The sequence below is a fragment of the Shewanella sp. 3_MG-2023 genome, assembly GCF_030548765.1.
Classification (GTDB): Bacteria; Pseudomonadota; Gammaproteobacteria; order Enterobacterales; family Shewanellaceae; genus Shewanella.
The window spans coordinates 57,672-115,342 of record NZ_JAUOSH010000006.1 but is presented as its reverse complement, the minus strand read 5'-3'; the positions used below and the strand labels follow the sequence as shown (position 1 = coordinate 115,342).

Genomic DNA, 57,671 nt, shown 5'->3' with positions numbered 1-57,671 from the left:
GTAGATTTTCTTAGCACAGTGGTGAGTGCAAATTCTGCCCCTGAGCGCTCAGAGGCTGATCAGTCAATGTTTAACCACACAATGCCTAATCACTCAATGTCTGATCACTCAACTGTTAATATCTCAACTGCGAACGCTGCAATGGCTAAGCCGATAATTGATAGCCAAGAATTAGATCAAGTTTTGGCTGGTGATCGTGTTGCCACTAGTGGCAATAGCTTGCCGCAATCGATGGCACCAACGCCGAATCAGTTTGACAGCCCGCAACATTTTGTCTCAGTGCTTTATCCCCATGCTGAAAAGGCCGCGAAACAGCTTGGCACCACCCCTGAAGTATTACTGGCGCAATCGGCATTAGAAACTGGCTGGGGTCAAAAAATGATCCGTCGTGATGACGGCACAGCCAGCAACAACTTGTTTAATATCAAAGCCGACAGACGCTGGGACGGCGATAAAACCTCAGTCAGCACCTTAGAGTTTGAGCAAGGGGTGGCAGTAAAACAACAAGCAGACTTCAGAATGTACGACAACGTTGAACAAAGCTTTAATGACTTTGTGTCATTCATCTCCAATGGCGAGCGCTACCAAGAAGCCAAAAAAGTGGCAGCACAGCCCGCCAAATTTATTCATGCCCTACAACAAGCAGGTTACGCAACTGATCCTCAATACGCCAATAAAGTGTTGAAAGTCATGGAGTCAGTAACCAATGGACTTAAGTCCGTATTACCAAAAGAGACTAACTAATGGCTATCGATTTATTAAACATTGCCCGTTCAGGTGTTATGGCAGCCCAATCGCAAATGGGCGTCACCAGTAATAACATTGCCAATGCCAATACCGTGGGCTATCACCGCCAAGTGGCAGAGCAGTCGTCATTAGGGTCCCAACAAATCGGTAGTAGCTTTTATGGTACAGGTACTTACGTATCTGATGTGAAAAGGGTTTATAACGAATATGCCGCAAGAGAGCTGCGCATTGGCCAAACCTCCATGAGTGGTGCTGAAACCCGTTACAGCAAAATGAACGAAATGGATCAGCTGTTCTCGCAAATTGGCGCCATGGTGCCAGCCAGTTTAAATGACTTTTTTACCAGCATTAATAATGTTGGCGATTTACCGACAGATCTCGGTATGCGTAACAACATGCTTAGCTCTGCCGGGCAAGTGGCTAACAGCCTTAATCAAATGCAAAGCCACCTTGACTCGCAAATGAAGCAAACCAATGCGCAAATCGGCGCGGTTGCTGATCGCATTAATGAGATCAGTACTGAGCTTGCCAACATCAACCTCGAGATCATGAAGTCGCCAGGGGCTGACAGCCAATTATTAGACCGACAAGATGCGCTGATTTTAGAGCTAAGCGAATATTCTGAAGTTAATGTTATCCCGCTAGATAATGGCGCTAAAAGCGTCATGCTCGGCGGCTCAGTGATGCTAGTGTCCGGTGAAGTGGCGATGCAAGTCGGCACCACTACAGGCGATCCCTTTTCGAATGAGCCAAGGCTAACCACATCAACCGGTAATAGCACGTTAGTGATTGACGGCTCTAAATTAGGTGGCCAATTAGGCGAGTTATTTAACTTTCGTGATCAAACCTTAATTCCAGCCTCTCAAGAGCTAGGGCAACTGGCCTTAGGCGTGGCAGATGCCTTTAACCAAATGCAGCAAAATGGTTTTGACCTAGACGGCAATATTGGCAGCAATATTTTTACTGATATTAACGACCCCAGCATGGCCGCAGGTCGAGTCGGTGCCTACAGTACCAACACTGGTGACGCCAATCTGAAAGTTAATATTGACGATGTAGGCCAATTAACCGGCAGCGCATACGAATTATCTTTCACTGCGCCAAACACCTATGAGCTTAAAGACACCCAAACAGGCAAAGTTGAGCCACTAACCCTTAATGGCAATCAGCTTGAAGGCGGCAATGGTTTTAGTATTGAAATTGATGCTGGCAGTTTTGCTGATGGCGACCGTTTTGAAATTAGACCTAATGCGGGCGCTGCAGCAGGGCTCAATGTGGCAATGACAGATCCAAGAGGCATAGCTGCAGCTGGGCCTAATATCTCAGCTGACTCAGGCAACTCAGGTAACACCAGTGTAAAGCTCACAGACATTGACCGAACTCATACCAGCTTCCCTGAAACGGGTAGTGAGCTTACCGTCAAAATTGATACCGCTAAAAATACTTTTCAAGTACTGGATGCCAATGGCGCCATAGTCGGCGCTGAAAAATCCTTTACCCCACCACAAATTGACACCGGCTTTGGTTTTAGTTTTGAAATTAACGACTCATCTTCAGCGGGGGTCACTGACAGCTATAGCTTTGATTTGTCCTTTGCCGAAGGCGACAACAGTAATGCGGTTGCTATGGCGCAATTGGCCGATGCCAACATTATGAATAATGGCTCAACCACCTTAACCGGGGTGTTTGAAGGCACCAAACTGGATATCGGCAGCAAAACGCAAGCTGCAGCGGTGAGCTTGGCCTCAAATGATGCCATGTATCAGCAAGCCTATAACCGAGTGCAAAGCGAGTCTGGGGTAAATTTAGATGAAGAAGCGGCCAATTTAATGCGCTTTCAGCAATCGTATCAAGCTTCAGCTCGCATCATGACAACTGCCCAGCAGATGTTTGACTCATTACTTAGCTCAGTTCGCTAGGAGAATTAATTATGCGAATTTCAACGGCGCAAATGTTTCAGCAAAACAGCTACAGCATAGCCAAAGGCCAATCTGAGACCAGCAAAACCCTCCTGCAATTAGCCACAGGAAAAAAAATTAATACCGCCGGTGATGACCCCGTGGCCGCCATTGGTATCGATAAGTTAAACCAGCAAAATAACTTGGTTGATCAATATGTCAAAAATATTGACTACGCTAAAAATCGATTAGGTGTTACAGAATCTAAAATAGGTAGCACTGAAACGCTTATCGATAGCATGCGACAACAATTACAAAAAGGTGCCAACGGCAGTTTATCGCAAAGCGAGCGGCAAATGATTGCCGATGAAATGAAAGTCAGCCTTGAAGAGTTACTTTCCATCGCCAATTCTAAAGACGAATCAGGAAATTATTTATTTTCAGGCAATAAAACCAGCTCAGTACCGTTTGCTTTTGATAACAATGGCGACATTGTTTATAGCGGCGACTCAGGTGTAAGGCAAAGTGTGGTGGCATCAGGGGTAACTATTGGTGCCAATGTTCCAGGTGATAGCATCTTTATGAATGCACCCAATCCTTTGGGCGATTATGGCGTCAATTATCTGTCATCTCAGCAAGGCGATTTTGTAGTTGATAGTGCCAAAATTGTTGATCAGTCAACCTATGTAGAAGATACCTATAGCTTTAATTTTGTAGCTAATGGTTCAAATGTTGATCTGGAAATTGAAGATGCTAACGGGAATATAGTCAAGACAGTGGCCAATTTTGATCCAAGTGTTCCTGTTAAATTTAATGGTATAGAAGTTGAAATATCAGGAACCCCAGCGGCTGGCGACAGTTTTACCATGGCGCCTCAATCAACAGTGAGCATTTTAGATGAGCTAAATAGCGCTATCGCCCTGCTAGAAAGCCCTGACGGCGCCAATTCTCCCCAAGGAAAATCAAAGTTGGCACAGCTATTGAATAATATTGATAGTGGTCAAAATCAAGTCAGTACGGCAAGAAGTATTGCTGGTAATAGTTTAAAAGGGCTTGAGAGTATCTCGACGAATCATGCTGAAGAGAAAATTGTTAATGATAGTGCGCTGTCTATGCTTGAAGACTTGGATTATGCCGAGGCTATTATAGAGTTTGAAAAACAGCAGCTTGCACTTAATGCAGTATCCAGTGTTTTTAGCAAAGTCGGCACTATGTCTTTATTTGATTATATCTAGTAAGAGTTTTCAGATTAATTACATAACAAACCTAACGTTAAATTGTAAATTTAGCCAAGCTCCAAAGTCTTGGCAACAAAACTAAGAATGAGGATTTATCTATGGCTATTACAGTAAATACCAACGTAACATCAATGAAAGCGCAAAAGAACTTAAGTGCTTCAACGCAAGGGCTTGCTACCTCGATGGAGCGTTTATCATCAGGTCTTCGCATTAACAGTGCTAAAGATGATGCGGCAGGTTTAGCGATTTCAAACCGTTTGGACTCACAAGTTCGTGGTCTGGATGTGGGTATGCGAAATGCCAATGATGCCATTTCTATCGCGCAGATTTCTGAAGGTGCGATGCAAGAGCAAACTAACATGCTACAACGTATGCGTGATTTGACCATTCAATCCGAAAACGGTGCAAACAGTACTCAAGATCTCAAAGCAATTAAAGCTGAAATGGACGAATTAGCATCTGAAATTAGTGAAATTGGTAAAAATACCGCTTTTGGTGAGACTAAGTTATTAGATGGCAGTTTCGGCACTGGTAAATCTTTCCAAGTAGGCCATCAGTCTAACGAGAAAATTACCATTAGTGTCCAAACATCTAATGCAACTTCTCTATCAGTTTCTAGCCTAAGTAATTCTACAGCGGCTTCGCGTTCGACGGCACTAGATAAAATTGATAAAGCAATCGCAACCATTGATAGCCAGCGCGCAGACTTAGGTGCAAAACAAAACCGCTTAGCGCACAACATTGCTAACAGTGCAAATACTCAGGCGAACGTTGCCGATGCTAAGAGTCGCATTGTTGATGTTGATTTCGCGAAAGAAACAGCTGCAATGACCAAGAACCAAGTATTACAACAAACTGGCAGTTCAATGCTTGCGCAAGCGAACCAGCTTCCTCAGGTCGCGCTATCTTTATTGGGTTAATCCTCATCCAATAATAATGTCAAATTATGCAATAAAAAACCGCAATTGATAAATTTATTGCGGTTTTGTTGTTTAGGCTTTATGACAAACCGTACCAGACATCTAGTAATAGATTTGAAGCTGCTCTAAATAAAATATTATATTTGTGTAAAAAAAAACCTAAAGAATAAAAACATACTGCCGTTACAGTATTTGTAACCCAATAGACCCGCCTGGCGACACTAGACAGGCAATGTTTTAAAGCCAGGTATAAAGAGGAATCAAATTATGGCTATTACTGTAAATACAAACGTAACGTCAATGAAAGCACAAAAGAACCTTAACTCGTCAACTAATGGTCTTGCTACCTCAATGGAGCGTTTGTCTTCAGGTTTACGTATTAATAGTGCAAAAGATGATGCTGCTGGTTTAGCAATTTCAAACCGTTTGGACTCACAAGTTCGTGGTCTGGAAGTGGGTATGCGTAATGCTAACGATGCCATTTCAATCGCACAAATTTCTGAAGGTGCAATGCAAGAGCAAACAAACATGCTTCAGCGTATGCGTGACCTAACGGTACAATCAGAAAACGGTGCCAACAGTACCGCTGATTTAACAGCAATTAAAGCAGAAATGACCGAATTAGCGACTGAAATTACTGAAATTGGTAAAAATACCGCTTTTGGTGAGACTAAGTTATTAGATGGCAGTTTCGGCACTGGTAAATCTTTCCAAGTAGGCCATCAGTCTAGCGAGAAAATTACCATTAGTGTCCAAACATCTAATGCAACTTCTCTATCAGTTTCTGGCCTAAGTAATTCTACAGCGGCTTCGCGTTCGACGGCACTAGATAAAATTGATAAAGCAATCGCAACCATTGATAGCCAGCGCGCAGACTTAGGTGCAAAACAAAACCGCTTAGCGCACAACATTGCTAACAGTGCAAATACTCAGGCGAACGTTGCCGATGCTAAGAGTCGTATTGTTGATGTTGATTTCGCGAAAGAAACGGCTGCAATGACTAAGAACCAAGTTCTACAGCAAACAGGTTCTTCTATGTTGGCGCAAGCGAACCAACTGCCGCAAATAGCATTATCTCTTCTTTAATCGAAAACTAAGCTAAAGTTCGATTAAAAACGATTTAAAGAAGGGAGATTCTACTAGAATCTCCCTTTTTTTTAATCAAATTGTTTTTTTGTGGGGGTATAATATGACCATGGAACTGAATTTTACTGGACCTCAAAATGTAGTCTCTGATCATCTTGGTACTCAGCGACTAGTTGAAAATAATATTAAAGATAAAGAAGACAAGCTTAAAGTGTCTGAATTAACTAAAGCTGAATCGCTAACCGAAGAAGTAGCAAAAGAAAAACCTAAAGATGTTGAGGTTGCTGAGTTGGTTGATGAACTCAATAGTATGGTATCGCTAATGCGTAAAGGCTTAGCCTTTAAAATTGATGATGAATCCGGTAAGCAAATCGTCAATGTGCTGGACCTTGATTCTGGTGATATTATTCGGCAAATTCCCAATCAAGAAGCATTAGAATTATCGCAAAAACTAGCAGAAGTGGCAGGTTTTTTGCTTAAAACTGAGGCGTAAGTCAAAATTAGCTAGTAGCATTTTAGGAGTACATCATGGCATTAACAGCAACCGGTATCGGATCTGGATTAGATATTAACACGATTGTTGGGGTATTGGTTGATGCTGAAAAGCTGCCTAAAGAAGCCTTATTTGATAAAACGGAACAAACCATTGAATCAAAAGTTTCAGGTATTGGTACTTTAAAAAGTAAGTTAGCCACGTTCCAAGATGCTCTCGAGAAATTGACCGATCCAGACTCTTTGAATATCAGGAAGGTTTCAACGGGTGACAGCATTTACTTTGGCGCTTCAGCCGATAAAACGGCGCAAACTGGCAACTATCAAATTCAAGTGGAGCAATTAGCTTCCTCACATAAAATTGCCGGAACGAATGTTGCTGATGCAACGTCTGCCATTGGTGAAGGTAGCCTCGATTTATCGGTAAATGGCGAAGCATTTTCAGTTGATATTGAAGATACCGATAGCCTTGAAGATATCGCTAATAAAATTAATAGTGCTGATGACAACTCAGGTATTACAGCCACCATCATTAAAAGTGATGCAGGTAGTCGGTTGGTATTTAGTTCTGATGAAACTGGAACTGATAATGAAGTTTCTGTTATTGCAAATGATACAGCAGGTTCCGGTTTAAATGACATGTTTGGCTCTGGCAATTTGACCACATTAAGTGATGCAAAAAATTCAATAGTCTACATTGATGGGCAAAAGGTCACATCACAATCTAATGAAGTTAAAGATGCCATAGTGGGAGTGACTTTATCATTGACTGAAGCTGATATGAGTAAAACCTCGACGCTCAGAATTGAGCAAGATGATGAATCAGTTAAAGAGAATATTCAAGGGTTTGTCGATGCTTATAACAGTTTAATTGACTCTGTTAGTGACCTTTCTAAGTATGATGTAGAGAATGAAGAAGCCGCTGCACTGCAAGGTGACTCAATGATCCGCTCTATTGAATCTCAAATGCGCAGTGCTATCAGTAATCGGGTGGATGTTGGTGGGACAACCGTTGCTTTATATGACATAGGCATTGAAACCGACCGCTATGGGAAGTTATCTATTAATGACGACAAACTGGATAAAGCCATCAATGATGATATGGGTTTAATTGAAGGTCTGTTTGCTAGCCCTGACATTGGGCTTGCCAATCGATTAGATACCATGGTCGAAGGCTATGTTAAAACCGGCGGATTAATTGACACCCGAAATAACAGTTTAACCAGCGAAAAAAGCCGTCTTGATGATCAAAGAGATGCTTTTAGCTTAAAAATGGATTTGTTAGAAGCTAGGCTATTTAAACAATTTAATGCAATGGATTTAGTTGTGGCTAATTTAAATCAGCAAAGCTCTGGTTTAATAAATAGCTTAGGTTCATTACCAGGCGTTGTGCCACAATCATAGAGTTTTATAATTGGCTTAGCTAGGAGTTACATTGCTTACAAATATTAATCACTTAGTTGATGAAACACTCATTCAACTGGAAAGCTTACCTTCTGAAGATGTGCAATCAGACGAGCTGGTACTAAAATTGCAAGAATTGGTACAGAGGCGTCAAATTTTACTTGATGAGATTAAAGCTAAAGACATTGCAGCTGGAGAGGTTGAATCTGCAAGAGCTATTTTGAATGCGCAATTACTAATAACTCAGGCATTTCAAGCAAGAGCTTATAAGATACTTACGCATATTCAATCTTTACTTAATCTCAAAAAGAAAAATAAGCGCCAGATAAATCTATATCAATCCGTTGATGCAAATAAGTAAAAGGTGGTTCCTATGAGAGGATCAATACAGTCTTATCGTAAAGTCTCTTTAGATAGTGAGATAGCAGTTGCTTCTCCGCACAGAATTATACAAATGATGTTTGACGGCGCATTACTGCGTTTGGCTCAAAGTCGCTATGCTATTGAAAATAATGATACTGCAAGTAAAGGCGTGTTCATCAATAAAGCTATTGGGATCATTAATGGTTTAAATGGCAGCTTAAATATGGATGATACAGATTCTGTAGCAAGCAATTTAGCTGAACTGTATGATTTTATGCTTCGCCGAATAACTGAAGCTAATTTGAATAATGATGTAGCAGCTATTGACGATGTTACTTCAATCCTCAGAACCATTAAAGAAGGTTGGGATGCTATTCCACAGGACATGCATCATATGACTTCAGAAGCCAGTTAAGCTGTGACGTAAAAAAACAGGCGCTTTTAGCGCCTTTTGTTTGTTTCATGATGGCTAACTTAGTAACAGTTTGTTTGCATCTGTTTACTAAATCATCTGTTAATTTATTAAATCAATGAGATGCTGTAATTTTGTGGTTTGTCACTTGATTCTCACTGGCTGATAATACAATATTCATTTTATAAAAACGTTTAAACTATATTGCGCAGATGTCCGTGTTTACACTATGTGTAACCAAAGCGTATAGGTAGGATGTTGTATTAATGTATTTGTGGTAAGTTTGTCACCAAATATTTATCCATATTGCATATAATAATCACAATCAAGTCGCACTTCCGTTTTATCTCGTATAGCGTGATAATGGCTGTGAAATAATAATAACTCGAGCTTTGGCCTTCTTAATGATGCAAATAGAACAACGAATATTAATTGTTGCTGACCCTTCTGAGCGTGTCTCTCGTCTTTGTTGTATTTTTGATTTTTTAGATGAAAAGTATCATCTAATTACTAAAGACGATCTTGCCTCATTAACCGCAGACTGTCGTTATCGGGCGTTAGTGCTTGATACCCAATCAGTCACGGCTGAGTTTATTAAAAGCGTGAAGTCATCAATGCCTTGGCAGCCAGTGCTATTATCAGGTGAAAGTAACCTTAATGGTGGCAACGTATTAGGCACCATTGCTGAGCCAATAAGCTACCCGCAATTGACCGAATTACTGCATTTTTGTCAAGTCTATGGCCAAGCTAAACAGCCGCAAACACCCACCAGCGCTAACCAAACTAAACTATTCAGAAGTTTAGTGGGCCGCAGTGAAGGTATTGCCAATGTCAGACACCTTATTAGCCAAGTGGCCAGCTCTGACGCAACCGTGCTGGTACTGGGTCAGTCTGGCACCGGTAAAGAAGTGGTAGCCCGTAATATTCATTACATGTCTGATCGCCGCGATGGACCATTTATCCCGGTCAACTGTGGTGCTATTCCGCCTGAGTTATTAGAAAGTGAACTATTTGGCCATGAAAAGGGCTCATTTACTGGGGCGATTTCAACCCGTAAAGGCCGCTTTGAATTAGCTGAAAATGGCACGCTGTTTCTTGATGAAATCGGCGACATGCCACTGCAAATGCAAGTAAAGTTACTGCGGGTATTGCAAGAAAAAGTATTCGAACGTGTCGGTGGTTCTAAAACCATCAATACCGATGTACGCATTGTTGCGGCCACTCACCGTGACTTAGAAACCATGATCAGCGAAAATGAATTTCGAGAAGATTTATATTATCGTTTGAATGTGTTTCCAATAGAAATGCCTTCATTAAGTGAGCGCAGTGATGATGTGCCATTATTATTGCAAGAGCTTGTGAGCCGTGTTTTTAACGAAGGCCGCGGTAAAATCCGCTTTACCCAGCGCGCAATCGAATCATTAAAGGCCCATAATTGGTCTGGTAATGTCCGCGAACTGTCGAATTTAGTCGAGCGTTTAACGATTTTATTCCCTGGTGGCTTGGTTGATGTGAATGACTTACCAAGAAAATATCGTTATATCGATGTGCCAGAATATTGTGTTGAAGTCAGTGAAGAGCAGCAAGAGCGTGATGCATTAGCATCTATCTTCAGTGATGAGGAACCCATAGAGCTACCTGATACCCGCTTTCCAAGTGAATTACCGCCTGAAGGGGTAAACCTTAAGGATTTATTGGCAGAGCTTGAAATTGACATGATCCGCCAAGCGTTAGAGCAACAAGATAACGTGGTTGCCAGAGCCGCTGAAATGTTAGGCATACGCCGAACCACCTTGGTTGAAAAAATGCGTAAGTACGGTATGGGTAAAGATTAATCAAGCTCTTACCGACAGTAACTTACAGCTAAATAACAAATAGACAAAACGAGTAAAAAGCATGCATTAGGGCATGCTTTTTGCTTTTGCGCCGTTAAAAACTTTAAACTGGCATACCAAATGCATTGGTAGTACAAAGTTATTATTTTGACGGAGTGACCATGTATTCAGCGCAATCACTAGTAGAACAGCCGCAGTATTGTGATAGCTACAAACTAGCCGAGCCTGCAGCAATTGTCAGCGAGGCGCCAGCAGCGCCAATTACACTGCGTCAATCAGTGAACCTCGATCTGCAAGCTGAAACATCACGTCCGCAAAAGGCAGCTAATATGTCTAATCAAATGGCGCATATTCTTCAAGCTATGCCTTCAGGTGTAGTGATTATCAATGGTGACGGTATTGTGACCTTGGCCAACCCAGTCGCAACTGACTTATTAGGCCGGCCGCTGCAAGGGGCCAAGTGGTTTGACATTATTAACCGCGCTTTTTCACCCCAAGATGATGACGGTTATGAAGTGTCACTAAAAGATGGCCGCCGAGTAAAGCTGGCGATTACTCCGCTGTCGCCAGAGCCTGGGCAGTTAATTGTGTTAACTGACTTAACTGAAACCCGCTTATTACAGAAAAACCTCTCTCATTTACAGCGCTTATCAGCACTGGGCAAAATGGTGGCAACCTTGGCGCATCAGGTCAGAACGCCGTTATCGGCCGCGATGTTATATGCATCAAACCTTGCTAGCCCTAAATTAAATGATACGGCTAAAAAGCGTTTTCAAGGCAAGTTAGTCGATAGGCTTAATGAGCTAGAGCGTCAAGTTAATGACATGCTACTGATGGCAAGAAACAAACAAGATGGCGCCGCAGAGTCGACATCTACTGCAGATATTATTGAGCCTGTGCTGGCAAATTGTGAGCCCATTGTTGAAAACAAACAGTGTAAATTACACTTTATTGATCAAACCGATAAACACATTATGGCTAACACGAATGCCTTAAGCTCGGCGATTAACAATCTGGTGATGAACAGCCTAGAGGCCAATGCCACAGAAATTCAGATTGTGACTGGCGAAGATGAACACGGCATTAATATTGATGTGATTGATAACGGTAAGGGTTTATCAAAAGAGATGCAGCAACAAGTATTGGAGCCTTTTTTTACCACTAAAAGCCAAGGGACAGGCCTAGGCTTAGCGGTAGTGCAAACCGTGGTGAGAAATCATGGCGGCAGATTACAGGTGACATCGCAGCCGCACAAAGGCAGCTTAATTCGACTATCATTTCCTATGGCTAAAGACACGGAACAAGCCAAAAAAATAGTGGAGGGATCCCATGAGTGAAGCCAAGTTACTGTTAGTTGAAGATGATGCTGCGCTGCGTGAAGCCTTACTTGATACCTTGATGTTAGCCCAATATGACTGCGTTGATGTGGGCTCTGCAGAAGAGGCCATTATTGCCATGAAAACCACGACGTTTGATATGGTTATCAGTGATGTGCAAATGGAAGGTATTGGCGGGCTAGGGCTATTAAACTATTTACAGCAAAACCATAGTAAAGTCCCCATTTTATTAATGACCGCTTTTGCCACCATTGACAGTGCGGTTAGCGCCATAAAACTTGGTGCGGCGGATTATCTGGCTAAACCTTTTGCGCCTGAAGTGTTGTTAAATCAGGTATCTCGCTACTTACCCCTTAAACAAAATTTAGGTCAACCTGTGGTCGCCGATGACAAAAGCTTGGCGCTACTGAATATTGCCCAGCGGGTGGCAAGCTCTGATGCCTCAGTGATGATCATGGGGCCAAGTGGATCGGGCAAAGAAGTGCTAGCACGTTATATTCATCAAAACAGCCCTCGAGCAGAAAAACCTTTTATCGCCATTAATTGCGCAGCAATACCTGAAAATATGCTTGAAGCCACCTTATTTGGCTATGAAAAAGGCGCTTTTACAGGCGCTTATCAGGCATGCCCTGGAAAATTTGAACAGGCTCAAGGCGGCACCATATTGCTTGATGAAATTTCTGAGATGGAGCTAGGGCTGCAAGCCAAATTGTTGCGAGTACTGCAAGAGCGTGAAGTTGAGCGTTTAGGTGGCCGTAAAACCATAGCCCTTGATGTGAGGGTACTTGCCACTTCAAACCGTGATTTAAAGTCCATGGCAACATCGGGCGCATTTCGAGAAGATTTATATTACCGCATTAATGTATTTCCACTAACCTGGCCGGCATTAAACCAACGACCGGCTGATATTTTACCCTTAGCAAGGCACTTGCTGGTTAAGCATGCTAAGGCATTTAATGTCTCACCAGTGCCAGAGTTAGATGAGATAGCTTGTCGTCGTTTATTGGCTTATCGCTGGCCAGGTAATGTCCGTGAGCTGGATAATGTTATTCAGCGCACCTTGATACTGAATAATGGCGAGGAGATAACTGGCGCGGATATTATTCTTGAAGCTGAAGATGTTACTTTGAGCCCCAATGAGCAACCCGTGGCCGCTGCTGAAACGGATGGGCTTGGGGGCGAACTGCAGGCTCAAGAGCATGTGATTATTTTGGAAACCTTAAATCTATGTAATGGTAGCCGTAAAGACGTAGCTGAGAAGCTGGGAATTAGCGCCAGAACATTGCGCTATAAAATGGCTAAAATGCGTGACTTGGGTATTCAAGTCCCTGCTTAAATATCGACGTTTAGTTCATTTTTATACTTAACTCTAAATTCTAAAATATTAGCTTAACCGCTTTGATGTTACTAAAGCGGTTCTATTTTGTGTGTTTTTCACCCTTTCAAGTTGTTTTTAAGCTCTTTTCATGGGCTTAAGTGTATTTAAGCTATTGTTGGCATCCTACTTGCTAATTCTATTGTAACTGTTTTTAAGTCGTCAAATATCCGACGAATGGAGTTTACAATGCAGATTAGTTCAAATCCTTTTTTACAAGAAATGCAATCCTTAAAGGGTGAGATTTCGCCTAATCTTGGCTTACCTATTCAAGCGGATATGATTCAAAAAGTCGGTAATACTTCTGGTGCTGACTTTGGCCAATTGTTATCTCAAGCGGTTGGTGGCGTGGCTGATTTACAATCAAACTCAGCTAATTTAGCCACCCGATTAGAGATGGGCGATAGCACTGTGACCTTATCTGATACCGTGATTGCCCGTGAAAAAGCCGGGGTTGCATTTGAAGCAACGGTGCAAGTGAGAAACAAACTTGTAGAAGCGTATAAAGAAATTATGAGTATGCCTGTTTAGGCTTTTGTTAATAGTATTGTTGTTGATATTCTGGTATTGAAGTAGGTAAATATTGTGAGCACAGATCTAGTATTAGATTCAGATAAAGTCGATAGCACAGGGATTCAGCAGGAAAATAAACCTGGCTTGAAAAGCTCGTTTGGTAGTGCTGACTTTATGCGTCAAATCACTATGATATTGGCTTTAGCTGTATGTCTTGTGCTGGCAGTATTTATGATTATTTGGGCGCAAGAGCCTGAATATAGGCCGTTAGGGCAAATGGAAACTGCTGAAATGATCCAAGTATTGGACGTTTTAGATAAGAATAAAATTGCCTATAAAATCTCCGGCGATGTAGTCAGTATTCCTGAAAACAAATATCAAAATGTCAAACTGCTGCTGGGCCGTGCAGGCGTTGAAGCCAGTAGTCAACCAACCGATTATTTAAGCCAAGACAGCGGTTTTGGTGTTAGTCAGCGCATGGAGCAAGCCCGCCTTAAACAAAGCCAAGAAGTTAATTTAGCCAGAGTGGTAGAAGAGCTAAAAAGTATTAGCCGCGCCAAAGTGATATTAGCTATTCCCAAAGAAAATGTGTTTGCCCGTAATAAATCTAAACCTAGCGCTACCGTAGTTGTGAGCGTTCGTCGTGGTAGCCTTGGCCAAGAAGAAATTGACTCTATCGTTGATATTGTCGCCTCAGCAGTACAAGGCTTAGAGCCAAGCCGGGTGACAGTGACCGATTCAAATGGCCGCCTGCTAAATTCAGGTAGCCAAGATGGCGCCTCCTCAAGAGCCCGCCGCGAGCTTGAATTAGTGCAGCATCAAGAAGCAGAATATCGTAACAAAATCGATTCGATATTAATGCCTATTCTAGGCCCTGAAAACTTCACTTCTCAAGTGGATGTCAACATGGACTTCACCGCGATTGAGCAAACCGCGAAACGATTTTCGCCTGATTTACCCGCTGTACGCAGTGAAATGACCATAGAGCGTAATTCAAGCGGTCAATCAATGGGTGGCATTCCTGGGGCATTAACCAATCAGCCTCCTATGGATTCAGATATTCCACAAGAAGCAGGCGCAGAGCAAACTACAGCGGTTAATGGCAATAGCCATCGAGAAGCAACCCGTAATTTTGAACTTGATACCACCATCAGCCATACCCGCCAGCAAGTGGGTGTGGTGCGCAGAGTCAGTGTGTCGGTGGCCATTGATTATAAACCGGGACCAGCTGATGAAAGTGGCATAGTGACCCGCATTCCGCGCACCGAACAAGAGCTAACCAATATTCGTCGCTTACTTGAAGGGGCGATGGGCTTTACCAGTCAACGTGGTGATAGCTTAGAAGTGGTCACAGTACCGTTTATGAACCAGCTTATTGAAGAGCTGCCCGCCGCTGAAATGTGGGAGCAGCCTTGGTTTTGGCGCGCGGTGAGATTGGTGTTAGGGGCGTTTTTAGTCTTAGTGCTGATTTTGTTTGTGATTCGCCCTATGTTAAATCGTTTGTTTAATAACGACGAAGTCGAGATGCCCGAAGAGCCGCGCTTAGGTCATGAATTGGCTGAGATTGAAGATCAGTATGCCGCCGATACCTTGGGTATGCTCAATAGCCAACAAGCAGATTATAGCTATGCCGATGATGGCTCGATTCAAATACCAAACCTGCATAAAGATGATGATATGATTAAGTCGATTAGGGCATTAGTGGCTAATGAACCTGAACTTTCTACCCAAGTAATTAAGAGTTGGTTACAAGAAGATGGCAAATAATACCCTGGCAGCACCCGTAGGCGAACAGGCTAGTCTTGAAGAGCTGAGTGGCATTGATAAAACTGCTATTTTGTTACTGAGCTTAAGTGAAGCAGATGCCGCCTCAATCTTAAAGCACTTAGAGCCAAAACAAGTGCAAAAAGTCGGTATGGCCATGGCCGCCATGCAAGACTTTGGTCAAGAGAAAGTCATTGGGGTGCATAAGCTGTTTTTGGAAGAGATTCAGAAGTTTTCTTCCATTGGTTTTAACAGTGAAGAGTTTGTCCGCAAAGCATTAACTGCGGCCCTAGGTGAAGACAAAGCCGGTAATTTGATTGAACAAATTATTATGGGCAGTGGCGCTAAAGGCTTAGATTCGCTTAAGTGGATGGATGCACGCCAAGTGGCGACCATTATTCAAAACGAGCATCCACAAATCCAAACTATTGTTTTATCTTATTTAGAACCTGATCAAGCGGCTGAAATCTTCAGTCAGTTCCCTGAAAATACCCGTTTAGATTTAATGATGCGCATTGCTAACTTAGAAGAAGTTCAACCAGCAGCTTTGCAAGAATTAAACGACATCATGGAAAAACAATTTGCCGGACAAGGCGGCGCACAAGCTGCGAAAATGGGCGGCTTGAAAGCGGCGGCCAATATCATGAACTTCCTTGATACGGGTGTTGAAGGCCAGATCATGGAAACCATGCGTGAATCTGATGAAGAAATGGCGCAGCAAATTCAAGATCTGATGTTTGTGTTTGAAAACTTAATTGATGTAGATGATCGCGGTATTCAAGCTTTGCTGCGTGAAGTTCAACAAGATGTGCTAATGAAAGCATTAAAAGGTGCTGATGATCAGTTATCTGACAAAATTATTGGTAATATGTCTAAGCGAGCAGGTGAGCTATTACGTGATGATCTTGAAGCCATGGGGCCGATAAGGATCAGTGAAGTGGAAATTGCTCAAAAAGAGATCCTTGCGATTGCGCGTCGATTAAGTGACAGCGGCGAAATTATGCTCGGTGGCGGCGGTGGTGATGAGTTCCTATAGTCCGATTTAAGCCGATTTTATAACGAGGTACAACCAGACCAATCATGACTAAAGCTAATAACAATAATAACCTAACAGAAGTTGATGAAGATTTTAGCCATTGGCAATTACCGGATGTTTCCCAACAAAAAACTGACACTGGCTCAAATTTATTTGGCCAACTAGGACGTCAAAATTCCCAGCCTGTTGCTGAAGACAAGCCCCTTTTACCGCCTACCATGGCTGAAATAGAGCAAATTCGAGTTGAAGCTGAACAAGAAGGTTTTGAGCAAGGCCAGCTTGATGGGCTAGCGAAAGGCACGGAGCAAGGTCGGCTTGAAGGTTTAGAGCAAGGTCACGCTGAAGGCTTTAGCCAAGGAGAACAACAAGGTTATGAAGTGGGTTTAGCCAAAGCTAATGAGATGCTTGAGCGTTTATCTGGCTTAGTTGAGCAATTTGAGCAACCCTTATTAGTGCTTGATGCTGAAATTGAAGCTGAGCTATTACAGCTATCCATTAATCTGACCAAATCCATCGTCGGTAATGAATTACAAACTCATCCTGAACATATTTTATCTGTACTGCGTCAAGGGGTAGATTCGTTACCGATTAAAAAACAACAAGTCACTCTGAGGTTTAGCCCAGATGATGCTGCACTTGTTAATCAATTATACAGTGAAGCGCAATTAGCTAAGAATCGTTGGGAAATTGAAGCTGATCCATCTCTTAAAAACGGTGACTGCATCATTCACAGCGAGCGCTCCAGTGTCGACTTACGAGTTGAAGCGCGTATGAGTCAAGCTCTTAGTGGCTTGCAGCAACAGGTCGCAGCGATTCAGGCCAATGTGCAAACGATTAAGTCAGATTCAAGTCACTACACCACTAGCATTGCCGAGGATGCTAGCGAATGTAGCCTTAAGGTGGTGGGAGCAAAGCGGGATCAACTCACTGATGACAATGTTTCTTCTGTCGTACATGAAGAGGGTTTACACCTTGTTGATGAGGTAGATGATGCTAAATCGCCAACATCAGTTACTAAATAAATTTAAACTCCATAGTAATAAAGTCACCCCCATTCGGCCTGTGGCCAGTGGTCAGCTGGTTAGGGTTGTTGGCTTAACCCTCGAAGCTACCGGCTGTAGAGCCCCTGTTGGCAGTTTATGCTCTATCGAAACCATGGCCGGTGAGCTAGTGGCTGAAGTCGTTGGATTTGATGATGAATTACTTTATCTCATGCCCGTAGATGAATTAAGAGGGGTGTTACCGGGAGCAAGAGTGCAGCCTTTAGGTGAGCAGTCAGGGTTAAATGTCGGCTTAAGTTTACTTGGTAGAGTTTTAGACGGTAGTGGTTTACCCCTTGATGGCCTTGGACCATTAAATACTGAGCAACATGCCTCGCGCCATGCGCCGCCCATTAACCCTTTATCGCGCCGCGCGATTACCGAACCATTAGATGTGGGGGTTAGAGCCATTAATGCCATGTTGACCGTAGGTAAAGGCCAGCGGATGGGCCTGTTTGCCGGCTCTGGTGTGGGTAAAAGTGTGCTGTTAGGCATGATGACTCGCGGCACCACTGCTGACATTATTGTGGTGGGGCTGGTGGGTGAACGTGGCCGTGAAGTAAAAGAGTTTATTGAAGAGATTTTAGGCCCAGAAGGCCGAGCCAGATCTGTGGTGGTCGCAGCACCTGCTGATACTTCACCATTGATGCGATTACGCGCCTGTGAAACCTCAACACGTATTGCGGAGTATTTTAGAGACCTTGGCTATAACGTATTGTTATTGATGGACAGTTTAACCCGTTACGCCCAAGCCCAGCGTGAAGTAGCCTTGGCAGTGGGTGAGCCTCCGGCGACCAAAGGTTATCCGCCATCGGTGTTTGCTAAATTACCCCGCTTGGTCGAACGGGCAGGTAACGGCGGCCCAGGTCAAGGTTCGATTACCGCATTTTATACCGTGCTTACCGAAGGTGATGATCAACAAGATCCCATTGCCGATGCGTCACGGGCGATTTTAGATGGTCATATTGTGTTATCAAGAACGCTGGCAGATTCTGGCCATTACCCCGCGATTGATATTGAGCAGTCCATTAGCCGCGTCGCACCTATGGTGATTAGCGCTGAGCATTTAGAGTCCATGCGTCTGGTTAAACAGATGTATTCACTTTATCAGCAAAACAGAGACTTAATTTCAATTGGGGCTTATTCCCAAGGCAGCGATCCACGCATTGATAACGCTATTCGGTTACAACCAGCGATGAATGCATTTTTACGCCAAGGATTTAAAGATGTTATTTCCTTTGATAACAGTCAAACCATGGTTGGGCAGATTGCTGCTCAGTGTAAATAATGCGCCGGGCTGATCCATTAATCACAGTGCTTAAACTCAATAAAGAAGCAGAAGAACAGGCGGCTTTACAGCTTAAATCTGCACAATTAGAACTACAAAAATGTGAGGGGCAATTAGAGGCGTTAAATAATTATCGTCTCGAGTACATGAAGCAAATGAATGAAAATCAAGGCAAAACGCTAAGTGCCAGTGAATATCATTCTTTTCATGAATTTATTAAGCAAATTGACCAAGCACTAGTGCAGCAAGTTAATACCGTTAAAGAAGCACAAAATCAGACCCAACATCGACAAGTTAATTGGCAGCAAAAGCAACAAAAGCGTAAAGCGGTTGAATTGTTGTTAGCTAAAAATGATCAAAAAGCTCAGCAAATAGCCAATAAACAAGAGCAAAAAGCCTCAGATGAATTTGCGATGCAGCAGTTTATTCGTAAAACCCCGCGTTAAATTCCCTTATCCGTTTTTAGCCTAATTAATTTTTATTCTGGCACTCTTATTGCTTGGTTCGTTATTAATAATAAAAGCGTCAGCAATGTGACTTTCATAATTTTATAGCACCAATAGGTTTTCGGTGTTATTAACTCGGAGTTTGTTATGCAGCAAGTGAGTAATATTTTACTTGGAAATAGCAATAAAATAGCGAATTCCCCAACGGGAGAGACGCCGCAAGGTACTGATAGCTCATCTTTTTTGTCGGCGCTTAATCAAGTTTCTCAAACTGATGAGATACAGGGTAGCACTGAGCAAGCTTCTGAAAATAACACAGATATCAATCTGGTGGATGACAATGCCTCACAAGAGCATATTGCTGCAGAAACCGATATTGCTTTAATCTTTGCTCAAATTGACTTAGCAGAAAATTTTGAAACCAATAGCCAACCAACAGGTGGCAACATATTGCCGCTGGCTATTGAGGCCGATTCAACTACAGAATTTTTAAGTGACTATTCAGCTGAGCAACTACAAAATTTATCTGAATTTAGTGCAATGTCTGCAGCTGAGTTGTCAGCATTATCAGTCAAGGAGTTAAATCAGCTGATCACTGACTTTAACCAGCAAACTCCCATCCAAGGTGGAGCCTTACTCCCTTTGATTGAGTTAGCAACAACCAGCGCCATAGATAATGCTGAAAAACCAGCCCTTGCACTTAGCAGTGGCTTTAGTTCAATTCATAAAAACATAATGGATAACAATAGCGCTGCTGTTGATGTAAACAAAAACCTAGTTGATGTAAACAAAGGCTTAGTTGATGCAAACAAAACTTTAGGCGATCCTGACAGTATTGAAGGCAAAATAACCTCAAAGGAATCTGGGGTTAACCTGAGTAAAGCTGAGTTCTCGGTATCCATGGATAAGTCTGCTATTCCTTCCTCTGCCAATAGTCCTAGTAGTAATGCCCTAGCAAATAATGCCATTGCCCTTAGCGCTGGTGAGTTTACTCTTGATGCAGAATCTGTGGATCTCAAGGCGATACAAAATCAAAGTAGCTTAACGTCAGTGCATAAAAGTGACGTGCCGCAATTTCAATTATCGTTACGCCAAGGATCTGAGTCGGTAGGGCAAATGCAGGAGATGATCCAAAAGTTCGCCCCTGTGATGAAGCAACAACTCATGACGATGGTAGGACAGGGCATTCAACATGCGGAAATTCGATTAGATCCGGCAGAGCTTGGCCATATGGTGGTCAGAGTTCAAGTTAATGGCGATCAAACCCAAGTGCAATTTCAAGTGGCGCAGACACAAACCCGAGACCTATTGGAGCAAGCTATTCCGCGGCTTCGGGAAATGCTAGCAGAAGAAGGGCTGCAATTGGCTGACAGTCATGTTTCTCAAGACGGCGAACAGCAGAAAAACGCTGATTATGATGAGTCGAGTGCTAGTAATGACAGGCTTTTGGATGAAATTTCAGCACAAGAACTTGAGATAGTCACAAAACATGCCATGAGTGGCAGTTCAGCTATAGATTATTACGCTTAAGTCGGTAACCTATGGGTTAATGATCGCAAAATCAAAAACTAAGCTGAAACTTAGTTAACACAATAATAACAACAGCGTGATGGAATCATTTATGCCAGAAGAAGCTTCTTTAGAATTAACTACCCAGAACCCACCAAAAAGTATCAATAAAATGATTATTTTTTTGGTGGTTGGCATGTTGCTGCTGGCAGGCATTGCTGTGACAGTGCTGTTTTTTATTGGCGACAATGCGAAAGCGACTGCAAACTCACCTGCAACTGACATAAGTACTGCAACTGTAGTAACTGATGCTGCTACTGGTAAGGCAAATTATGTGGGTATGCCAAGACCATTTTTATTCAATCTAGCGGGTGCTAATCGTTCACGTTTAGTTGAAATAAAAGTGCAGTTAATGGTGCGAGGCGATGACGGCGTTACTGCAAAAATGCACATTCCTTTAATTGAACATGCGCTTTTAAACACATTTAGCGCAGCAGATGTACAAAAGCTAAGTACCCAAGCGGGTAAAGATGAATTACGCCAATTAGCCCTATTAAATGTTCAAAATACATTGCAACCCATAACCGGCCAAAAAGTCGTTGAAAGAGTACTTTTTACTGGTTTTGTAATGCAATAACGCCATGAAAAATCCAAGGTGATGATGTGAGTGATTTATTAAGCCAAGACGAAATTGATGCGCTACTCCATGGCGTCGACGATGTTGATGAAGATGATATCTATGATACTGATGAAACCAGAGCATATGATTTCTCCTCTCAAGATCGCATTGTTCGTGGGCGAATGCCAACCCTTGAAATTGTAAATGAACGTTTTGCTCGTCACTTACGCATCAGCATGTTTAACATGATGCGCCGTGCTGCTGAAGTGTCTATTAACGGCGTGCAAATGCTTAAGTTTGGTGAGTACGTTCATACCCTATTCGTACCAACCAGCCTGAATATGGTGCGCTTTAGTCCGTTAAAAGGCACGGCGCTTATCACCATGGAAGCAAGGTTAGTCTTCATTTTGGTGGATAACTTTTTTGGTGGTGATGGCCGCTTTCATGCAAAAATTGAAGGGCGTGAGTTTACTCCCACAGAGCGTCGTATCGTCCAGCTGCTATTGAAAATCATTTTTGAAGATTATAAAGATGCCTGGGCACCAGTCATGGATGTTGAGTTTGAGTATTTAGACTCAGAGGTCAACCCTGCCATGGCCAATATTGTTAGCCCAACAGAAGTGGTGGTCATTAACTCTTTTCATATTGAAGTGGATGGCGGCGGCGGTGATTTTCATATCACCATGCCATATTCGATGATCGAGCCTATTCGTGAGCTGCTTGATGCCGGTGTTCAAAGTGATAAACAAGATACTGATATGCGTTGGGGACAAGCATTGCGTGATGAGATCATGGATGTGCAAGTAGGGATTGATGCCAACATCATTGAGCATGAAGTGACATTAAGAGATGTGATGGGCTTTAAAGCTGGGGATATTATTCCTATTGAGCTGCCTGAGCATGTGATGATGCGAGTTGAGGACTTACCGACTTACCGCTGTAAGCTAGGTCAATCCCGCGAAAATCTGGCATTAAAAATTAGCGAAGTTATTCCAAGGCCTGAAACGGCGAAATCAGAATTACAGCTAATTACTCGTAAAGGCAAAGCCCGCGATCTTACTGTGCTATAGACAGGCTTATTTCAAAAAAAGTTTTATTTTAACAATCTTTTTTAAAAAGTTTTTTAAACAAGGTGCTGAAATTAATAATAATTTATAGATTTAATAATTATTGTCCGTGAATGTTTAACGGATAACATGTCAGAATTTTAAGGTGAAATAAATGAGTGATACCGATGATTGGGCTGCAGCAATGGCAGAGCAGGCACTTGAAGAAGCAAAAGAAGCTGAACAAGTCGCCCTTGATGAACTGGTAGATGAAGCCGCGCCAATCTCGCATGATCAAGCTGAAAAGCTCGATGCCATTATGGATATACCGGTAACGATTTCGATGGAAGTCGGTCGCAGTTTTATTAGTATTCGTAACTTGCTGCAACTGAACCAAGGTTCGGTGGTCGAGCTAGATCGGGTGGCGGGTGAGCCCCTTGATGTGATGGTAAATGGCACGCTTATCGCTCATGGCGAAGTGGTTGTGGTGAATGACAAGTTTGGTATTCGTCTGACAGATGTGATTAGCCAAACAGAACGCATTAAGAAGTTAAAGTAATCGAACAAGTATTAAGGATTTAACCCTGTGTTGAATGTGTTCTCCTCGCTAGCGTTAGCTAGCTCTGCGCTTACTGACACGGCAACAACCGCAGTTGCCACAACCGTGTCTAAAGCCCCAGAAACATCAAATGTGGCTGCGCTTTCAAGCATGGTGGGCGGGCTTATTCTCGTTATCGCCATCATCTTTTTACTGGCATTTATTGTCAAAAAATTAAACTTAGTGCAGTCAAATCAAGGGGTGATAAAAACCATTGCCATGACGCCACTTGGTCAAAAAGAAAAGCTGGTTCTGGTTGAGCTTGAAGGTCAGCAATATCTTTTAGGGGTGACCTCACAGCAAGTTAACCTTATTGATAAGCTAGACACAAACGTTGAAATAGAAAGCACTAGTTTTGCCACTCGTCTCAAGCAAGCCAAAGCGCAAGCAACAGTCAAGGCCAAGGATCTGCAATAATGAAAAGATGGATAGTGCTGGCTTTGTTGGCTGGATTAATGTTCACGCCAGTTAGTTTTGCAGAAGATGGCTTACTAAAAGCAGTGACAGTGACTGCAGGGGCTGACGGCAGTACCGAATATTCAGTCACTATGCAGATTTTACTGCTAATGACGGCCATGAGCTTTATTCCAGCAATGGTAATAATGCTGACCTCATTTACCCGCATCATCGTGGTGCTATCAATTTTGCGCCAAGCATTAGGTTTGCAGCAAACCCCATCAAATCAGGTGCTCATTGGCATTACCATGTTCATGACCTTTTTTATCATGGCGCCAGTATTTGATAAAATTCATGCTGAAGCGGTAAAACCTTACATGAATGAAACTCTGACAATGCAGCAAGCCTTTGAAGTGGGTAAAGAGCCCTTAAGGCAGTTTATGTTGGCGCAAGTCAGAACCACAGATTTAGAAACCTTTGTCGAAATTTCAGGTTATACCGATATCACTTCCCCTGAGCTGGCTCCGATGAGCGTTTTGATACCAGCGTTTATCACCAGTGAGCTTAAAACCGCGTTTCAAATTGGCTTTATGTTATTTGTGCCATTTTTGGTATTGGATTTGGTGGTCGCCAGTATTTTGATGGCAATGGGTATGATGATGTTATCGCCGATGATTGTGTCCTTGCCCTTTAAAATCATGCTGTTTGTGTTGGTTGATGGTTGGGGCTTAGTACTGGGCACCTTGGCCAGTAGTTTCGGCACTTAGGTTTAGGGAGCAGGGCTAATGTCACCAGAGTCATTGATTGATATTTTTCGTGAGGCGCTGTCCGTTATCGTGCTCATTGTCTCGGCTATTATCTTACCGGGTTTATTTGTCGGTTTGATTGTGGCGGTGTTTCAGGCTGCCACCTCCATTAATGAACAAACCTTAAGTTTCTTACCGCGTCTATTAATGACCCTGTTTTCACTGATGTTTTTAGGCCATTGGCTGGTGCAAACCATGATGGATTTTTTCTATAATATGGTGGATATGATCCCGCAGGTTATAGGTTAGGTCATTGGATATTCTGTTCGAGGAAATTAGCCAAACCATTGCCGCCTATATTTGGCCGCTGTTTCGTATTTCTTCAATGCTAATGGTAATGACGGTCTTTGGCGCCAATACGACTCCGTCGCGGATCCGCTTATTATTGGCGATGGCCATCACCATTGCCGTTGCGCCGGTACTGCCAAAAACAGCATATGTGGAGCTATTTTCATTAACTGCAGTATTTGTTTCAGCTCAGCAGATTTTAGTGGGCACAGCTATTGGTTTTGTGACCATTTTAGTGATGCAAACTTTTGTATTAACAGGGCAAATTATTGGTATGCAAACCAGTTTAGGCTTCGCTTCCATGGTGGACCCAGGCTCCGGTGAGCAAACCCCGGTAGTGGGTAACTTCTTTTTATTGCTGGCGACCTTGATTTTTTTAAGTGTAGATGGTCATTTATTGATGTTTAAAATGCTGGTGGCCAGCTTTGAAACCATTCCGGTTTCAACCGAAGGCTTTAGCATTGCCAATTATAAAAAACTTACCGAGTTTGGCAGTTATATGTTTGGCGCGGCGTTAACCATGTCAATATCAGCGATTGTGGCATTATTGCTTATTAACCTCTCGTTTGGAGTAATGACCCGGGCTTCACCGCAGTTGAATATTTTTGCCATCGGTTTTCCAGTGACTATGGTCAGTGGCTTATTTATTCTCTGGCTGACCCTAGGCCCTATCATGTCTCATTTTGATCAGGTGTGGCTGCAAGCCCAGCTGCTGATGTGTGATATTTTACAACTGACCTGTCACATTGACGGTTCCATAAGCCAGTAGGGACAAGATGGCAGAAGATACCGGTCAAGAACGCACCGAGGACCCCACCGCCAAGCGACTGGAACAGTCCCGTGAAAAAGGTCAGGTCGCCCGCTCTAAAGAGTTAGGAACCGCAGCAGTATTATTAGCATCTGCTTTGGGGTTTGCGTTTGTTGGCCAAGATCTGGCGCGCAGCTTACACAGCGTGATGACGCAAATGCTCACCATGGAGCGGGATCAGATCTATGACACCAACTCTATGTTCCTAGTTTGGGGGGTTATTGGCGCTGAGCTTGCTTGGCCATTATTCAGTTTCATTGCTTTTCTCGCCTTTATTGCCTTCCTTGGCAATATTGTCTTAGGCGGTATTACTTTTTCGGTTAAAGCTTTTATGCCTAAGGGCAGTAAAATGAACCCTGCTAAAGGCTTTAAAAGAATGTTTGGCACCCAGGCCTTAGTTGAACTAACTAAAGGTATTGCTAAATTTTTGGTGGTGGCAATATCGGCGTATTTTTTATTGTCGTTTTATTTTTACGATATTTTGACCTTATCTATGGGTCATTTACCGGGAAATATTTACCACGCGCTGGATCTATTGGTATGGATGTTTATTTTATTGTGTTCATCAATGCTATTGATTGTGGTGATTGATGTGCCATTTCAAATATGGAACCACAATAAACAGCTTAAAATGACCAAACAAGAAGTTAAAGACGAGTATAAAGACTCTGAAGGTAAGCCTGAAGTAAAAGGCCGTATTAGGCAATTGCAGCATGAGATGGCCAATAAACGCATGATGTCTGAAGTGCCCAATGCTGATGTGATTGTGGTTAACCCAGAGCATTACGCTGTAGCAGTAAAATATGATGCCAGTCGTTCATCTGCGCCATTTTTAGTGGCAAAAGGGGTTGATGATGTGGCCTTTAAAATTCGCGAAATAGCCCGAGAGCACGAAGTGCCAATTGTATCAGCGCCGCCGCTAGCCAGAGCCATATATCATACAACTAAAATTGACCAACAGGTACCGGAAGGACTATTTACCGCCATTGCACAAATCTTAGCTTACGTATTTCAGTTAAAACAATACCAAAAGGGTCGCGGTAAACGTCCAAAACCTATTCCGCTCAATCAACCTATTCCGGATGATTTAAAACATTAGCTGCGGTGTTTTTAGGCACTCAAACCGCAACAGCTGCTATTAACTAATAGCTTGGCTTAGTAATTGCATTTCGCTGATGTCAGCGTCAAAAATATTACGAAAGGGTTTACGGTTAATGGATGTAAAGACAGCGCTAGGTCAAGCAAAGCAAATACGATTTAGCACATTCAAAGGTATTGGTACCCCTTTATTGGTGCTGGCTGCATTAGGTATGGTGGTATTGCCGATGCCGCCATTTCTGCTTGATATTCTATTCTCCTTTAACATTTCCCTCGCTTTAATCGTGTTACTTGTCGCTATTTATAGTGATCGCCCACTAGATTTTGCCGCATTTCCGACTGTTTTACTGGTGGCCACCTTATTACGCTTAGCATTGAATGTGGCCTCAACACGAATAGTGTTACTTGAGGGGCATAACGGTGGTGACTCCGCGGGTAAAGTGATTGAAGCCTTTGGTTCGGTGGTGATTGGCGGTAACTATGCTGTGGGTTTAGTGGTGTTTTTAATCCTGATCATCATCAACTTTGCCGTAGTAACCAAAGGTGCGGGGCGTATTTCAGAAGTGAGCGCGCGTTTTACCTTGGACGCCATGCCGGGTAAACAGATGGCCATTGATGCCGATTTAAATGCCGGCACATTAACTCAAGATCAGGCACGTATTCGCCGTGCTGAAGTGACGAAAGAAGCTGACTTTTATGGCGCGATGGACGGTGCGTCAAAATTTGTGAAAGGGGATGCTATTGCTGGGATTATGATTCTGGTGATTAATATCCTTGGCGGTTTTGTCATCGGCATGGTGCAGCACGGCTTGGATTTTTCAAGCGCGGTGGAGATTTATACCTTACTGACCATTGGTGATGGTTTGGTGGCGCAAATACCCGGATTGCTTTTATCTATCGCCGCCGCCTTGATGGTGACGCGCCAAAATGAGTCTGGCGATATGGGCGGGATGATGATCAGCCAAATGTTCCATAGTCCTAAGTCTATGGCCATTGCATCAGCCGTGCTTTTTGTTATGGGTGTTGTACCTGGTATGCCACATTTCGCGTTTTTAACGTTTGCATTTATTACCGCAGGCGCAGCTTACTTTATTTATAAACGCAATAACGACAATAAAACCCTTGCGCTAGAAAAAGCAGTTAAAGGCCCAAGCGATGTCAAAGAGGCTGAGCCCAAAGAGCTAAGCTGGGAAGATGTACATCATGTAGACACCATTGGCCTTGAAGTGGGCTATCGACTTATTCCGCTGGTAGATAAAGGTCAAGGCGGCGAGTTACTCAGTCGAATTAAAGGGGTACGTAAAAAATTATCGCAGGAATTGGGCTTTTTGGTACCGGCAGTGCATATTCGTGACAACTTAGATTTATCCCCCAACTGCTATCAAATATCCTTAATGGGCGTGGTAGTTGGCGAAGCAGAAGTAAGACATGATTGCGAGTTAGCGATTAATCCAGGTCAGGTTTACGGCAAGCTTGATGGCATAGAGACCAAAGATCCAGCTTTTGGTTTAGAAGCCGTTTGGATAGCTCCAGCGCAACGTGAACATGCGCAAACATTAGGTTATACCGTGGTTGATACCGCGACTGTTGTTGCTACTCATATAAGCCAGTTACTGACCAATAATGCGGCTAAATTATTGGGCTATGAAGAAGTGCAGCAGTTAATGGATATGCTATCGAAAAACTCGCCGAAGTTAGTGGATGGCTTTATACCAGACGTTATGCCGCTAGGTTCAGTGGTAAAAGTGATGCAAAACCTTCTTAATGAAGGAGTTTCTATCCGAGACTTGCGCACAATCGTGCAAACACTGTTAGAATACGGCAGCAAAAGTAATGATACTGAAGTGTTAACCGCTGCAGTACGTATTGCCTTGAAACGAATGATAGTGCAAGAGATCTCTGGGCCCGAATTGGAAATCCCTGTCATAACATTGGCGCCAGAGTTGGAACAGATGTTGCACAAGTCTATGCAGGCAACCGGCGGTGAAGGGCCCAATATTGAGCCAGGCCTTGCAGAACGTATGCAGAAGTCATTATTAGATGCTTCTCAGAAGCAAGAAATGGTCGGTCAACCAGCCATTTTATTGACATCAGGCATGCTTAGGTCAACTTTGTCGCGGTTTGTGAAATACACCATTCCTAATTTACGGGTTATTTCTTACCAAGAAATACCCGATGAAAAGCAAATACGCATAGTATCTGCAGTTGGGCAATAGCAATGACTTTCAGTTTGAAAGAGGTACGTAGTGAAAATTAAACGATTTTTTGCCAAGGATATGCGCTCAGCATTAGCTCAAGTCAAAGAGACTTTGGGCTCTGACGCGGTGATCATGTCGAATAAGAAAGTAACTGGTGGCATCGAAATTGTTGCAGCAGTTGACTACGATGAGCCTAAAGTTGATGTTGCAGTAAAATCGCCCGTTGCAGCCTTTATGAATGTGACTGAAGACCGTGTGTCAATTGGTGCTAATAAACCTGCTATTAAAACACACACTAAAGTCAGCCCACCGCCAGTAGCTGATTCATTACAGGCGTTATTAGAAAAGCAGCATAGCCGCCTGCAGCAACAAATTTCCCAGCAACATGAAGAGCCGGAATTACCAGATTGGGCTAAACAGTTAGAAGCAAGCAAACCTGCAGCTAAAGAACCAAGACAGCATCAGCAACACATTGAGCCGTCTAGATCTCCAAATAAAGGTCATTCAGCTGAAATGGAAGCAATGCGCGAAGAGATGGCGTCACTGCGTGGTTTGCTAACTCATCAAGTTTCTTCATTAATGAAAGAACAGAAAAAACGCACCGATCCTGTGGGCGCGATGCTTGAAAGTAAATTAATTGCCGCAGAGTTCTCGCCTGCTGTCGCTGCCAAGTTATCCAGCCTAAGTCAGCAGTTTTCTCCCGCCGATTTAGTCAGAGCCTTACCCCAAAGTTTGGCCAACCTGCTCGATAACCAAGGTGACGATATTGTGCGCACTGGTGGCGTAGTCGCATTTGTCGGTCCAACTGGTGTCGGCAAAACCACTTCATTGGCTAAAATTGCTGCCAGATTTGCCGCTCATCATGGCCCAGAACAAGTTGCGTTAATTACCACAGATCATTATCGTATTGGAGCCTTTGAGCAATTGGCAACTTATGGCAAAATAATGGGCTGTCCAGTTAAACAAGCACATGATTTAACTGAATTAGAACAAATTCTTTATCAGTTTAAGAATCGTAAGTTAGTATTGATTGACACTGCGGGTATGGGGCAACGAGATTTACGCCTTTATCAGCAGTTAGATGATTTGATGGCAAACACCAGAATACCCATTCGTAGTTATTTGGTGATGTCGGCAACCTCTCAACGAAGAGTGTTACTCGATGCCGTAGAACATTTTAAAAGAATCCCGTTATCTGGGTGTATACTGACAAAATTAGATGAGTCAGTATCTATTGCTGGCGCATTAAGTGTATTAATCCAAAATGGGTTGCCACTAAGTTATGTTACTGATGGGCAACGTGTTCCAGAAGATATGCAGGTTGCCGATACGCTTTCATTAGCAAGACAAGCGTTAGCAGCACTTAACGAAACAAAACCTCAAACGTCACCTGACACTGCGTGGTCAAATGACATGGCCTATGCATTCGAGTAAAGATATGACCCGAGATCAAGCAAGTGGTTTACGTATGATGAATCAACCAAATAACGATAAAGTAAAAGTAATTGCAGTCAGCGGTGGTAAAGGCGGCGTGGGTAAAACCAGTGTGTCGATTAATACCGCGGTAGCACTTGCTGAGAAAGGCAAACGGGTTTTAGTACTCGATGCCGATTTAGGACTTGCCAACGTTGATGTGATGTTAGGTATTCGAGCTGAGAAAAACTTATCTCACGTATTATCTGGCGAAGCAGAATTAGACGACATTATTGTTCGAGGCCCGAAAGGCATTGGTATTGTACCTGCCACATCAGGCACTCAAGCGATGGTGGAATTGACCCAAGCGCAACATGTTGGATTAATTCGTGCCTTTAGCGATATGAAAACCCAGTTTGATATTTTAATCGTTGATACCGCAGCGGGTATCTCTGATATGGTGCTGAGTTTTTCCCGTGCCTCACAAGATGTATTGATTGTAGTTTGTGATGAACCGACATCAATAACCGATGCCTATGCCCTGATCAAAATATTAAGTCGTGAGCACGGTGTGTTCCGCTTCAAAATTGTGGCAAATATGGTGCGCAGTTTGCGAGAAGGCATGGAGTTATTCGCCAAGTTAAGTAAAGTAACCGATAGATTTTTAGATGTGGCTTTAGAGCTTGTTGCGACAGTGCCATTTGATGAAAATTTACGTAAATCAGTACGTAAGCAGAAGTTGGTTGTGGAAGCATTTCCAAAATCACCAGCAGCCATTGCTTACCACGGTTTAGCCAATAAAATCATGAGCTGGCCTGTGCCACAGCAGCCTGGTGGTCATCTAGAGTTCTTTGTTGAACGTCTTGTTCAGCGCAAAGAAGTAAAAGAGGATACACCGAGTGAATAAAGCCGCCGCGTATACTCAGTTTGATAATAAAACCTCAATTGTTGAACAGTATGCACCGCTGGTAAAAAGAATTGCACATCATATGTTGGCAAGGCTGCCAGCATCGGTACAACTTGATGACTTATTGCAAGCTGGGATGATGGGGCTGCTGGAAGCATCATCAAAGTTTGATGGCTCTAAAGGCGCCAAATTTGAAACCTTTGCTGGGATCCGAATTCGTGGTTCGATGATCGACGAAATTCGCCGTGGTGATTGGGTGCCGCGCTCGGTACATCGTAACCAACGCCGTGTTGCACAAGTTATCGATGAACTGGGTCAAGAATTAGGTCGTGATGCCAGAGATACTGAAATCGCAGAAAAATTGGAAATATCTCTTGAAGAGTATCACCATATTTTAAACGATGTTTCAGTAGGAAAAGTTATTGGGATTGAAGACTTAGGTGTTTCAGAAGATGTGATTGTGTCTGATGAATTAACTGAGGATGAAAGTTTTGATTCTTTAGCCGAAGTGCAGTTTAAATCGGCATTAGCACAAGCAATTACCACATTACCCGAAAGAGATGCGCTAGTTTTGTCGCTATATTATGACGAAGCGTTAAATTTAAAAGAAATCGGTGCCGTTCTTGAGGTCAGCGAGTCGCGTGTTAGCCAGATTTTAAGTCAGGCAATGCTGCGTCTCAAAGGCAAACTCAAGCATTGGACACAGGTATAATTACTAATAAGAGCAACGAATTAAGCTCACCGGAGGAAACCTTGGACAAGAATATGAAGATACTGATTGTTGATGATTTTTCAACAATGAGACGTATCATAAAGAACTTGTTGCGAGACTTGGGATTTAATAATACTCAAGAAGCAGATGATGGCAATACCGCACTACCGATGTTACAAAAAAGCGATTTTGACTTTGTCGTAACCGATTGGAATATGCCGGGTATGCAAGGGATTGATTTGTTAAAAGCCATTAGAGCTGACGATTCATTAAAACACTTGCCAGTATTAATGGTAACAGCAGAAGCAAAACGTGAACAAATTATTGCCGCAGCGCAAGCTGGCGTTAATGGCTATGTGGTTAAACCTTTTACCGCAGCAACGTTAAAAGAAAAACTCGATAAAATCTTTGAACGTTTAGCCTAAGCAAAGGATAAGTTATGCAGGCAGCAATATCAGGGCTCATAGATCTTGAGCAAGCCCAGCAACTTGTTAAATTGCTTGAAGATGGACAACAAGAGCAAGCTGATGCGGTCATTCGTGACCTGTCAGTGCCAATACAACGTGAACTGTTTGATGAAGTTGGCAAGCTGACCCGTCAGTTACACAGTTCACTAAATGACTTTCAATTGGATACTCGTCTGGTTGAACTTGCTAACCATGAAATACCCGATGCAAAAGAAAGACTCAACTTTGTCATTGATATGACAGAGCAAGCTGCAAATAAAACCATGGATGCAGTTGAAGAATGTTTACCTTTGGCCGATACAATAATAAATAACATTCAATCGGTCACGCCAATGTGGGACAAATTGATGCGTAGGGACATTTCCTTAGTGGAATTTAAGTCCTTGTGTCATGACGTTCAACATATCATGTCCCATAGCGAACATGATTCAAATCGACTAAGAGAACTGCTCAATCAAATATTGATGGCGCAAGATTTTCAAGATTTGACTGGCCAAATGATCCGCCGAGTTATTGACTTAGTCATCGAAGTTGAAAGCAGTTTAGTGTCTATGCTGACAATCTTTGGCGAAAATGCAGCCGACTCGGATCGAGTCATTGATGATAATAAAATTGAAGCAGAAGGCCCTATCTTAAATGCTGACACCCGCGAAGACGTGGTGACTGGCCAAGATGAAGTGGATGATCTGCTATCAAGTCTGGGTTTCTAATTAGGAGTCAAATTTAATGTCTTTTGATGTTGATGAAGAGATACTCCAGGACTTTTTGATTGAAGCTGGTGAAATTTTAGAGCTTCTACAAGAGCAACTCGTCGCTCTTGAAAATAATCCTGATGATGCTGATTTACTGAATGCGATTTTTAGAGGTTTTCATACTGTAAAAGGTGGCGCAGGCTTTTTGAGCTTAGGCCCTATGGTCGATGTGTGCCACGAAGCTGAAAATACCTTTGACTTACTGCGAACGGGTAAGCGTCAAGTAAATGCCGAATTGATGGACATCATTTTGCAAGCTGTTGATGCGATTAATTCGATGTTTGCACAGACCCAGCAAGGTCAGCCACAAGATGATGCCGACGCCGACTTATTAGCTCGTTTAAAGCTGTTAAGTTCTGGAGCGCCATTAGCCTCAGAGCTTGCCAGCACGCCCGAAGACGCGTTAATTGCTGAAGAGGCTTTAATTGAAGAGGCTTTAATTGAAGAGACTTTAATTGAAGAGACTTTAGCTGAAGTTGAGCCGATTGCTGCAGACTCTGAAGCATCAGTGGGCTCTATTGATGATATCGACGAGAGTGAATTTGAAGCCTTACTCGATGCACTTCATGGCGCAGGAAACAGTCCTACCTCTAATTCAACAAAAGACCTTATTGATGATACCTCGAGTGCTTCAGTCGCTAATGGTGACACTGCTGTTGCCAGTGATGAAATCAGTGATGATGAGTTTGAAGCCTTACTGGATGAATTGCACGGCGCTGGTAGTTTTAAAGCCGCGAGTACCCCAATTGCAGAAGTAAAACCTGCGGTAATAGAACAAGATCCAATTGTTGATGGCGATGATATTACCGACGATGAGTTCGAAAAGTTATTAGACGAATTACATGGTAAAGGTGCCGCTCCTCAGGCTGTTAGCCTAGCGCCTTCAGCAGTTACTCCCGCAACTCCCGTTTCAATGCCCGCAGATATTGCGCCATCAAAAGCCGTCTCAAACACAGCTGCGCCAGCACAGCCAAGTGCGACAGACACAAAACCAGTGCCAGCCGCTAAAGCTGCCGCGCCAGTAAAAAAAGCAGAACCTGCTAAAACCCAAGGTGCCATGCCACAGGGTGAAACCACCGTAAGGGTTGATACTTCACGCCTTGACCAAATTATGAATATGGTTGGTGAGCTGGTGCTGGTACGAAACCGCTTAGTGAGTTTAGGTATTTCTCGCGATGATGAAGAAATGTCGAAAGCACTTGCCAATTTAGATCTGGTTACTGCCGACCTACAAGGCGCGGTAATGAAGACCCGCATGCAGCCAATTAAGAAAGTATTTGGCCGCTTCCCAAGAGTGGTTCGCGATTTAGCCAGAACACTGAATAAAGAAATTGATTTAATCATGGTAGGTGAAGATACCGATCTTGATAAAAATCTAGTTGAAGCACTGGCAGATCCATTAGTCCATTTAGTACGTAACTCGGTTGATCATGGCATTGAAATGCCTATTACTCGCGAAGCGAATGGCAAACCAAGAACCGGTACGATAACTCTTTCTGCAAGCCAAGAAGGCGACCATATTCTTCTTAAAATTGAAGATGATGGCGCAGGGATGGATGCCGATAAGCTAAAAGAAATCGCCATTAGCCGCGGGGTTCTAGACGAAGAATCAGCCGCAAGAATGACTGATAATGAAGCTTATAACTTAATTTTTGCCCCAGGTTTTTCAACCAAAGTTGAAATTTCAGATATTTCAGGCCGCGGCGTTGGAATGGACGTGGTGAAAACCCGCATCAGCCAATTAAACGGCACAGTGCATATTGATTCGGTAAAAGGCCAAGGCACCATTTTAGAAATTAAAGTGCCACTGACATTAGCGATTATGCCCACATTAATGGTGGATGTTGCTAAGCAGGTGTTTGCCTTACCGCTTTCAAGCGTTAATGAAATTTTCCACCTCGATTTAACTAAAACTAATGTTGTCGATGGTCAGCTCACCGTCATAGTGCGCGATAAAGCCGTGCCACTGTTTTATTTAGAGCAATGGTTACATCGCAACAAGACCACGCTTACTCATGGCGATAAAAAGCAAGGCCATGTAGTGATTGTGCAACTTGGTACCATGCAAATTGGTTTTGTGGTTGATGCATTAATCGGTCAAGAAGAAGTTGTGATTAAGCCTTTAGGCAGTATGCTGCAAGGTACGCCGGGTATGGCAGGGGCAACAATTACCTCCGATGGAGGTATTGCATTGATCCTTGATGTACCGGGTTTATTAAAATATTACGCCAAAAGTAAAAGATAAAATTCCAATTGATAAGGAATGAAATGGCTACCAAAGTTTTAGTTGTTGATGATTCAAGTTTCTTTAGACGTCGAGTCAGCGAAATAGTGAATCAAGATGACGACCTCGAAGTGGTGGGTGTTGCAGTCAATGGCCAAGAAGCCATCGACATGGCTGAGAAATTAAAGCCACAAGTCATCACCATGGATATCGAGATGCCAGTGATGGACGGCATTACTGCTGTGCGTAAAATAATGGCAACTAACCCAACACCGATACTGATGTTTTCGTCTTTAACCCATGATGGCGCTAAAGCGACGCTTGATGCGCTTGATGCCGGCGCATTGGATTTTTTACCGAAACGCTTTGAAGATATAGCCTCTAAAAAAGAAGAGGCCATTAAGCTACTGCAACTAAGGGTTAAAACCTTAGGCAGAAGACGATTATATAAGCCATTACCAAGAACGGTTACAGCTCGAAATGCAGCAGATGCAGCTAACCCTGCAAGCTTGAGAACCACATTAGCATCGAAACCGGCCTTAAATAATCGCTCGCAAGCGAATAATTCACAGGCCAGTAGCGCCCAAAACGTGTGTTCTGCCAGCGCCATTAGAGCGAGCGGTAAAAAATATAAAGCCTTGCTGATAGGCACTTCAACGGGTGGGCCTGTTGCACTGCAAAAAGTCTTAACGGCATTTCCTGCAAATTACCCACACCCAATATTACTTATTCAGCACATGCCGGCTGCGTTTACGCCTGCTTTTGCCAGTCGCTTAAATAGCTTATGTCAGATTACGGTAAAAGAAGCGCAAAATGGGGATGTACTGCAACCCGGTTGTGCTTATTTAGCCCCAGGTGGCATGCAATTGATGGTGGAGCGAAGTGGTTCATTTGGACGTTTAAAAGTTATCGCCGGTAATGCCGAGATGAACTACAAACCCAGTGTGGATATTACCTTTGCATCAGCCTCAAAAGTATTTGGCGGTGATGTATTAGCGGTTGTACTTACCGGTATGGGCGCAGATGGCAGAGAAGGCGCCAGAATGCTGAAAGCCGCTGGAGCAACGATTTGGGCACAAGATGAAGCTAGTTGTGTGGTGTATGGTATGCCGCAAGCGGTTACCGTAGCAGGTTTATCAACTCATTCCATTGCTATCGACAGTATGGCGGAGTCCATTATCAAAGAGACGGCCCGTGGCTAAGGTCAACAAGGCAATGAACACCCAACAAATGTCAGTGGTGTTTTTATTGATTATCGCGGTTATTACGCTGGCAGGATTATATTTTGAGGCGGCAAAAACTAACCGCGAATTGTCTCAACAAGTTGCGCAACTAAAAGCATCGCAAGTGTTGTTAATGGTGCCTGATGAGCAGGCAGCGGACATTGCTGCTTGGCTTGGAAAACATCCAGAACCCACCAAAGCATTAGTGCAAAAGGCGGCGAATGGTGAAGCGGTGACATTAAGCCTAGGGCCTGGAACGACAGCTGAAAATAACCAGCACTTTCAGCCAAAGGAACAGCAGAATATACAAACGCTTGAAAACGCTCAAGGGGTAAAAGTAATCCCCTTACCCCATGGTGGGATCAGGATAACCACCCGTGAATCAGACTCACTTTAGAGCAGATTGTAATCTAGTGTAGTCAGTTAATAATCAATTGAATAATAACAATAATAAAGCTGTGAGGCGTCATTTGAAAGTTTGGACAATCGCAAATCAAAAAGGCGGCGTAGGTAAAACAACTACGGTTGCCAGCCTTGCTGGCGCGTTAATTAAGCGTGGTCAAAGGGTATTGATGATTGATACAGACCCTCATGCATCGCTAGGTTATTATTTAGGGATTGATTCTGAGCAAATCCCCAGTTCACTTTACGATATTTTTTTGGCGCATAAGCCGTTATCTTTAGCGGATGTTGAAAAGCATATTGTGCCGACCTCAATTGATGGTTTAGATCTTATTCCTGCCTCAATGGCGCTAGCCACATTAGATAGAGCTTTGGGACATCAAGAAGGGATGGGACTGGTTTTACGTAACCTATTAGCCTTGCTAGATGACAAATATGATATTGCTATCATTGATTGCCCGCCTATTTTAGGGGTGTTAATGGTTAATGCTCTGGCGGCAAGTGAACATATAATCATTCCAGTTCAAACTGAGTTTTTGGCCATAAAGGGCTTAGAGCGAATGGTGAAAACCATGGCGCTAATGGGGCGTTCAAAGAAAACAGATTACAGCTTTACCATTTTAGCAACCATGTATGATCGGCGCACTAAAGCGTCACCTGTAGCGTTACAATCCTTGCAGCTAAGCTATCCAGAAACTTTATGGCCTGATGTTATTCCTGTGGATACTAAATTTAGAGATGCCAGTTTAGCCCATGTGCCACTATCCCATCATATGCCCAGCAGCCGTGGGATGAAAGCCTATAATCGCTTACTGGATTTTTTAATGTCTAGGGAGTTAACTCATGTCAAAATCGGTTGATGAAACTGTTTTTGATTTCTTCTCAGTATTATTACAAGAGCCTTCTGATAAGGCTTTAGATGCTGCTACAAGCTGCAATAAACAGACTTCAATCAGCAGACTACAAGTCGCTCAACACACAGACTCTGCTAGCAGTACAGAGGTTGCAGAAATTTATGAAGGCTCCCTGCACAATAGTGAAGATAAATATTTACATGTCACAACTAAGTTGGCGGCTCCAAGTCTTCGCTTGCAAACGGTCGCGACGCTGGGTGAATCTTTAAGTTCGTCATTTGCTGAGCCGCAAGTGGGTAAAAATGCCTTATCTAAATTATTGGCGGTAGTCTCAGCACCAGTATCAACAACTTCAGAACAATGTGTTGAATCTCCACTTGAGGTAAAGCAAGTACTTAAAGGTACGGTGCAACAGGCAAAGCTGCCAATAGCTCAACCTGCAGCACAGGCCGCGAAATTATCCGTAGTGGATAATAAAGATTCTCAAATCTCAGCCGATATAGATAATCATAAGCGAGCTTATGTTGAAACCGCGGTTATCGACGTCAGTCAGTCGCCCGCTAAAGCTGAATTAGCATCGATTCCGCCAAGTATCACCACAGATTTACAAGATGTTTTAGATGATGAATTTCAGGTGTTATTTTTCAATGTGGCAGGCTTGACGCTTGCGGTGCCATTGGTGAGTTTGGGCGGTATCGTAAAAATTGAACATATTAATCACCTGATAGGGCGCCCCAAATGGTTTTTAGGGGTACAAACTCGTCGAGATCAAAAGGTGAATGTTGTAGATAGTTGCCGCTGGGTGATGCCAGAAAAGTACACCACCGAAATGGCGCAATCTATTGATTATCAGTATATCGTCATGCTTGAAAACAGTGACTGGGGACTGGCATGTGAATCCTTAGTTAACGCGGTAAAAATTAATAAATCTCATGTCAATTGGCGTGAAAAAGCGGGTAAGCGTCCATGGCTTGCCGGCGTAGTAAAAGAACAAATGTGTGGCATTTTAAATGTGCAAGCGCTCATTGAAATGCTAGATGCAGGATTAGGTTGTCAAGATTCGATTGTCTGAGGTTATTTATGACAGATTCAAGAAATGTAGCAGCGGTTGCTGCAGGTAAAGAAGATGTAGTTTTACAGTGGGTTACTTTTAAGTTAGATAATGAAACTTATGGTATCAACGTCATGCAAGTTCAAGAAGTATTACGTTATACCGAAATTGCCCCCGTTCCCGGTGCGCCTATGTATGTGCTTGGTATCATTAATTTACGTGGCAATGTCGTCACTGTGATAGATACTCGTTCACGCTTTGGCCTTGATGCTGCAGAAGTTGATGACTCATCGCGAATAGTCATCATTGAAGCAGAAAAGCAAGTGATTGGTATTTTGGTTGATAGCGTTGCCGAAGTGGTTTACCTACGCCGCTCTGAAATCGATAATGCCCCGAATGTCGGCACTGAAGAAAGTGCTAAATTCATTCAGGGAGTCAGTAACCGAGATAATGAGTTATTGATTTTAGTCGACCTTGATAAGTTACTATCTGACGATGAGTGGGCAGAAATAACTCAGTTATAAGCGTTTTTTGCGTTTCAACTAAAGCCAGCATTATTATTTGCTGGCTTTTGTGTTTTAATGACAAAAATCAGTCTTATCAGGAAGTATGAATGTCGCAAGAATTGCTTATCACTATTGTTATTTATGTTGTCACTTGTGCCGCAATAGCGATGTTTTTTTCAAAAAGAGCCAGCAAGCTGCAAAGCAAAGTAGATGCATTAACTGTGTTGGTAAAAGAAAATGATCGCCAGCGAGAAACCGTTAAACGAGAGCTGCAGGAATTACGCAGTGGCACTATCGGTGTTGGTAAGCGTGTTTTAGAGTTAGAGCAAAAATTAACTAAACAATCACAACGCCTAGAAGAGGCAAGTCAGCAAGACCCACAATCTAAATTATACTCTAGAGCATTAAAAATGGTGGGGTTAGGTGCTGGAGTGGAAGAGCTGATTAATGAGTGTGAACTACCTAAAGCAGAAGCGGAATTAATTATCCGTTTACATAAAAAGTAGCTCGTCATTTTGCGAAAGCGCTAAGCTTGTTCAATGATTTTTTGATGTAAGTTATCCCATTGCTCTGGAAATTTACCATCTAACATATACACAAATGCAATGAGCTCGGCGATTAAGGTGTAGAGCTCTTGGGGCACTTGTTCACCGAGTGCTAATAACTGTAAAAATTCACTTAAATTCTCATCTTGATGGATATAGACGCCAGCATCTTTTGCTAGTGCTATTATCTCTTCAGCGACTAAATCTTTGCCTGTGGCGGTGACCGTTGGCGCGCTAATGCCATCAAAGCTTAGCGCGACCGCTTTCTTAATTTTAGTCATTATTTGCTCCTAATTTCACGTCTTAAAGTGCATCTTAAGCATTGGTTTTTACTAGATAATGATCGCCTGGTAATAAGGTTGCGGGTACATTATCAATTACCGTGGTGAACTCTCGCGCGACAAAGCCTGCCTGATTTATTTTTATGCTTAATAGCGCTTGAAAATCACTCACTTTATCTAACAGGCTTTGATTTTCACTGGTAAATTTAACATCAAGAAAATCTCCTATCTTATGGGCATTAACCAATAAAGCCCCCTGAGCCAGATTAAATTTTAATTGCAACCGCCAACTTGTTATCGCGCTGTTATCATTAGAAGAGCCCCGTTCAAACTTGCCCTCTAATTGCTCTTTTCGTGGGCCAATGGAGTAAGGAAGCGCTATAAACCAAGCGAGATGCTGATTAGCGTCGCTACTCGCTTGTTGGTATCCGCCAAAGCTAGAGGCTAGTTTGCCTAAGGACTCGACGCTGCGGGCTTTATCTAAGGCACTTAAAAGCAATTGGCTTTGGTCAGTGTTGTTGAGTACTTTTTGCTGCAGTTTATCAAGGTAGTACTGCAATGACGGGCTCAGCTGGGTGTGAGCGCCTTGGCGTTTAAAGCCAATGAGCAACTGAAATAGTGCGCTAATTGCCCCAGCTGTTAATGCTGTATTGGGTAGCTGCTGCGTATTGGCCAGATTTAAGTTGGTTAAGCTCAGTAGCTCTTGTTTTAATAAGCTTTGATCTGCAAGTTGGGTTAATGGCCGTGGATTTAAGCTCGGCAGTAATGCTAATAAAGCACTGACAAGGGTATTAGTTGCATTATTGCTGCAAGCATTTTTAAGTGGCATTGCGCCAGCTTTATGTAAATTTTGTTTCAGTACTTCAACGGGGCTTTTGTTTACTTGAGCCACAGTTGAGCTTGCAGCGTGTTGATGCGAGTTTACCTGTTGCTGAGGTGGTTTTACATTGGTCACCGTGGTTTCAACACTGGCTCTTAAAGGTAGTTGCTCAAGCTTTTTTAATAGCTGACTCAGTAATTGGGCCGGTTCATCTTTTCTTACCACAATATGTTCTGAGATCGCCTTTAACTTATTGTGATTGTTGTCATTGTGGCTATTGGTGTCAATCGCAAACAAATCAGCAGTCGCAACATGCAATATTGGGGTTAATGTTAACAGCGGTTTCCCAGCCACTTGGTTGATATGAGCAAGGTGTTGGCCTTGAGGCAATTTTGCTGATGCTGACACTGAAATCTCAGCTCCGGTATTAAAGCGCAAGTGATTATGTTTTATTTCAACCACAGGTAGCGGGTAACCTTGTGCTCTGGCGGCCAAGGCCAATAATTGCGGTGATGAAATATTATTGCTTTGTGCCAGTTTTAGCAGCTCAATAGGCAGCTTAGTTTGTATCGCAGGTGCGACTAGCACTAACTGCTTATTGGTGAGACTGCTCGTTGTGGCCTGTTTATGAGATGCGGTACCAGTGAGCTTAGTTAATTGCTTTATCGTGTCATTGTTTAACATTAACTGCCCACCAGAACGCAGGATTTGCTGTATTTGATGGCAGGCTGAAAATTGAAATGTTTTATTCGCGACGGCAAAGGTAACCGCGGCATGGTTTTTGGTATCTTGAGATAACTGGGGTATAGATGATGAGCAGGCTGTAGACGCTTGGTTTGTAGCTGATAATAGCGGTGTCGATGATGATTGTGTTGTCGATGATGACCGTATTGAAGATGGCAGCGTAACAGGCACTAAGCTTGCTGGTTTAGCGATATTCGCGCTGGTTAAATTGTGGCGCATTTTTGAGGCTTCAGTTGTCGCCAGTCTTGCTGTGATTAAGCCTTGTGTCATATTTTTTTATCGTCACTCAAGTTGTTTATTGCTATTTACGTAACAATTTACGAAACCATTACCTAACTATCACCTTTAAATATGTTCTATTACAATTTAAGCGTTGATCTCCTACACTCCTTGAGTATCCTTAGCCGTAATTGTTGACTATAGGTGTTGTAGTTGTAGTATTTTTGACTATCAACAGTGATAAATTCGCGCAATTAATACTGTAAATGGAATCTTAAAAGTTTATTTGGCTAACTTAAATAGCGTTACACAGAATAGGTTATACAGACTGTATCGACTTGATAGTCCTTTGCTTTAATCTTCAATGTAAATCTTTGCTAGAGTTAATCTGTAAGCTTTACTGGTAAGTGAATACAAGTTGAATTTGTAATCTAGCGCGACTGAAATAGAGCCTTAACTCAGAGTATTTCAGTATTGAATTGTCCCGAAAGAGAGATGTATGAAGTATAAATTGTTGTTGCTTTCTTTATTGATGGCTTGCAGTGTCTTTTCATTAAAAGCCGAACCTATTCAGCAGGCAAACAAGCCTGATGTCGAAGTCATCTATGATGATCCTCGCGATCCCATAGAGGGATTTAACCGTGCCATGTGGGATTTTAATTACCACTATCTTGATCGTCATTTTTTCCGCCCTATAGCCCATGGATATAATGATTATTTGCCAACACCAGTAAAGTCTGGGGTAAATAATTTTGTGCGTAACTTTGAAGAACCAAGTTCGTTAGTGAATAACGCATTACAAGGTAAGTGGGGCTGGGCAGCCAATGCTGGTGGCCGATTTACCGTTAATACCACTCTAGGACTTTTTGGGGTGATTGATGTGGCAGACATGATGGGCATGACCCGCAAACAAGATGCCTTCAATGAAGTGTTAGGTTATTACGGCGTGCCAAACGGCCCTTATTTTATGGCGCCTTTTTTTGGTCCTTATGTGACAAGGGAACTCGCCTCAGATTGGGTTGATAGTCTATACTTTCCTTTGTCAGAGTTCTTGTTATGGCAGTCAGTCCTTAAGTGGGGCTTGAAAAACCTCGACTCACGAGCATCAGCCATCGATCAAGAACGTCTATTAGATAATGCACTTGATCCATACACATTTGTCAAAGAAGCCTATTTTCAATATATGGATTACAAAGTTTATGATGGCAACGTGCCAGTCAAACAAGATGATGATGAATTACTAGAAGAATATTTATTAGAGCTTGAGTGATATTGCTGAACGATGAGGCTTCTTCGACAGCAGTGCTATCGGGGGAGTTTTATGGCATTAACCAATGTCGCCGTGTTATTAGTTGAAGATGATGCAGTTTTTAGGCAGTTAGTCGCTGACTTTTTAACTCAGCAAGGCGCTGTGGTTTTTGAAGCAGAAAATGGTGAAGAGGGCGTCAAAGCCTTTCAAGCACAGCCTGTTGATATCGTCATTGCTGATTTAAGCATGCCACGCTTAGGGGGCCTTGGTATGCTTAAACAGATAATCGAGTTAAACCCTTCAGTCCCTTCAATTGTCATATCAGGTAATAATGTGATGGCTGATGTCGTGGAAGCTTTGCGCTATGGCGCCAGCGATTACTTAGTCAAACCCGTTTCTGATCTTTTTATCATCCAGCAAGCCATTGAACAAGCTATAGCGCCGCAGGCTCAGTCCGATAAGCTTGATTTTAATGACAGCCATGCAGTTATCAACTCTGCCGCTAGGATGAGCGAAGATTTATCATATCAAGAATTAGCTGATAACTTTAGCCTACTGGAAAGCAGTGCTGAAGCAGCTAAGAGTGTGCAGCAGCAATTGTTTCCTACCTCAAATATTGGTTACCCTAACGCCGATGTTCACTATAGCTTGTGTAAAAATAGTGATGTAAGTGCTTATTTTATCGATTCCACTATGGTGGGAGATAAGCATTTAATGATGTACATGGCGCATTTTTATCCTGAAGATAATCGCGCCGCATTCGGCTGTGTATTAATGCGAAGCTTTGTTAACCAAAAATTAAAACAATACCGTAATGGCGTCAGTAATACCTTAATCGAGCCTTACAATATGCTGAGCTACTTGAATGAGCGTATGGTGACTTCAGGCCTGAACTTGTATGTGGATATGGTGTATGTGTGTGTTGAGCTTGAACACTTCAGAGTTGCGATTGGCCAAGCTGGTAGCGGACTGCGTTGCTATTTACGTAATAATAACGGTTTAGCACCATTGGCGATTTCACCTTCACGACAACTAGGCTCAGATGAGTGGAATAAGCCTAGTATGCAGTTTAGGAGTTTACTGCCAGAAGAAAAGATCTGTATTGTCAGCAGTGATGCAAATCATCGAGCTCGATTACTGAATAACCAATTTAATGGCTTGTTCTATGATGAAGCGCTAGCCGCTGGCGGCTTTATGGAGTTAGCTCTTAAGCTGTAATAGATTAAATGCAAGCTGCCCACGTCATAAACACAGTATTGGATAAATAAAGCTGAAATAAAAAACCTCGCAAATGGCGAGGTTTTTTAATTCATGATGCACTAAAGCTAAGTATTAATGCTTTATTGCTTCATGTTCAGCCGTCACTGCAATTTCTTCAGTTAACGCTTGCTCTTCAGTTTCGTTGTGACCTTCAGCGCCGTGCATCCAATCAACTAGCTTGTCAGCCATGAAGTATAAGATAACCGCTGAGATACCTGCTGTGATCGCAATACCAGCAAAAATAGACATTGCATTGGCAAGTTGATCTTCCACATCACCGCCGTGACCAATTAATGAACCTACTAAGCCACCAATTTTGTTAGCCGCTGCGATAAATAGGAACCAAGCACCCATCATTAATGATGCGATACGCAGTGGAGCCAACTTAGTGACCATTGATAAGCCAATTGGTGACAAACATAATTCACCCATGGTGTGGAAGAAGTATGCACCGACTAACCACCACATGCTTGACTTAGCGTTTGCGTCGCCGCCCATTTCAAGTACAGCACCGATCATGAATAGGAAACCAATACCCAGTAATACTAAACCTAATGCAAATTTAACTGGTGAGTTAGGTTCGTTTTTACCTAAGCGGATCCAAATAGACGCAATAACAGGGGCAAAAACAACGATAAAGATAGCATTAAGTGATTGGAAATAAGTCGTTGGAACTTCCCAACCACCAATCATACGATCGGTAAAGTTGTTAGTGAATAAGTTCATTAATCCGCCAGCTTGCTCAAAGCCTGCCCAGAAAATAACCGTGAATAAACCCATTACCATGATCACTTTAATGCGATCACGTTCAACTTTAGTTAAAGGCTCTTTACGTGTTTCACCTTTAGCTTCATTTTTTTGCTTTTCAAGTTTAGCGGCAGGAACCGTACCGATATCTCCAAGTAGCTTTTGCGCGAATAGGAATTGGATGATTAATGACGCAACCATACCAATACCCGCACAGAAGAAACCTGCTTGCCAGTTGTTAACAAATACTTCTTTGCCGTCAATAACAATGCTATGGCCAAATTGGGTGTATGCCCATGCCACAATGAAACCTGATAATGCCGCACCAACGTTAATACCCATATAGAAGATAGTAAATGCACCATCACGACGGTGATCGCCTTCTTCATATAAGTCACCAACCATAGTTGAGATGTTTGGCTTAAATAGACCGTTACCAATAATCAAGGTGCCTAGGCCAATGTAAAACATGGTTGTTTCTAGACCTGGCATCCAGCTATGTGGTGCTGCTAGGGTAAATTGACCTGCAGCCATTAAGAAGCCGCCAATATAAATCGCTTTACGTTGGCCTAAAATATTATCCGCTAACCATCCGCCAATGAGCGGGGTTAAGTACACTAAACCGGTAAATGTTCCATAAAGAGAAAGTGCGTCTGCTTGAGTCCAACCAAGACCACTACCACCATTAGACTCAACTTTATCGACCAGATAGAGCACCAAAATGGCACGCATCGCGTAATAACTGAATCTTTCCCATAGTTCTGTTGTAAACAGCAGGAAAAGCCCCTTGGGATGACCAAGCATGGTCCCCTGTGGTTTTGCATTGCTCATTAAGTCTTCCACCTTAAGCTTGTGATTTGCCTGCGGGACCACTGTCGCCACAGAAATTGTTGTTTGCAATTGTGATTATGTTCAACGTATTGATATTTTCAGAATAACATTCTGTCGCGTTTCAACTTAGTTGCTATAAATTTAACCACTTTGTTGTTTATTTATTATAGTAAATGTTGTCATTTTAAAGTTTTAAGGATTAAAACCTTAAAAAGCTACCCTTATATACATCTTATAAGCCGTAAAAGTCAATGGCCATGGGCGATCAGCGTTTGTAAATGTAGACGTTGAATCAGTTTTTAACCGCTTGCAAAGATACCTTTGTTGTTTTTTTGGTGCTAGTTGGCAAGCTTTTAGCTGGCAAATGCTATTAAAGTCACCATAACAACGGATAACAGAATTTGTGACGATTATTTAGTATGAGGTCGGTTAGCGGGCTGACAAATAGAATCTATACTTGTTTTAATTGTGTAAACACTTTGCAAATTTTTAACAAGTATATAAAATGTAACTCATTGGATTTTAGTGTCAAAAAAACAATTTTTAGTTTTATTGCATATTAAGTGTCTGGCCATTGAGTGTAATTAACTGACTTTGATGGCGGAGGCAGGATCTTGTATCGACAACTTGTTTGTTTATGCAGCTTAGTTTTTAGCAGTTCAGTGCTTGCTTGGGTTGATAGTGATCTTGATGGCGTACCAGATAAAAAAGATGCCTGTCCCAATACACAGGTTAATACAGCTGTACTTGCCAACGGTTGCCAGCAAAGCTTGGGCTTAGTGAGCGTCAGCCCGATATATTTTAATTTTGGCCAGTCTCGGGTGTTAAGGTCGCAATTACCCAGTATTGAGCGGGCGCACCAGCTCATTAAGGACAATAAGCTTGTCAGTATTTCTTTACTAGGTCACACCGACAACATTGGTAGTGAGCAATTAAACGCCAGTTTGTCAGTAAAAAGAGCCCAATCAGTTAAAGATATTTTGGTCGAGCAGTTTGCGATTGATGCCGATGTAATAGAAGTTAGTGGTATGGGGAGTTTGGCTCCCATATCAACAAATCGTACCGCGCTAGGTAGGCAAAAAAATAGACGCGTTGAATTCAAGTTTGAATAATTATTATTAATAAAGGGAGTAAACCATGGAAAGCATCGAGAGTTTGATGGCACAAGCGCCTGAATTTTTAATCACTTATGGATTAAAAGTTGTGATGGCCATTTTGATATTTATCGTAGGTAAATATCTATCTAACGTAGCTAAGAAATTAACTACAAAACTATTACTGGGCCGTAAAATTGATGAAACCGTAGCATCATTTGTCGGTAATTTGGTTTGGGGCGTGGTATTTGTATTTACGATTATCGCAACCTTAGGTCAAATTGGCGTACAAACAGCATCACTAGTCGCTGTATTGGGTGCTGCAGGTTTAGCTGTAGGTTTAGCGCTGCAAGGTTCATTGTCAAATTTTGCCGCAGGTGTGTTGATGGTTATCTTCCGCCCTTGTCGTGTAGGTGATTTTGTTGAAGCCGCTGGTGTAGCGGGAGTGATTGAAGAAATAACTATTTTCTCAACTAAACTTCGTACTGGCGATAACAAGACCATTATTGCTCCAAACTCAGCGATGATGGATGGCACTATTATTAATTACTCAACTAAAGAAACACGTCGAGTTGATTTAGTTATCGGTGTGGGTTACACCTCAGATATCGCAGCAACCAAAAAAGTTATCTCTTCTGTATTAGACAATAATCAATATGTTCTTAAAGATCCTGCATACACTGTTGCACTAGGTGAACTAGCAGATTGTTCTATTAACTTCGTGGTTCGTCCATGGGTTAACACTGCCGATTACTGGCCAGCTCATTTTGAGTTACTAGAACAGATTAAGAATGCGCTAGATGCTGCAGCTATTGAAATTCCATTCCCACAAATGGATTTACATTTAAAAGAAATGCCAGCTAAATAGCCTATTTAGTGCATTTTGTTCACAAAGCCAGCTATTATGCTGGCTTTTTTATGGCCATTTTATCGCAATGATTTCGTGAGGTTAAAAATGTACAATAATATTCTATCTTCAGTCGCAGTGGTTATTGCACTTACCTTGCCTAATGTCAGTGTTGGCAGTGAAGTGACGACAATTACTATGGGCGGTAAGCCGATGGAGTTAGTAGGCCAGCAATTAAGCGTTAATACTCAAGCGCCTGACTTTACCCTTGTTAATGAGATATTCGAGCCCATAAGCCTGGCTGACTTTAAAGGAAAAACCGTATTAATTAGTGCTGTGCCTAGCTTAGATACTGGGGTCTGTGCGTTGCAGACTAAGCGATTTAATAAATCAGTCAGTCAATACAACGACAATGTGGTGATGTTAACTATTAGCACCGATTTACCTTTTGCTCAAAAGCGTTTTTGTCAGGCAGAGCAAGTGGATAAAATAACAGTGCTATCAGATGCTGTATGGCGAGATTTTGGTCATAAATATGGTTTACTGATCAAAGACCGCGGTTTACTTGCGAGAGCTATTTTGATTATTGATACGAACGGAACACTCAAATATAAAGAACTTGTAGCTGAGGTGGCTAATCATCCAGATTACGACGCCGCATTATCGGCATTAAATAAAATTTCTGCCGACTAGCACAAGCTTAAGCACGAATAACTGGGGTAGAATAAGCTAATTTTACAGTACTAGAAACAGTACTCGCGCCAGTTTATTGAGAGTGGATATGATTGATTTTCGCAGTGATACGGTAACAAAACCCACAGATGCCATGCGTAAAGCCATGGCGAATGCCGAGGTTGGCGATGATGTTTATGGTGATGATCCCACGGTAAACCATTTACAAGATATGGCTGCTGACTTATATGGCTTTGATAGTGCTTTGTTTGTTAGTTCTGGTACTCAAGCTAATTTATTGGCCTTAATGGCACATTGTGAGCGAGGTGATGAGTACCTTTGTGGTCAACAGGCTCATAATTATAAATTTGAAGGTGGCGGGGCAGCAGTACTGGGCAGTATTCAACCGCAACCGTTAAACAATCAGCCAGACGGTTCAATTTTACTTGCAGATATTGAAGCTGCTATTAAGCCTAATGATATTCATTTTGCGCATACTCGTTTATTGAGCCTTGAAAATACCATTGGTGGTAAGGTGTTACCGCAGAAATACCTTGCTGATGCCCAAGCATTAGCCTTTAATCATAATTTAAAAATCCACTTAGATGGCGCGCGCGTAGCGAATGCTGCAGTGGCACAAAATATACCCATTAGTGAGATTACTCAGTATTTTGATTCGGTTTCAATTTGCTTATCAAAAGGCTTAGCTGCGCCAATAGGTTCAATATTGCTAGGGGATGAGCGCTTAATACAAAAAGCTATACGCTGGCGTAAAATGCTCGGTGGCGGTATGAGGCAAGCGGGTATTATTGCAGCAGCAGCCCAATTGGCTATTACCGAGCAAGTGGATAGGTTGGCAGAAGATCATGATAATGCCGCGCTTTTAGCACAGCTGTTATCTGAAATGCCTGAGTTTTCAGTGGATATCAATTTAGTTCAAACTAATATGGTGTTTGCATCTTTAGATAAGGCATATGATGTCAAGCATCTCGCTTTACTATTGGCGCAAAAGGGCATCATTATCAGTCCGTCATCGTCATTACGCTTGGTGACCCACAAAGATATTAGCCGGCAGGATATTTTGACTTTTATCACTACCTTGAAGCAAATAATTGTCCAGCTGAATAATAAATAATCCAGATAAAACTGTCTTAGCTCAAATGTGGCACCCATAAATGAGCGCTCAATCAGTTATTGATTGTCTTTAAAAGCACTTCTGCCAAGAGGTGCTTTTTTTTGGTGCAAGCAAGTACTGAGGTTGTAATATTATGGCGCAGTTAAGAGACCATATTTAAATCATGGTTTTATTATTTTTAATTATTTCAACAGCTTGAAGAGTTGGCTTTAAAGTTGCTACCTATAAAGTGGTATAGTAATTCAAGGAGCAATATTATGGAATATTTAGGCCGTCATATTGTAAAACCAGTAAATTTAAATGCAGAACAAAGTCTATGTTGTGGCCAGCTACTGATGTGGCTTAATCAAGAAGCGTCGATATTTGCCCGCTGTCAAATGCACAGTAAGCAGCTAATGGCTAAGTTAGTGTCAGAAATTAATTTTATGAGTCCCGCTAAAATGGGTGATGTGATTGAGTTTGGTATGGAAGCCATTAGCTTAGGGCAAAGTTCTATTACATTAAGATGTAAAGTGAGAAATAGCCTTAGCAATGCACCGATCGCTTATATCGATAAAATTGTGTTTGTGAACATTAATGAAAGAGGTTTACCGATCCCTCATGGCATTAGAGCGAATGCCGCCTAAGGGGATGGTTTAATCATTGCGAGTACCGGTAAAGGTAAGTGTTTAGCAAACTAGCCCCAATAGAGTCGTTCACTGGCGTTAACCTTGCCAGCTTTAATTGATCTAAAGCTGGCAAGGTTAATGTTTTATCTTTATCAGTTAGCGCTTAAGCGCCTAATTCCACTTTAGTGTAATTTAAGATGCGGATGAATAATGCGGCTGATCCCTTTTACCAGCATCATTAAGGTGCCTTTCACCACACCGTGCAGCTCAATTAAGTGACGACGATAAAGTGAGGTGTAAACAAAACGGGCAATTTTACCCTCAACCAAAACCCCGCCACCCATAAATGACATTAGGTTACCGACAGTGTGGAACTTCGACAGGTTCACCAGCGAACCTAAATCTTTGTAAACGTATTCATTTTTAGGATCTTTGCCAGCAAGCATCAACATAATGTTATCAGCTGTCATTAATGCCATTTGTCTTGCTGACTGGCCTCGTGGAGGTACCCAGCTGCCATCAGCTTGTGGGCAAGCTGCACAATCGCCAATAGAGAAGATTGAGGGGTCTAGGGTGGTTTGCATATTTTGCTTCACCATCACTTGGTTAATATGATTACTTTCAAGACCACCAATATTATTTAAAAAGTTTGGTGCTTTAACACCTGTTGACCATATAACCATATCTGCAGGGATCAAGGTGTTATCTGTTGTCGATAAGCCTTCTGGTGTCACTTGTGTAATGCGGGTGTTTGTCATGACCTTCACTCCCAATTGCTTGAGTTCACGGGTCACTGAGTCAGAAATTTCTACTTTGCCGACTTTAGGTAAAATGCGCTCATCAGCTTCAATGAGGGAAACTTCCAGCAAACTGGTATCAATTTTATAGCCAAAGCCACTGAGTTGCTCTACCGCATGGTGCATTTCAGCCGACATTTCCACACCAGTCGCACCTGCACCTACCACAGCAATTTTAATTTTATCATCCAGTTGATGATGACTGGCATAGCGCATAAATTTATTTAATAACAGCTTACGAATTTGCATCGCTTGTTCAGTGTTATCTAAAAACAGGCTGTGCTCTTTGACGCCAGGAATATTAAAGTCATTGGCTACGCTGCCAATGGCAATCACTAAATAGTCATAAGGAATATGACGAGCGGGTAAGAGTTCATCCCCGTTTTCATCATTAATTGGCGCTAAAATAATATGTTTATCATCACGATTAATATCAATCATTGCACCTTGTTGAAAATGGTAACCATGTGCTGAGGCGTGGCCACGGTAGCTAATTGCATCAATGCCAATATCTAAGGCGCCAGTAGCCACTTCATGAAGCAGTGGTTTCCACACATGGCTTTCGGCACAATCCACGAGTGTGACTTTTGCTTTGGCTTTTCTACCAACTTTATGACCCAATTTAGTGGCGATTTCCATGCCACCTGCGCCGCCGCCAACGATGACGATATTCGGAACTGCTTGCATCTAAGATGCTCCTTTAGTGAAGTTAAAATAATTCGGTTATATTTTTATCGGTATGGCTTTAACGACAAGGAACAGAATCGACAAAATCTTATAAAAATTATGCGCTTTAGCGTTGCAAACTCACTTGTCATGTAAAGGTAGTCAGAGTAAAGCGAGTTAATTTATAAGATTAAAAAAGAACGCAGCATATCGAAGCGTTAAAAGGCAGTCGTAAAGCGTGTTAAAAATTATGAGAAGCAGTTTATATAGTAAACAAAGCTGGGATGTCTTAATAAGAGTGTGGAACTGTGAACTGATGGTTAACTAGTTTGGAATAGTGTTAACTGGATCACGTATTGGCTTTGGTAATATTTGAGATTGTCACCGAAAAACATAACAGCGTTTTTCGGTGATTCAGTAATCCTTGGAAACGTTACTGAGCTCTAGCAAGACGCTTGTTATAGTCTTCGACTAAGTGGGCAATGATTTTCTCTGGATCTGCATCTTGGCAGCAATCATCGAGGAATATCTTAAAGGTGACCATAGCGTGGGCATCATTTAACAGGCGATTGCTTTGCATTGAGTAATAAGTGTTGTCGGTGTCCGACTTTCTAACGACAAACTTTCCGCTTTCAAATGATTTTGAACCGGGTGCATTGTGCCATTTGGTGATGCGGTTTAGTGCAATTTCTGAGGATTGGTTGATTTCTATGTGGTTTAACCAGCTAGCTGTTTTATCTTTTTCTTTATAGTGAGGACATCTTACTGTGTAGTTATACACATGAGTGATTGCAGTCATAGCTTACCTACTTATTTAAGAATGTAACTTCATCATAGACCCCTATTTTAAGGCAGGTCAATGGTTATTTTGAGAAGTTAGACGCGGTTAACAGTTATGTGTGTAAGTGTATTATTTATTAAATAAAAGTATCAGTTTGTAGTTAGAATACTTAAGTGTGACTATTATTTTTAGCGCTGTGGCTGGCGCTATTTCAATAGCTTAATGGCAATTTTATTGGCCTTAAGCTGTGTTTTAGTCAGGTTGTTCTCTAGTAGAGAATGCCAGCCTTTGACAGGCTTTATTCGCGGATCAGCTTGAGCCGCGAATATATGAAACTTACGGTTGTAACCTATAGTGCGTTAGTGAATATTTCACAAATCTCACCATGGGTCGCTTGTTTTGGGTTAGTGAGGCCACAGGCATCTTTTAACGCATTATCAGCCAATGTAGGGATGTCTTCTGGGTTAACTCCAAGTTCAGTTAAATTTGCTGGGATATTGACTGCAACAGACAAGGTTTTAATGGCTTCGATTGCAGCCGCTGCGCCTTGAGTATCATCTAATTGCGCCACATCTACACCCATTGCTTTAGCAATGTCTTTTAATTTACCTGGCACCACTTGCGCATTGTAAGCTTGTACATGCGGCAGTAATAGTGCATTACACACACCGTGTGGTAAATCATAAAAGCCGCCAAGTTGATGGGCCATCGCATGAACATAACCTAAGCTAGCATTATTAAATGCCATTCCCGCTAAGAATTGCGCGTAAGCCATTTGCTCACGAGCATTGATATCATCACCTTGTTCAACCGCATTAACCAAGTTAGCTTTAATCAGCTCGATGGCTTTAATTGCACAAGCATCGGTAATTGGGTTCGCAGCTGTTGATACATAAGCTTCCACCGCATGAGTTAATGCATCCATACCGGTTGCGGCTGTTAACGCCGCAGGTTTTTCAACCATGAGTTCAGGGTCATTTACTGACAAAATAGGGGTGGTGTTTTTATCGACAATCGCCATTTTAATATGACGTGACTCATCAGTAATAATACAGAAACGGGTCATCTCACTGGCTGTGCCAGCCGTAGTGTTAATTGCGACTAGCGGCATTTGTGGTCTTGTTGAAACATCTAAGCCTTCGTAGTCTTTGATGCTACCACCATTGGTCGCCACTAAAGCGATACCTTTAGCGCAATCATGTGGAGAGCCGCCACCTAACGAAATAACAAAATCACACTCGTTGGCATTAAGCATTGCTAAGCCTGCTTCAACATTTCCCATGGTTGGGTTAGGTTGTACGCCATCAAAGATAAATACTGCAATGCCATTGTCCATAAGCTTAGCCGCTACTTTATCAACTAAACCAATTTTTACTAACGGTGCATCAGTAACAATAAGTGCGCGCTTAAAGCCCAGTGTTTTGATGTCATTGATTGCTTCATTAACACTGTCTTGACCGAGAATATTTACGCTAGGAATGAAAAATTTAGTCGCCATGGGAAACCTCTTTAATGATTAAAATAATTAATACAGAATTCTTTAATGTCATTAAATTACCAATCATATTGACTATAATTTGTGACTTATTTCATACATTTAAACTTGTTCATGTTGTTTCTGTGGTTTTAATCGTAATTAGCGGAGCTAGCTCTGATTTTGCTAGTGAAGTGTAATCTTGATTGTACTTTTGGTTTTATTTGCGCTGTAAACCAATAAAAAGCCCGCAACGATAATTGTTGCGGGCGTTAATAATAAAGCGCTATACATTAGTCACATACAAATTTTTTGCTAGGTTATCATTGTGGGCGGCTGGTTTCTTCAACGCTGTTGATGACGATATCTGTTACAGGTACGCTATTACTATTAATCGATACCATGTTAATTTGATCGACCACTTCAGCCATACCGTCATACACTTGACCAAAAACCGCATAACCACGTTGGCCACTGGAATAATCTAATTGAGGATTATCGAGGGCGTTGATATAAAACTGTGATGTGGCTGAATCTGCCACTGTGGTGCGCGCCATCGCTATGGTGCCACGTGCGTTAGTTAGGCCAACATTGTCTTCTAATGTGATAGCTTCAAAGCCAGGCTTGCTCACTAATCCTGTGGTAAAGCCACCGCCTTGTGAAACAAATTGATAGACAACGCGGTGAAATAGTGTGCCATCATAAAACTGCTCATCGACATAGCGTTTAACATTCGCTCCAGTAATGGGTGTATTAGTGGTATCGATGGCTAAGCTGATGTCGCCCATTGTTGTCGACATAACATAGCAAATATCGGCAACTAGCTCAGTAGGTTCGACAGGTGGTGTAGTCTCAGGAGTTTCTGGAACTTGAGAGTCAGAGTCTGAGCCACCACAAGCGCTAAGGGTTAATGCAAATAATAACGGGTATAGCAGTTTCATCACAGGCCTATTAGTTGTTTTATTATTGTGAGGCCTGTGTTGCTAAAATGTGCTAATTAAATCAATAAATAAAACCATAAGATACAAAGTGTTACCTAAAGGCCGAAATAACATATCTTAGCGTGTTATAAAACAGAGCTAACTTATATGTACTTGGCTGATTTTACAGGTTAATGCATTGCATTAAGCCTAAGTGCCTTTATTTAGCTGTGGTTTTTATTTCGCTAATATTAACCTAAGTCGCTACAATAGCGCCTTTAACAGTAGTTTTCAGAGAACAATATGACTTTTGATTCATTAGGCTTGTCACAACCGATTTTGGATGCGGTTAACACATGTGGTTATAGCGATATGACCCCCGTACAACAAATTGTGATCCCATTAGCTATTGAAGGTAAGGATATATTAGCCAGCGCACAAACTGGTACCGGTAAAACTGCTGCATTTGCTTTACCTTTATTAACTCGTCTTGAGCTTGAAATAGCCGAACAAGAGAGCAAAACAGCTTGGCAACGTTTACGGGTACTGATCATGACCCCAACTCGCGAGCTGGCGATTCAAATCGAACAAAATCTGGTTAACTATGCCCAGTTTTTACCCTTTGAGAGCCTCGCGGTTTATGGCGGTTCGAATATCAACCCGCAACGAAAAGCCCTCGCTAAAGGTGTCGACATTTTGGTAGCAACTCCTGGGCGATTATTCGATATTATTGGTCAGCATGACCTTGATTTATCCTTTGTGACCCATTTAGTTATCGATGAAGCCGATCGCATGTTGGACTTAGGTTTTGTTAAAGATATCGAAAAAGTGAAGCGGATGATCAATCGTCAACATCAAACCATGATGTTTTCAGCGACCTATTCTAATGATGTCAAAAGCTTAGCGGCAAAAATGCTCAAAAATGCCGAGTATGTGCATATATCGAATCAAAAACCTGCTGAAACGGTAACCCAATCGGTATATCAAGTAGATAAACGCCGTAAAGCAGAGTTACTGTCAGAGCTAATTGGCCGTAATAACTGGCAACAGGTGATGGTATTTACCAGCCTAAAAGAAACGGCTGAGCACTTACTTAAAGAGTTTAAGTTAGATGGTATTAAAGCTGCCGTATTTCATGGTGACAAAACTCAAGGCGCTCGCAACCGTGCTTTAGAAGAGTTTAAGACGGGTAAGCTGCGCGTCATGATAGCGACCGATCTCGCCGCAAGGGGTCTAGATATTGAAGCTTTACCATTAGTGATTAATTTTGAATTACCCCCAGAGCCTGAAGATTATGTTCACCGTATTGGCCGTACGGGCCGCGCAGGCTTAACCGGTCAGGCCATTTCATTGGTCGCACAAAATGAAATGGAGCTGTTAGAAGACATTGAAGCACTCATTAGCACCTCAATACCTGTGGTAGTGTTACCCGGTTATGAACTTGGCGCGCCATTACCGGCTCGATATAGAGAAGTCGATGCTGAAAAACCTAAAAAGCTGTTTAAACATAAACGCCAAGGTGGCAACCGAAATCGCGGCGGCGCAGCTAAAAGTGGCCCTGCTGGTAAAGGTAGTCGTGCTGATGGGAACGCTAAGCCGACTAGACAAGGCAAGTACGCTAAAAAATAATAATCACAATGCTTATTATTTACATGGGTTTAATTTAGTTATTTAGTGGAATTTATCAGGTGATCCGTAAACGCATTAATACTAACCTTATTACCGGCTTTTTAGGGGCAGGTAAAACCAGCTTAATTGTGTCGTTACTGGCAATCAAACCCAAGGGTGAAATTTGGGCTGTGCTAGTTAATGAGTTTGGCGAAGTGGGTATTGATGCGAGCCTGATAACTGGCTGCAACTCATCCGAACAAGTGGTCATAAAAGAAGTTGCTGGTGGCTGCTTATGTTGCGCTGCAGGCGTACCGATGCAAGTGGCGATTAATCAAATTATTCAAAAAGCTAAGCCAGATAGATTGTTAATTGAACCAACTGGACTTGGCCATCCTGCTGAAATACTCAAGGTACTGACCAATGAGTTTAATCAGCAAGTATTGCAGTTAAATCAAACCTTATGTGTGGTTGATGCGCGCAAGCTCAAAGACACTCGCTACACTGAAAATAGTAACTTTAATCAGCAAATAGACATTGCAGAAGTGATTTACGCCAGCAAGGCCGATTTATATCAGCAAGATGATTTTGCCTCTTTGTCAGCTTACTTAGCTAATGATAAAAAACTGTGTATTGCCTCTAACACAGCTGATGTGCTTAATCATGTTTATTGGGCGTTGATAAAGCCGCGAGCCATTAGTCTCAGCAGTTCAAGCACTCAAGCATCTTATTTAGCCAAGTCAGTGACCAAGCCTAGCCAATCACTGTTTGACTCAAATGCTGCTGTGGTTGATGATGAGTTCAATGGCCAAGGTTTTATAACCAAGTTAAATCAAGCGCAAGGAGCGCATAGTATTGGCTGGATTTTTAGCGCCGAGCATTGTTTTGACTTTGATAAGTTAGTTGCCTGGTGTGACGGCTTACTTAATGAGGTGCTACGCATAAAAGCGGTAATGATCACAGAAGAAGGCATTGGCGCTTTTAATGCTGTCGATGGCAGGCTGTCGATTAACGAGCTTGATGAAGCCATGGACTCAAGATTAGAGATAATTAGCTTAAACCCGTTATCAGAGGCATTATTAACAGAGAAAATCCTCAATTGCTTGAGTGACATGGCTTAGACGGGCTAGATCACAGTGGTTGTTGTTAAATTTTTTCCTAAAACAACTGCTACTAAAGTAACAACAGTTACTAAAGCATCAGTTATTTTCAACCACTGCAGCTAACATTAGCCCTTAAAACAGTTTGCTGCCCCAGCCCAATTTAGCGCGCAAAACATCAAAGTAATTGTGGCCTTTAGGG

At 42.4% G+C, this 57,671-nt stretch carries 57 protein-coding genes (2 of these 57 cut by a window edge); 49 read left to right on the top strand and 8 right to left on the bottom strand.

The genetic code is table 11. From position 1 onward, the window contains the following. From flgJ to Q4591_RS05035, 40 genes are all read left to right on the top strand, one after another. A protein-coding gene (gene flgJ / locus Q4591_RS05230; protein WP_102475410.1) for a flagellar assembly peptidoglycan hydrolase FlgJ crosses the window boundary here: on the top strand, positions 1–744 show its 3' portion. 393 nt of this gene lie to the left of the window's left edge; 744 of the gene's 1,137 nt are visible here — the last part of the coding sequence; its start codon lies off the left edge, out of view; its stop codon occupies positions 742–744. After that, on the top strand, positions 744–2,666 hold the full coding sequence (flgK, locus tag Q4591_RS05225; RefSeq protein ID WP_303459759.1) for a flagellar hook-associated protein FlgK: 1,923 nt from the start codon (positions 744–746) through the stop codon (positions 2,664–2,666). Before flgJ ends, flgK begins: the two co-directional genes overlap by 1 nt. Positions 2,667–2,677: 11 nt before the next feature. Then, positions 2,678–3,880, top strand: a complete 1,203-nt coding sequence (flgL, locus tag Q4591_RS05220; protein ID WP_303459756.1) for a flagellar hook-associated protein FlgL — start codon at positions 2,678–2,680, stop codon at positions 3,878–3,880. A 101-nt stretch (positions 3,881–3,981) separates the two neighbouring features. Beyond that, positions 3,982–4,803, top strand: a complete 822-nt coding sequence (locus tag Q4591_RS05215) for a flagellin (protein WP_303459754.1) — start codon at positions 3,982–3,984, stop codon at positions 4,801–4,803. A 267-nt stretch (positions 4,804–5,070) separates the two neighbouring features. Continuing rightward, a complete protein-coding gene (locus Q4591_RS05210; RefSeq protein ID WP_303459752.1) occupies positions 5,071–5,889 on the top strand; it encodes a flagellin in 819 nt (272 codons plus the stop codon). A gap of 103 nt (positions 5,890–5,992) precedes the next feature. Further along, on the top strand, positions 5,993–6,382 hold the full coding sequence (locus tag Q4591_RS05205) for a flagellar protein FlaG (RefSeq protein WP_303459750.1): 390 nt from the start codon (positions 5,993–5,995) through the stop codon (positions 6,380–6,382). 35 nt (positions 6,383–6,417) lie between these two features. Further along, positions 6,418–7,785, top strand: coding sequence for a flagellar filament capping protein FliD (fliD, locus tag Q4591_RS05200; protein ID WP_303459747.1), 1,368 nt, complete (start codon positions 6,418–6,420; stop codon positions 7,783–7,785). Between the two features lie 31 nt (positions 7,786–7,816). Continuing rightward, entirely contained in the window at positions 7,817–8,146 is a 330-nt protein-coding gene (locus Q4591_RS05195; RefSeq protein WP_303459743.1) for a hypothetical protein, read from the top strand. 12 nt (positions 8,147–8,158) lie between these two features. Next, positions 8,159–8,563 carry a flagellar export chaperone FliS gene (gene fliS / locus Q4591_RS05190; protein WP_303459741.1) on the top strand — a complete coding sequence of 135 codons (405 nt, stop codon included), beginning with the start codon at positions 8,159–8,161 and terminating at the stop codon, positions 8,561–8,563. A 401-nt stretch (positions 8,564–8,964) separates the two neighbouring features. Then, positions 8,965–10,395 carry a sigma-54 dependent transcriptional regulator gene (locus tag Q4591_RS05185; RefSeq protein WP_102439483.1) on the top strand — a complete coding sequence of 477 codons (1,431 nt, stop codon included), beginning with the start codon at positions 8,965–8,967 and terminating at the stop codon, positions 10,393–10,395. Positions 10,396–10,556: 161 nt separating this feature from the next. Then, positions 10,557–11,732: a PAS domain-containing sensor histidine kinase gene (locus Q4591_RS05180; RefSeq protein ID WP_102439484.1), complete on the top strand. Its 1,176-nt coding sequence runs from the start codon at positions 10,557–10,559 to the stop codon at positions 11,730–11,732. Continuing rightward, positions 11,725–13,068, top strand: coding sequence for a sigma-54 dependent transcriptional regulator (locus Q4591_RS05175; RefSeq protein WP_102439485.1), 1,344 nt, complete (start codon positions 11,725–11,727; stop codon positions 13,066–13,068). Before Q4591_RS05180 ends, Q4591_RS05175 begins: the two co-directional genes overlap by 8 nt. A gap of 228 nt (positions 13,069–13,296) precedes the next feature. Further along, the gene (fliE, locus tag Q4591_RS05170; RefSeq protein WP_102439486.1) at positions 13,297–13,638 is read left to right on the top strand and encodes a flagellar hook-basal body complex protein FliE; all 342 of its coding nucleotides are present in this window, start codon (positions 13,297–13,299) and stop codon (positions 13,636–13,638) included. A gap of 54 nt (positions 13,639–13,692) precedes the next feature. Continuing rightward, positions 13,693–15,387, top strand: coding sequence for a flagellar basal-body MS-ring/collar protein FliF (gene fliF / locus Q4591_RS05165; RefSeq protein WP_303459738.1), 1,695 nt, complete (start codon positions 13,693–13,695; stop codon positions 15,385–15,387). Continuing rightward, entirely contained in the window at positions 15,377–16,420 is a 1,044-nt protein-coding gene (fliG, locus tag Q4591_RS05160) for a flagellar motor switch protein FliG (protein WP_303459735.1), read from the top strand. The genes fliF and fliG overlap by 11 nt, the downstream gene beginning before the upstream one ends. A gap of 44 nt (positions 16,421–16,464) precedes the next feature. Beyond that, the gene (gene fliH / locus Q4591_RS05155; protein ID WP_102475401.1) at positions 16,465–17,442 is read left to right on the top strand and encodes a flagellar assembly protein FliH; all 978 of its coding nucleotides are present in this window, start codon (positions 16,465–16,467) and stop codon (positions 17,440–17,442) included. Then, a complete protein-coding gene (gene fliI, locus Q4591_RS05150; protein WP_303459832.1) occupies positions 17,411–18,748 on the top strand; it encodes a flagellar protein export ATPase FliI in 1,338 nt (445 codons plus the stop codon). Before fliH ends, fliI begins: the two co-directional genes overlap by 32 nt. Further along, entirely contained in the window at positions 18,748–19,194 is a 447-nt protein-coding gene (gene fliJ, locus Q4591_RS05145) for a flagellar export protein FliJ (protein ID WP_102439491.1), read from the top strand. The genes fliI and fliJ overlap by 1 nt, the downstream gene beginning before the upstream one ends. 147 nt (positions 19,195–19,341) lie before the next feature. Next, on the top strand, positions 19,342–20,724 hold the full coding sequence (locus tag Q4591_RS05140) for a flagellar hook-length control protein FliK (protein WP_303459732.1): 1,383 nt from the start codon (positions 19,342–19,344) through the stop codon (positions 20,722–20,724). Between the two features lie 91 nt (positions 20,725–20,815). Beyond that, positions 20,816–21,340: a flagellar basal body-associated protein FliL gene (gene fliL / locus Q4591_RS05135; RefSeq protein WP_102439493.1), complete on the top strand. Its 525-nt coding sequence runs from the start codon at positions 20,816–20,818 to the stop codon at positions 21,338–21,340. Positions 21,341–21,366: 26 nt separating this feature from the next. Beyond that, positions 21,367–22,392: a flagellar motor switch protein FliM gene (gene fliM / locus Q4591_RS05130; RefSeq protein ID WP_102439494.1), complete on the top strand. Its 1,026-nt coding sequence runs from the start codon at positions 21,367–21,369 to the stop codon at positions 22,390–22,392. A gap of 151 nt (positions 22,393–22,543) precedes the next feature. Beyond that, on the top strand, positions 22,544–22,927 hold the full coding sequence (gene fliN / locus Q4591_RS05125; protein ID WP_076540237.1) for a flagellar motor switch protein FliN: 384 nt from the start codon (positions 22,544–22,546) through the stop codon (positions 22,925–22,927). A 30-nt stretch (positions 22,928–22,957) separates the two neighbouring features. Next, complete coding sequence (gene fliO, locus Q4591_RS05120; RefSeq protein WP_241901020.1) at positions 22,958–23,383, top strand: flagellar biosynthetic protein FliO; 426 nt, start codon at positions 22,958–22,960, stop codon at positions 23,381–23,383. Positions 23,384–23,421: 38 nt separating this feature from the next. Further along, a complete protein-coding gene (fliP, locus tag Q4591_RS05115; RefSeq protein ID WP_241901019.1) occupies positions 23,422–24,129 on the top strand; it encodes a flagellar type III secretion system pore protein FliP in 708 nt (235 codons plus the stop codon). A gap of 18 nt (positions 24,130–24,147) precedes the next feature. Then, positions 24,148–24,417, top strand: coding sequence for a flagellar biosynthesis protein FliQ (gene fliQ, locus Q4591_RS05110; RefSeq protein WP_076540242.1), 270 nt, complete (start codon positions 24,148–24,150; stop codon positions 24,415–24,417). A 4-nt stretch (positions 24,418–24,421) separates the two neighbouring features. Beyond that, positions 24,422–25,225: a flagellar biosynthetic protein FliR gene (gene fliR / locus Q4591_RS05105; protein WP_102439496.1), complete on the top strand. Its 804-nt coding sequence runs from the start codon at positions 24,422–24,424 to the stop codon at positions 25,223–25,225. A gap of 7 nt (positions 25,226–25,232) precedes the next feature. Continuing rightward, entirely contained in the window at positions 25,233–26,363 is a 1,131-nt protein-coding gene (gene flhB / locus Q4591_RS05100; protein WP_303459729.1) for a flagellar biosynthesis protein FlhB, read from the top strand. A gap of 115 nt (positions 26,364–26,478) precedes the next feature. Continuing rightward, on the top strand, positions 26,479–28,578 hold the full coding sequence (flhA, locus tag Q4591_RS05095) for a flagellar biosynthesis protein FlhA (RefSeq protein WP_102439498.1): 2,100 nt from the start codon (positions 26,479–26,481) through the stop codon (positions 28,576–28,578). A 30-nt stretch (positions 28,579–28,608) separates the two neighbouring features. Next, positions 28,609–29,994 carry a flagellar biosynthesis protein FlhF gene (gene flhF / locus Q4591_RS05090; RefSeq protein ID WP_303459727.1) on the top strand — a complete coding sequence of 462 codons (1,386 nt, stop codon included), beginning with the start codon at positions 28,609–28,611 and terminating at the stop codon, positions 29,992–29,994. Between the two features lie 4 nt (positions 29,995–29,998). Further along, positions 29,999–30,880 carry a MinD/ParA family protein gene (locus tag Q4591_RS05085; protein WP_076540438.1) on the top strand — a complete coding sequence of 294 codons (882 nt, stop codon included), beginning with the start codon at positions 29,999–30,001 and terminating at the stop codon, positions 30,878–30,880. Continuing rightward, complete coding sequence (locus Q4591_RS05080) at positions 30,873–31,592, top strand: RNA polymerase sigma factor FliA (protein ID WP_102439500.1); 720 nt, start codon at positions 30,873–30,875, stop codon at positions 31,590–31,592. The genes Q4591_RS05085 and Q4591_RS05080 overlap by 8 nt, the downstream gene beginning before the upstream one ends. A gap of 41 nt (positions 31,593–31,633) precedes the next feature. Next, positions 31,634–32,017, top strand: a complete 384-nt coding sequence (gene cheY, locus Q4591_RS05075; RefSeq protein ID WP_076540257.1) for a chemotaxis response regulator CheY — start codon at positions 31,634–31,636, stop codon at positions 32,015–32,017. A 14-nt stretch (positions 32,018–32,031) separates the two neighbouring features. Then, on the top strand, positions 32,032–32,769 hold the full coding sequence (locus Q4591_RS05070; RefSeq protein ID WP_102439501.1) for a protein phosphatase CheZ: 738 nt from the start codon (positions 32,032–32,034) through the stop codon (positions 32,767–32,769). A 16-nt stretch (positions 32,770–32,785) separates the two neighbouring features. Continuing rightward, entirely contained in the window at positions 32,786–35,056 is a 2,271-nt protein-coding gene (locus tag Q4591_RS05065) for a chemotaxis protein CheA (protein ID WP_303459724.1), read from the top strand. Between the two features lie 23 nt (positions 35,057–35,079). Then, complete coding sequence (locus tag Q4591_RS05060) at positions 35,080–36,237, top strand: chemotaxis response regulator protein-glutamate methylesterase (RefSeq protein ID WP_102439502.1); 1,158 nt, start codon at positions 35,080–35,082, stop codon at positions 36,235–36,237. Then, the gene (locus Q4591_RS05055) at positions 36,230–36,655 is read left to right on the top strand and encodes a membrane anchored protein in chemotaxis locus (protein ID WP_303446080.1); all 426 of its coding nucleotides are present in this window, start codon (positions 36,230–36,232) and stop codon (positions 36,653–36,655) included. The genes Q4591_RS05060 and Q4591_RS05055 overlap by 8 nt, the downstream gene beginning before the upstream one ends. A 73-nt stretch (positions 36,656–36,728) precedes the next feature. Further along, a complete protein-coding gene (locus tag Q4591_RS05050) occupies positions 36,729–37,520 on the top strand; it encodes a ParA family protein (protein ID WP_102439503.1) in 792 nt (263 codons plus the stop codon). Beyond that, positions 37,504–38,586 carry a chemotaxis protein CheW gene (locus Q4591_RS05045; protein WP_303459721.1) on the top strand — a complete coding sequence of 361 codons (1,083 nt, stop codon included), beginning with the start codon at positions 37,504–37,506 and terminating at the stop codon, positions 38,584–38,586. Before Q4591_RS05050 ends, Q4591_RS05045 begins: the two co-directional genes overlap by 17 nt. An 8-nt stretch (positions 38,587–38,594) precedes the next feature. After that, a complete protein-coding gene (locus tag Q4591_RS05040) occupies positions 38,595–39,089 on the top strand; it encodes a chemotaxis protein CheW (RefSeq protein ID WP_076540271.1) in 495 nt (164 codons plus the stop codon). A gap of 89 nt (positions 39,090–39,178) precedes the next feature. After that, on the top strand, positions 39,179–39,577 hold the full coding sequence (locus tag Q4591_RS05035) for a DUF2802 domain-containing protein (protein WP_102439505.1): 399 nt from the start codon (positions 39,179–39,181) through the stop codon (positions 39,575–39,577). 20 nt (positions 39,578–39,597) lie between these two features. Here the strand turns inward: Q4591_RS05035 and Q4591_RS05030 are convergent, their stop codons facing one another. Both Q4591_RS05030 and Q4591_RS05025 read right to left on the bottom strand, forming a co-directional pair. After that, positions 39,598–39,897: an EscU/YscU/HrcU family type III secretion system export apparatus switch protein gene (locus Q4591_RS05030; protein ID WP_102439506.1), complete on the bottom strand. Its 300-nt coding sequence runs from the start codon at positions 39,895–39,897 to the stop codon at positions 39,598–39,600. 34 nt (positions 39,898–39,931) lie between these two features. Continuing rightward, complete coding sequence (locus tag Q4591_RS05025) at positions 39,932–41,731, bottom strand: hypothetical protein (RefSeq protein ID WP_303459717.1); 1,800 nt, start codon at positions 41,729–41,731, stop codon at positions 39,932–39,934. A 481-nt stretch (positions 41,732–42,212) separates the two neighbouring features. Between Q4591_RS05025 and Q4591_RS05020 the strand changes: the two genes are divergently transcribed. Further along, on the top strand, positions 42,213–42,950 hold the full coding sequence (locus Q4591_RS05020) for a VacJ family lipoprotein (RefSeq protein WP_241901018.1): 738 nt from the start codon (positions 42,213–42,215) through the stop codon (positions 42,948–42,950). A 51-nt stretch (positions 42,951–43,001) separates the two neighbouring features. Beyond that, positions 43,002–44,147 (top strand): response regulator, encoded by a 1,146-nt coding sequence (locus tag Q4591_RS05015; RefSeq protein WP_102519851.1) that lies wholly within the window; start codon positions 43,002–43,004, stop codon positions 44,145–44,147. Between the two features lie 114 nt (positions 44,148–44,261). Here the strand turns inward: Q4591_RS05015 and Q4591_RS05010 are convergent, their stop codons facing one another. Next, the gene (locus Q4591_RS05010; protein ID WP_102439510.1) at positions 44,262–45,767 is read right to left on the bottom strand and encodes a peptide MFS transporter; all 1,506 of its coding nucleotides are present in this window, start codon (positions 45,765–45,767) and stop codon (positions 44,262–44,264) included. 614 nt (positions 45,768–46,381) lie between these two features. On the opposite strand from Q4591_RS05010, the gene Q4591_RS05005 reads away from it, so the two are divergent. The 5 genes from Q4591_RS05005 (at position 46,382) to Q4591_RS04985 (ending at position 50,141) form a co-directional block, all read left to right on the top strand. Continuing rightward, positions 46,382–46,879 carry an OmpA family protein gene (locus Q4591_RS05005; protein ID WP_303459713.1) on the top strand — a complete coding sequence of 166 codons (498 nt, stop codon included), beginning with the start codon at positions 46,382–46,384 and terminating at the stop codon, positions 46,877–46,879. Between the two features lie 25 nt (positions 46,880–46,904). Then, positions 46,905–47,729, top strand: a complete 825-nt coding sequence (locus Q4591_RS05000; RefSeq protein ID WP_102439512.1) for a mechanosensitive ion channel family protein — start codon at positions 46,905–46,907, stop codon at positions 47,727–47,729. 87 nt (positions 47,730–47,816) lie between these two features. After that, positions 47,817–48,401, top strand: a complete 585-nt coding sequence (gene tpx, locus Q4591_RS04995) for a thiol peroxidase (RefSeq protein WP_102439548.1) — start codon at positions 47,817–47,819, stop codon at positions 48,399–48,401. A gap of 88 nt (positions 48,402–48,489) precedes the next feature. Continuing rightward, positions 48,490–49,515, top strand: a complete 1,026-nt coding sequence (gene ltaE / locus Q4591_RS04990; RefSeq protein WP_303459710.1) for a low-specificity L-threonine aldolase — start codon at positions 48,490–48,492, stop codon at positions 49,513–49,515. 257 nt (positions 49,516–49,772) lie between these two features. Next, the gene (locus tag Q4591_RS04985; RefSeq protein ID WP_076540291.1) at positions 49,773–50,141 is read left to right on the top strand and encodes a hotdog domain-containing protein; all 369 of its coding nucleotides are present in this window, start codon (positions 49,773–49,775) and stop codon (positions 50,139–50,141) included. Positions 50,142–50,305: 164 nt separating this feature from the next. Here Q4591_RS04985 and Q4591_RS04980 read toward each other — a convergent pair whose 3' ends face one another. The 4 genes from Q4591_RS04980 to Q4591_RS04965 all read right to left on the bottom strand — a co-directional run bounded on the left by Q4591_RS04980 (position 50,306) and on the right by Q4591_RS04965 (position 54,782). Further along, positions 50,306–51,607 (bottom strand): NAD(P)/FAD-dependent oxidoreductase, encoded by a 1,302-nt coding sequence (locus Q4591_RS04980; RefSeq protein WP_303459707.1) that lies wholly within the window; start codon positions 51,605–51,607, stop codon positions 50,306–50,308. A gap of 412 nt (positions 51,608–52,019) precedes the next feature. Further along, a complete protein-coding gene (locus Q4591_RS04975; protein WP_303459704.1) occupies positions 52,020–52,385 on the bottom strand; it encodes a cytoplasmic protein in 366 nt (121 codons plus the stop codon). A 331-nt stretch (positions 52,386–52,716) separates the two neighbouring features. Further along, entirely contained in the window at positions 52,717–53,865 is a 1,149-nt protein-coding gene (gene yiaY / locus Q4591_RS04970) for an L-threonine dehydrogenase (protein ID WP_102439516.1), read from the bottom strand. 299 nt (positions 53,866–54,164) lie between these two features. Continuing rightward, on the bottom strand, positions 54,165–54,782 hold the full coding sequence (locus Q4591_RS04965) for a peptidylprolyl isomerase (RefSeq protein ID WP_303459700.1): 618 nt from the start codon (positions 54,780–54,782) through the stop codon (positions 54,165–54,167). Positions 54,783–55,064: 282 nt separating this feature from the next. On the opposite strand from Q4591_RS04965, the gene Q4591_RS04960 reads away from it, so the two are divergent. Both Q4591_RS04960 and Q4591_RS04955 read left to right on the top strand, forming a co-directional pair. After that, positions 55,065–56,390: a DEAD/DEAH box helicase gene (locus Q4591_RS04960; RefSeq protein ID WP_102439518.1), complete on the top strand. Its 1,326-nt coding sequence runs from the start codon at positions 55,065–55,067 to the stop codon at positions 56,388–56,390. A 59-nt stretch (positions 56,391–56,449) separates the two neighbouring features. Beyond that, the gene (locus Q4591_RS04955; RefSeq protein WP_303459698.1) at positions 56,450–57,490 is read left to right on the top strand and encodes a GTP-binding protein; all 1,041 of its coding nucleotides are present in this window, start codon (positions 56,450–56,452) and stop codon (positions 57,488–57,490) included. A gap of 114 nt (positions 57,491–57,604) precedes the next feature. Here Q4591_RS04955 and nadK read toward each other — a convergent pair whose 3' ends face one another. Further along, a protein-coding gene (gene nadK / locus Q4591_RS04950; RefSeq protein WP_102439520.1) for an NAD(+) kinase crosses the window boundary here: on the bottom strand, positions 57,605–57,671 show its final stretch. The gene runs 812 nt beyond the window's last position; the window shows 67 of its 879 coding nt (coding positions 813–879); its start codon lies beyond the right edge, outside the window; the stop codon is at positions 57,605–57,607.

Coding starts and splice junctions, on each gene's coding strand:
- flgK (WP_303459759.1), top strand. CDS start 744: ATGGCTATCGATTTATTAAACATTGCCCGTTCAGGTGTTATGGCAGCC.
- flgL (WP_303459756.1), top strand. CDS start 2,678: ATGCGAATTTCAACGGCGCAAATGTTTCAGCAAAACAGCTACAGCATA.
- Q4591_RS05215 (WP_303459754.1), top strand. CDS start 3,982: ATGGCTATTACAGTAAATACCAACGTAACATCAATGAAAGCGCAAAAG.
- Q4591_RS05210 (WP_303459752.1), top strand. CDS start 5,071: ATGGCTATTACTGTAAATACAAACGTAACGTCAATGAAAGCACAAAAG.
- Q4591_RS05205 (WP_303459750.1), top strand. CDS start 5,993: ATGACCATGGAACTGAATTTTACTGGACCTCAAAATGTAGTCTCTGAT.
- fliD (WP_303459747.1), top strand. CDS start 6,418: ATGGCATTAACAGCAACCGGTATCGGATCTGGATTAGATATTAACACG.
- fliS (WP_303459741.1), top strand. CDS start 8,159: ATGAGAGGATCAATACAGTCTTATCGTAAAGTCTCTTTAGATAGTGAG.
- Q4591_RS05185 (WP_102439483.1), top strand. CDS start 8,965: ATGATGCAAATAGAACAACGAATATTAATTGTTGCTGACCCTTCTGAG.
- Q4591_RS05180 (WP_102439484.1), top strand. CDS start 10,557: ATGTATTCAGCGCAATCACTAGTAGAACAGCCGCAGTATTGTGATAGC.
- Q4591_RS05175 (WP_102439485.1), top strand. CDS start 11,725: ATGAGTGAAGCCAAGTTACTGTTAGTTGAAGATGATGCTGCGCTGCGT.
- fliE (WP_102439486.1), top strand. CDS start 13,297: ATGCAGATTAGTTCAAATCCTTTTTTACAAGAAATGCAATCCTTAAAG.
- fliG (WP_303459735.1), top strand. CDS start 15,377: ATGGCAAATAATACCCTGGCAGCACCCGTAGGCGAACAGGCTAGTCTT.
- fliH (WP_102475401.1), top strand. CDS start 16,465: ATGACTAAAGCTAATAACAATAATAACCTAACAGAAGTTGATGAAGAT.
- fliI (WP_303459832.1), top strand. CDS start 17,411: ATGCTAAATCGCCAACATCAGTTACTAAATAAATTTAAACTCCATAGT.
- fliJ (WP_102439491.1), top strand. CDS start 18,748: ATGCGCCGGGCTGATCCATTAATCACAGTGCTTAAACTCAATAAAGAA.
- Q4591_RS05140 (WP_303459732.1), top strand. CDS start 19,342: ATGCAGCAAGTGAGTAATATTTTACTTGGAAATAGCAATAAAATAGCG.
- fliL (WP_102439493.1), top strand. CDS start 20,816: ATGCCAGAAGAAGCTTCTTTAGAATTAACTACCCAGAACCCACCAAAA.
- fliN (WP_076540237.1), top strand. CDS start 22,544: ATGAGTGATACCGATGATTGGGCTGCAGCAATGGCAGAGCAGGCACTT.
- fliP (WP_241901019.1), top strand. CDS start 23,422: ATGTTCACGCCAGTTAGTTTTGCAGAAGATGGCTTACTAAAAGCAGTG.
- fliQ (WP_076540242.1), top strand. CDS start 24,148: ATGTCACCAGAGTCATTGATTGATATTTTTCGTGAGGCGCTGTCCGTT.
- flhB (WP_303459729.1), top strand. CDS start 25,233: ATGGCAGAAGATACCGGTCAAGAACGCACCGAGGACCCCACCGCCAAG.
- flhA (WP_102439498.1), top strand. CDS start 26,479: ATGGATGTAAAGACAGCGCTAGGTCAAGCAAAGCAAATACGATTTAGC.
- Q4591_RS05085 (WP_076540438.1), top strand. CDS start 29,999: ATGACCCGAGATCAAGCAAGTGGTTTACGTATGATGAATCAACCAAAT.
- Q4591_RS05070 (WP_102439501.1), top strand. CDS start 32,032: ATGCAGGCAGCAATATCAGGGCTCATAGATCTTGAGCAAGCCCAGCAA.
- Q4591_RS05065 (WP_303459724.1), top strand. CDS start 32,786: ATGTCTTTTGATGTTGATGAAGAGATACTCCAGGACTTTTTGATTGAA.
- Q4591_RS05060 (WP_102439502.1), top strand. CDS start 35,080: ATGGCTACCAAAGTTTTAGTTGTTGATGATTCAAGTTTCTTTAGACGT.
- Q4591_RS05045 (WP_303459721.1), top strand. CDS start 37,504: ATGTCAAAATCGGTTGATGAAACTGTTTTTGATTTCTTCTCAGTATTA.
- Q4591_RS05040 (WP_076540271.1), top strand. CDS start 38,595: ATGACAGATTCAAGAAATGTAGCAGCGGTTGCTGCAGGTAAAGAAGAT.
- Q4591_RS05035 (WP_102439505.1), top strand. CDS start 39,179: ATGTCGCAAGAATTGCTTATCACTATTGTTATTTATGTTGTCACTTGT.
- Q4591_RS05030 (WP_102439506.1), bottom strand. CDS start 39,897: ATGACTAAAATTAAGAAAGCGGTCGCGCTAAGCTTTGATGGCATTAGC.
- Q4591_RS05025 (WP_303459717.1), bottom strand. CDS start 41,731: ATGACACAAGGCTTAATCACAGCAAGACTGGCGACAACTGAAGCCTCA.
- Q4591_RS05020 (WP_241901018.1), top strand. CDS start 42,213: ATGGCTTGCAGTGTCTTTTCATTAAAAGCCGAACCTATTCAGCAGGCA.
- Q4591_RS05015 (WP_102519851.1), top strand. CDS start 43,002: ATGGCATTAACCAATGTCGCCGTGTTATTAGTTGAAGATGATGCAGTT.
- Q4591_RS05010 (WP_102439510.1), bottom strand. CDS start 45,767: ATGAGCAATGCAAAACCACAGGGGACCATGCTTGGTCATCCCAAGGGG.
- Q4591_RS05000 (WP_102439512.1), top strand. CDS start 46,905: ATGGAAAGCATCGAGAGTTTGATGGCACAAGCGCCTGAATTTTTAATC.
- tpx (WP_102439548.1), top strand. CDS start 47,817: ATGTACAATAATATTCTATCTTCAGTCGCAGTGGTTATTGCACTTACC.
- ltaE (WP_303459710.1), top strand. CDS start 48,490: ATGATTGATTTTCGCAGTGATACGGTAACAAAACCCACAGATGCCATG.
- Q4591_RS04985 (WP_076540291.1), top strand. CDS start 49,773: ATGGAATATTTAGGCCGTCATATTGTAAAACCAGTAAATTTAAATGCA.
- Q4591_RS04980 (WP_303459707.1), bottom strand. CDS start 51,607: ATGCAAGCAGTTCCGAATATCGTCATCGTTGGCGGCGGCGCAGGTGGC.
- Q4591_RS04975 (WP_303459704.1), bottom strand. CDS start 52,385: ATGACTGCAATCACTCATGTGTATAACTACACAGTAAGATGTCCTCAC.
- yiaY (WP_102439516.1), bottom strand. CDS start 53,865: ATGGCGACTAAATTTTTCATTCCTAGCGTAAATATTCTCGGTCAAGAC.
- Q4591_RS04965 (WP_303459700.1), bottom strand. CDS start 54,782: ATGAAACTGCTATACCCGTTATTATTTGCATTAACCCTTAGCGCTTGT.
- Q4591_RS04960 (WP_102439518.1), top strand. CDS start 55,065: ATGACTTTTGATTCATTAGGCTTGTCACAACCGATTTTGGATGCGGTT.